The 56,871-nt window shown below is 72.2% G+C and carries 46 protein-coding genes (1 of these 46 only partly in view); 16 read left to right on the top strand and 30 right to left on the bottom strand.

Annotated features, from left to right (window positions below; genetic code table 11):
• Positions 1-236: 236 nt before the first annotated feature.
• The 5 genes from QRN23_RS13005 to QRN23_RS12985 all read right to left on the bottom strand — a co-directional run bounded on the left by QRN23_RS13005 (position 237) and on the right by QRN23_RS12985 (position 6,376).
• Positions 237-1,343, bottom strand: a complete 1,107-nt coding sequence (locus tag QRN23_RS13005; protein ID WP_285063753.1) for an acyltransferase family protein — start codon at positions 1,341-1,343, stop codon at positions 237-239.
• Between the two features lie 107 nt (positions 1,344-1,450).
• On the bottom strand, positions 1,451-3,766 hold the full coding sequence (purL, locus tag QRN23_RS13000; protein ID WP_285063760.1) for a phosphoribosylformylglycinamidine synthase subunit PurL: 2,316 nt from the start codon (positions 3,764-3,766) through the stop codon (positions 1,451-1,453).
• 35 nt (positions 3,767-3,801) lie between these two features.
• A complete protein-coding gene (gene purQ, locus QRN23_RS12995; RefSeq protein ID WP_277960107.1) occupies positions 3,802-4,497 on the bottom strand; it encodes a phosphoribosylformylglycinamidine synthase subunit PurQ in 696 nt (231 codons plus the stop codon).
• Positions 4,497-4,760, bottom strand: coding sequence for a phosphoribosylformylglycinamidine synthase subunit PurS (gene purS / locus QRN23_RS12990; RefSeq protein ID WP_043597439.1), 264 nt, complete (start codon positions 4,758-4,760; stop codon positions 4,497-4,499). The genes purQ and purS overlap by 1 nt, the downstream gene beginning before the upstream one ends.
• 284 nt (positions 4,761-5,044) lie before the next feature.
• The gene (locus QRN23_RS12985; RefSeq protein WP_277960106.1) at positions 5,045-6,376 is read right to left on the bottom strand and encodes an acyltransferase family protein; all 1,332 of its coding nucleotides are present in this window, start codon (positions 6,374-6,376) and stop codon (positions 5,045-5,047) included.
• Between the two features lie 130 nt (positions 6,377-6,506).
• On the opposite strand from QRN23_RS12985, the gene QRN23_RS12980 reads away from it, so the two are divergent.
• Together QRN23_RS12980 and QRN23_RS12975 are read left to right on the top strand one after the other, a co-directional pair.
• Positions 6,507-7,010, top strand: coding sequence for a Fur family transcriptional regulator (locus QRN23_RS12980; RefSeq protein WP_277960105.1), 504 nt, complete (start codon positions 6,507-6,509; stop codon positions 7,008-7,010).
• A gap of 54 nt (positions 7,011-7,064) precedes the next feature.
• Positions 7,065-8,567, top strand: a complete 1,503-nt coding sequence (locus QRN23_RS12975) for a catalase (RefSeq protein ID WP_056049517.1) — start codon at positions 7,065-7,067, stop codon at positions 8,565-8,567.
• A 101-nt stretch (positions 8,568-8,668) separates the two neighbouring features.
• Here the strand turns inward: QRN23_RS12975 and QRN23_RS12970 are convergent, their stop codons facing one another.
• The 4 genes from QRN23_RS12970 to purD form a co-directional block, all read right to left on the bottom strand.
• Entirely contained in the window at positions 8,669-9,238 is a 570-nt protein-coding gene (locus tag QRN23_RS12970) for a GNAT family N-acetyltransferase (RefSeq protein WP_123572046.1), read from the bottom strand.
• Between the two features lie 86 nt (positions 9,239-9,324).
• Positions 9,325-10,239, bottom strand: coding sequence for a VOC family protein (locus QRN23_RS12965; RefSeq protein ID WP_233568549.1), 915 nt, complete (start codon positions 10,237-10,239; stop codon positions 9,325-9,327).
• Positions 10,240-10,400: 161 nt separating this feature from the next.
• A complete protein-coding gene (locus QRN23_RS12960; protein ID WP_285063752.1) occupies positions 10,401-11,348 on the bottom strand; it encodes a phosphoribosylaminoimidazolesuccinocarboxamide synthase in 948 nt (315 codons plus the stop codon).
• Positions 11,345-12,613 carry a phosphoribosylamine--glycine ligase gene (gene purD / locus QRN23_RS12955; protein ID WP_285063750.1) on the bottom strand — a complete coding sequence of 423 codons (1,269 nt, stop codon included), beginning with the start codon at positions 12,611-12,613 and terminating at the stop codon, positions 11,345-11,347. Before purD ends, QRN23_RS12960 begins: the two co-directional genes overlap by 4 nt.
• A 135-nt stretch (positions 12,614-12,748) precedes the next feature.
• Here purD and QRN23_RS12950 point away from each other — a divergent pair, with 135 nt between their 5' ends.
• On the top strand, positions 12,749-13,129 hold the full coding sequence (locus tag QRN23_RS12950; RefSeq protein WP_123572021.1) for a sterol carrier family protein: 381 nt from the start codon (positions 12,749-12,751) through the stop codon (positions 13,127-13,129).
• Between the two features lie 106 nt (positions 13,130-13,235).
• Positions 13,236-13,649 carry a hypothetical protein gene (locus tag QRN23_RS12945; RefSeq protein WP_285063748.1) on the top strand — a complete coding sequence of 138 codons (414 nt, stop codon included), beginning with the start codon at positions 13,236-13,238 and terminating at the stop codon, positions 13,647-13,649.
• 108 nt (positions 13,650-13,757) lie between these two features.
• On the opposite strand, the gene QRN23_RS12940 is transcribed toward QRN23_RS12945, so the two are convergent.
• The 3 genes from QRN23_RS12940 to purF all read right to left on the bottom strand — a co-directional run bounded on the left by QRN23_RS12940 (position 13,758) and on the right by purF (position 17,664).
• Positions 13,758-15,332: a transporter gene (locus QRN23_RS12940; RefSeq protein ID WP_285063747.1), complete on the bottom strand. Its 1,575-nt coding sequence runs from the start codon at positions 15,330-15,332 to the stop codon at positions 13,758-13,760.
• Positions 15,314-16,114, bottom strand: a complete 801-nt coding sequence (locus QRN23_RS12935; protein WP_233568550.1) for an ABC transporter ATP-binding protein — start codon at positions 16,112-16,114, stop codon at positions 15,314-15,316. Before QRN23_RS12935 ends, QRN23_RS12940 begins: the two co-directional genes overlap by 19 nt.
• An 89-nt stretch (positions 16,115-16,203) precedes the next feature.
• Positions 16,204-17,664: an amidophosphoribosyltransferase gene (gene purF / locus QRN23_RS12930; protein WP_056049492.1), complete on the bottom strand. Its 1,461-nt coding sequence runs from the start codon at positions 17,662-17,664 to the stop codon at positions 16,204-16,206.
• 71 nt (positions 17,665-17,735) lie between these two features.
• Between purF and purM the strand changes: the two genes are divergently transcribed.
• Both purM and QRN23_RS12920 read left to right on the top strand, forming a co-directional pair.
• On the top strand, positions 17,736-18,860 hold the full coding sequence (gene purM / locus QRN23_RS12925) for a phosphoribosylformylglycinamidine cyclo-ligase (protein WP_159825804.1): 1,125 nt from the start codon (positions 17,736-17,738) through the stop codon (positions 18,858-18,860).
• 110 nt (positions 18,861-18,970) lie between these two features.
• Positions 18,971-19,192 (top strand): hypothetical protein, encoded by a 222-nt coding sequence (locus QRN23_RS12920; RefSeq protein ID WP_123572025.1) that lies wholly within the window; start codon positions 18,971-18,973, stop codon positions 19,190-19,192.
• A gap of 121 nt (positions 19,193-19,313) precedes the next feature.
• Here QRN23_RS12920 and QRN23_RS12915 read toward each other — a convergent pair whose 3' ends face one another.
• Both QRN23_RS12915 and QRN23_RS12910 read right to left on the bottom strand, forming a co-directional pair.
• Entirely contained in the window at positions 19,314-19,700 is a 387-nt protein-coding gene (locus QRN23_RS12915) for a VOC family protein (protein ID WP_285063745.1), read from the bottom strand.
• A 13-nt stretch (positions 19,701-19,713) separates the two neighbouring features.
• Positions 19,714-19,911 (bottom strand): DUF3073 domain-containing protein, encoded by a 198-nt coding sequence (locus tag QRN23_RS12910; protein WP_056227242.1) that lies wholly within the window; start codon positions 19,909-19,911, stop codon positions 19,714-19,716.
• Positions 19,912-20,051: 140 nt separating this feature from the next.
• Between QRN23_RS12910 and QRN23_RS12905 the strand changes: the two genes are divergently transcribed.
• Positions 20,052-21,212: an NAD(P)-binding domain-containing protein gene (locus QRN23_RS12905; RefSeq protein WP_285063744.1), complete on the top strand. Its 1,161-nt coding sequence runs from the start codon at positions 20,052-20,054 to the stop codon at positions 21,210-21,212.
• Between the two features lie 85 nt (positions 21,213-21,297).
• On the opposite strand, the gene QRN23_RS12900 is transcribed toward QRN23_RS12905, so the two are convergent.
• The 4 genes from QRN23_RS12900 to QRN23_RS12885 all read right to left on the bottom strand — a co-directional run bounded on the left by QRN23_RS12900 (position 21,298) and on the right by QRN23_RS12885 (position 26,793).
• Positions 21,298-23,253 (bottom strand): glycogen debranching N-terminal domain-containing protein, encoded by a 1,956-nt coding sequence (locus QRN23_RS12900; RefSeq protein WP_285063743.1) that lies wholly within the window; start codon positions 23,251-23,253, stop codon positions 21,298-21,300.
• 64 nt (positions 23,254-23,317) lie between these two features.
• Positions 23,318-24,244, bottom strand: a complete 927-nt coding sequence (locus tag QRN23_RS12895) for a carbohydrate ABC transporter permease (RefSeq protein ID WP_285063742.1) — start codon at positions 24,242-24,244, stop codon at positions 23,318-23,320.
• On the bottom strand, positions 24,241-25,329 hold the full coding sequence (locus QRN23_RS12890) for a carbohydrate ABC transporter permease (RefSeq protein WP_043597416.1): 1,089 nt from the start codon (positions 25,327-25,329) through the stop codon (positions 24,241-24,243). Before QRN23_RS12890 ends, QRN23_RS12895 begins: the two co-directional genes overlap by 4 nt.
• A gap of 210 nt (positions 25,330-25,539) precedes the next feature.
• Positions 25,540-26,793 (bottom strand): sugar ABC transporter substrate-binding protein, encoded by a 1,254-nt coding sequence (locus tag QRN23_RS12885; RefSeq protein WP_200413478.1) that lies wholly within the window; start codon positions 26,791-26,793, stop codon positions 25,540-25,542.
• Positions 26,794-27,038: 245 nt separating this feature from the next.
• Here QRN23_RS12885 and QRN23_RS12880 point away from each other — a divergent pair, with 245 nt between their 5' ends.
• Positions 27,039-28,037, top strand: a complete 999-nt coding sequence (locus QRN23_RS12880; RefSeq protein WP_043597449.1) for a LacI family DNA-binding transcriptional regulator — start codon at positions 27,039-27,041, stop codon at positions 28,035-28,037.
• A gap of 18 nt (positions 28,038-28,055) precedes the next feature.
• Here QRN23_RS12880 and QRN23_RS12875 read toward each other — a convergent pair whose 3' ends face one another.
• Both QRN23_RS12875 and yczE read right to left on the bottom strand, forming a co-directional pair.
• A complete protein-coding gene (locus QRN23_RS12875) occupies positions 28,056-30,332 on the bottom strand; it encodes an APC family permease (RefSeq protein ID WP_082460630.1) in 2,277 nt (758 codons plus the stop codon).
• A 104-nt stretch (positions 30,333-30,436) separates the two neighbouring features.
• Positions 30,437-31,063 carry a membrane protein YczE gene (gene yczE, locus QRN23_RS12870; protein ID WP_056049470.1) on the bottom strand — a complete coding sequence of 209 codons (627 nt, stop codon included), beginning with the start codon at positions 31,061-31,063 and terminating at the stop codon, positions 30,437-30,439.
• Positions 31,064-31,125: 62 nt separating this feature from the next.
• Between yczE and yczR the strand changes: the two genes are divergently transcribed.
• From yczR to QRN23_RS12855, 3 genes are all read left to right on the top strand, one after another.
• Positions 31,126-32,565 (top strand): MocR-like transcription factor YczR, encoded by a 1,440-nt coding sequence (gene yczR, locus QRN23_RS12865; protein ID WP_285063741.1) that lies wholly within the window; start codon positions 31,126-31,128, stop codon positions 32,563-32,565.
• A gap of 163 nt (positions 32,566-32,728) precedes the next feature.
• Positions 32,729-35,911: an efflux RND transporter permease subunit gene (locus tag QRN23_RS12860; RefSeq protein WP_285063740.1), complete on the top strand. Its 3,183-nt coding sequence runs from the start codon at positions 32,729-32,731 to the stop codon at positions 35,909-35,911.
• A 280-nt stretch (positions 35,912-36,191) separates the two neighbouring features.
• On the top strand, positions 36,192-38,339 hold the full coding sequence (locus tag QRN23_RS12855; protein ID WP_285063739.1) for a DEAD/DEAH box helicase: 2,148 nt from the start codon (positions 36,192-36,194) through the stop codon (positions 38,337-38,339).
• A gap of 226 nt (positions 38,340-38,565) precedes the next feature.
• Here the strand turns inward: QRN23_RS12855 and QRN23_RS12850 are convergent, their stop codons facing one another.
• The 5 genes from QRN23_RS12850 to QRN23_RS12830 all read right to left on the bottom strand — a co-directional run bounded on the left by QRN23_RS12850 (position 38,566) and on the right by QRN23_RS12830 (position 45,571).
• Positions 38,566-39,072 carry a mycothiol transferase gene (locus QRN23_RS12850; RefSeq protein ID WP_285063738.1) on the bottom strand — a complete coding sequence of 169 codons (507 nt, stop codon included), beginning with the start codon at positions 39,070-39,072 and terminating at the stop codon, positions 38,566-38,568.
• Positions 39,073-39,248: 176 nt separating this feature from the next.
• Positions 39,249-39,749, bottom strand: coding sequence for a MarR family winged helix-turn-helix transcriptional regulator (locus QRN23_RS12845; RefSeq protein WP_123572037.1), 501 nt, complete (start codon positions 39,747-39,749; stop codon positions 39,249-39,251).
• A gap of 376 nt (positions 39,750-40,125) precedes the next feature.
• On the bottom strand, positions 40,126-42,558 hold the full coding sequence (locus QRN23_RS12840; RefSeq protein WP_285063737.1) for a GNAT family N-acetyltransferase: 2,433 nt from the start codon (positions 42,556-42,558) through the stop codon (positions 40,126-40,128).
• The gene (locus QRN23_RS12835) at positions 42,555-44,012 is read right to left on the bottom strand and encodes a lysine N(6)-hydroxylase/L-ornithine N(5)-oxygenase family protein (protein WP_285063736.1); all 1,458 of its coding nucleotides are present in this window, start codon (positions 44,010-44,012) and stop codon (positions 42,555-42,557) included. The genes QRN23_RS12840 and QRN23_RS12835 overlap by 4 nt, the downstream gene beginning before the upstream one ends.
• Complete coding sequence (locus QRN23_RS12830; protein ID WP_285063735.1) at positions 44,009-45,571, bottom strand: pyridoxal phosphate-dependent decarboxylase family protein; 1,563 nt, start codon at positions 45,569-45,571, stop codon at positions 44,009-44,011. Before QRN23_RS12830 ends, QRN23_RS12835 begins: the two co-directional genes overlap by 4 nt.
• A gap of 152 nt (positions 45,572-45,723) precedes the next feature.
• Here QRN23_RS12830 and QRN23_RS12825 point away from each other — a divergent pair, with 152 nt between their 5' ends.
• Complete coding sequence (locus tag QRN23_RS12825; protein ID WP_285063734.1) at positions 45,724-46,683, top strand: siderophore-interacting protein; 960 nt, start codon at positions 45,724-45,726, stop codon at positions 46,681-46,683.
• 135 nt (positions 46,684-46,818) lie between these two features.
• On the opposite strand, the gene QRN23_RS12820 is transcribed toward QRN23_RS12825, so the two are convergent.
• The 3 genes from QRN23_RS12820 to QRN23_RS12810 all read right to left on the bottom strand — a co-directional run bounded on the left by QRN23_RS12820 (position 46,819) and on the right by QRN23_RS12810 (position 50,321).
• Positions 46,819-47,487 carry a hypothetical protein gene (locus tag QRN23_RS12820; protein ID WP_148053730.1) on the bottom strand — a complete coding sequence of 223 codons (669 nt, stop codon included), beginning with the start codon at positions 47,485-47,487 and terminating at the stop codon, positions 46,819-46,821.
• A 140-nt stretch (positions 47,488-47,627) separates the two neighbouring features.
• Positions 47,628-49,394, bottom strand: coding sequence for a glycoside hydrolase family 13 protein (locus QRN23_RS12815; RefSeq protein WP_285063733.1), 1,767 nt, complete (start codon positions 49,392-49,394; stop codon positions 47,628-47,630).
• A 126-nt stretch (positions 49,395-49,520) separates the two neighbouring features.
• Positions 49,521-50,321: a FadR/GntR family transcriptional regulator gene (locus tag QRN23_RS12810; protein WP_173151968.1), complete on the bottom strand. Its 801-nt coding sequence runs from the start codon at positions 50,319-50,321 to the stop codon at positions 49,521-49,523.
• Between the two features lie 127 nt (positions 50,322-50,448).
• Here QRN23_RS12810 and QRN23_RS12805 point away from each other — a divergent pair, with 127 nt between their 5' ends.
• From QRN23_RS12805 to QRN23_RS12795, 3 genes are all read left to right on the top strand, one after another.
• On the top strand, positions 50,449-51,375 hold the full coding sequence (locus QRN23_RS12805) for a proline iminopeptidase-family hydrolase (RefSeq protein ID WP_285063731.1): 927 nt from the start codon (positions 50,449-50,451) through the stop codon (positions 51,373-51,375).
• Between the two features lie 161 nt (positions 51,376-51,536).
• Complete coding sequence (locus QRN23_RS12800) at positions 51,537-52,991, top strand: APC family permease (RefSeq protein ID WP_056049559.1); 1,455 nt, start codon at positions 51,537-51,539, stop codon at positions 52,989-52,991.
• Entirely contained in the window at positions 52,988-53,938 is a 951-nt protein-coding gene (locus tag QRN23_RS12795) for an acetamidase/formamidase family protein (RefSeq protein WP_123572045.1), read from the top strand. Before QRN23_RS12800 ends, QRN23_RS12795 begins: the two co-directional genes overlap by 4 nt.
• Positions 53,939-54,081: 143 nt before the next feature.
• On the opposite strand, the gene QRN23_RS12790 is transcribed toward QRN23_RS12795, so the two are convergent.
• Both QRN23_RS12790 and QRN23_RS12785 read right to left on the bottom strand, forming a co-directional pair.
• Positions 54,082-54,759 carry a hypothetical protein gene (locus QRN23_RS12790; RefSeq protein WP_285063730.1) on the bottom strand — a complete coding sequence of 226 codons (678 nt, stop codon included), beginning with the start codon at positions 54,757-54,759 and terminating at the stop codon, positions 54,082-54,084.
• A 128-nt stretch (positions 54,760-54,887) separates the two neighbouring features.
• Positions 54,888-55,640: an Ltp family lipoprotein gene (locus QRN23_RS12785; RefSeq protein ID WP_285063729.1), complete on the bottom strand. Its 753-nt coding sequence runs from the start codon at positions 55,638-55,640 to the stop codon at positions 54,888-54,890.
• Between the two features lie 182 nt (positions 55,641-55,822).
• Between QRN23_RS12785 and QRN23_RS12780 the strand changes: the two genes are divergently transcribed.
• On the top strand, positions 55,823-56,871 hold the 5' portion of the coding sequence (locus QRN23_RS12780) for an MmgE/PrpD family protein (RefSeq protein WP_285063728.1). 619 nt of this gene lie beyond the right edge of the window; the window shows 1,049 of its 1,668 coding nt (coding positions 1-1,049); its start codon is at positions 55,823-55,825; its stop codon lies off the right edge, out of view.

The raw sequence follows: 56,871 nt of genomic DNA, 5'->3' as shown, positions 1-56,871 counted from the left end.
TTTCGGCCCTGGGGAATTGCTGTTCGGGCCTGTCTGTCCGCCTCCGGCGACGTGTTCGGCTTCGCCGAACGCCATCGTGACGGCCCTGTGGCCCGGGGGAATTGCTGTTCGGGCCTGTCTGTCCGCCTCCGACGGCGTTCTCGGCTTCGCCGAACGCGATCGTCCCCGCGTCGCGCGTCGCGCGTCGCGCCTCGCGCCTCGGGCGGAGTGGTCGGTGTGCCGTCGGGCGTCAGCAGCTAGGCCGGTTGGGGCTCTTCTGACTCGGAGCCGAGTGGGCGCCGTGGGCCGCGTCCTCGTCGGGCGAGAACCCTGGCGATGGGGCGCTCGACGCGACGGTGGATGACGAACGACAAGGCCACCAGGAGTGGAACCGACACGGCGACCGACAGCCAGCCGTCGATCCAACCCAGGCGCGCGAAGAGCTCGGGCACGGCCGGGGCCACCAAGGGGTGGAACAGGTAGAGCGCGTACGACGCGGCACCGCCGGTGAGCACCCAGGTCGGCGTCACGCGGCGAAGGGGACCTTCGGCCAGCACCGTCGCCGCCACGACAGCCGTGACGCCCGCGAATCGGGCTGGTGCGTTGCGCCCGAAGCCCCCGTCTCCGACGGACGTGGCGAGCACGACCGCCAGGGCCACCAGGGAGACCGCGAGCACGGCCCACAACCAGCCACGGCGGGCGGGACGCGTCAGCTCGGCGATCACCATGCCGATGAGGAAGAACAGGACGATGGGGTCGAAATAGACCGCCCATGCCGGGCGTGCGGCGTCGAAGGCCCACCACAGCGCCGAGCAGGTGACGAGCACCGCTCCGACGGTGGGCAGGACTCTGAGTCTGAGGGCCAGGCACAGGGCCACGAGGGCGTAGAACGCACACTCGAAGACGAGGGTCCAGCCGACGCCGAGGACGGGTTCGATGTTGCCTTCGGCGTTGCGGGTCGGGATGAAGAAGTACGACCCGAGCGTGTTGGCCGGCTCGAGGGTGGCGTGCAGCACGGCCGAAGGGACGAGTACCAACGTCAGCACCTTGAGGGTCGTCGCGAGCCAGTAGAGCGGGACGATGCGATCGAGTCGGCGACGCGCGAAGATGGCCCAGGCTCGCGGCGTGCCCTCGAGGCGACGGACGGTGTGCATCATGACGAACCCACTGATCGCGAAGAAGACGTCCACCCCGACCGATCCGTAGCTCCACGGGCGGAACGAGGGGTCGAGTCGTTCGTGGGCGTAGAACACGGTGTGGGTGACGACCACCAGGAGGGCTGCCACGAACCGGAGGCCCTGGATGCCCGAGAAGTGTTCGCGATCGCGGAGGGGTGCCTCAGGGGACAGGATCGGGGTCGGCATATGAAACATATTACATGCAGACGATGCGCAGCCTTGGGGTTCTGCCTCCCACGACCTCGAAGGCCCTCACCTGCGGTGAGGGCCTTCGAGTCGTCGCAGGATGGTGACTAGTCGCCGATGGTGGCTCCGAAGCGGGCCGGCAGAGTGCCACGGTGGGTGCTGCCCAGCTCGTCGATGGACACCGTGAAGACGTCCTGTACCTCGAGCGACCCCGACTCGCCGTCGGTCACGCCGATGCGGGCCACCGGGTAGCCACGACCCTCGCAGAGGCCGCGGAAGCGGACGTCGTCCTCGCGGGGCACCGAGACGATCACGCGACCGGTCGACTCGCTGAAGAGGGCGGTCGCGACGTCGATGCCGTCCCGCTCGATGATCTCGCCCAGCCAGACGCGAGCACCGACTCCGAAGCGCAGCACGGCCTCGGCCAGCGCCTGTGCCAGGCCGCCGTCGCTCAGGTCGTGGGCCGCCGCGATCAACGACTGGTCGCCACCTGCGTGCAGGAGCTGCGCGAGCTGCGCCTCGGCCGCGAGGTCGACCGCCGGCGGTCGACCGCCGAGGTGGTCGTGGACCACGCCGGCCCAGGCCGATCCGTCGAGCTCGAGCGCCGTGGTGCCGAGCAGGTAGATGTTGTCGCCTTCGTCCTGCCAGCCGGACGGGATGCGCTTGGCGACGTCGTCGATCACGCCGAGGACGCCCACCACGGGAGTGGGGTGGATCGGACGCGTGCCGGTCTGGTTGTAGAACGACACGTTGCCGCCGGTGACCGGGATCTCGAGCTCGAGGCACCCGTCGGCCAGCCCCTCGACGGCCTGCGAGAACTGCCACATGACCTCGGGGTCCTCCGGGCTGCCGAAGTTCAGGCAGTCGGTCACGGCGGCGGGCACGGCACCGGTCACGGCGACGTTGCGGTACGCCTCGGCCAGGGCGAGGCGTGCGCCCTGCTTGGGGTCGAGCTGGCAGTAGCGCCCGTTGGCGTCGGTCGCGATCGCGAAGCCGAGACCGGTCTCTTCGTCGACGCGGATCATGCCTCCGTCGTCGGGGAAGCTGAGCGCGGTGTTGCCCAGCACGTAGGTGTCGTACTGGTTCGTGACCCAGCTCTTGTCCGCCAGGTTGGGCGAGCCGAGCAGTTCGAGGAACTGCTCGCGAAGAACGGCGTTGCCCGTGGGGCGGGGCAGCGACGAGGCGCTGTCGGCCTGCAGGGCGTCGATCCACGTGGGGTAGGCGACGGGACGCTCGTACACCGGGCCGTCGACGGCGACCGTGCGGGGCTCGACGTTGACGATCTCTTCGCCGTGCCAGTTGATGACGAGACGGCCGGTGTCGGTGACCTCGCCGAGCACGCTCGTCTCGACGTCCCACTTTGCCACGACCGCGAGGAACGCGTCGAGCTTCTCGGGACGCACGACGGCCATCATGCGTTCTTGGCTCTCGCTCATCAGGATCTCTTCGGCGGTGAGCGACGGGTCGCGCAGCAGGACGTTGTCGAGTTCGATGAACATTCCGCCGTCGCCGTTCGAGGCGAGCTCGGACGTGGCGCAGCTGATGCCGGCTGCCCCGAGGTCTTGGATGCCCTCGACCAGTTCGTCGCGGAACAGCTCGAGGCAGCACTCGATGAGCACCTTCTCGGCGAACGGGTCGCCGACCTGGACGGCAGGACGCTTGGTGGGCCCGCCGGACGAGAACGTGTCGGAGGCGAGGATGGAGGCGCCGCCGATGCCGTCACCGCCGGTGCGCGCACCGAACAGGACCACCTTGTTGCCGACGCCCCGGGCGTTGGCCAGGTGGAGGTCTTCGTGGCGCAGGACGCCCACGGCCAGTGCGTTGACCAGGGGGTTGCCCTGGTAGACGGCGTCGAAGTAGGTCTCGCCGCCGATGTTGGGCAGGCCGAGGCAGTTGGCGTAGAAGCTGATGCCACCGACGACGCCGTCGACCACGCGGGCCGTGTCCGCCGCGTCGATGTCGCCGAAGCGCAGCTGGTCCATGACCGCGACGGGGCGGGCACCCATCGAGATGATGTCGCGGACGATGCCGCCCACGCCGGTGGCCGCCCCCTGGAACGGCTCGATGTAGCTCGGGTGGTTGTGCGACTCGACCTTGAAGGTGACGGCCCAGCCGCCCCCCACGTCGACCACTCCGGCGTTCTCGCCCATGCCGACCATGAGGTTCTTCTTCATGGCGGGCGAGACCTTCTGGCCGAACTGCCGGAGGTAGATCTTGCTCGACTTGTAGGAGCAGTGCTCGCTCCACATGACCGAGTACATGGCGAGCTCACCGCTCGTGGGGCGACGCCCCAGGATCTCGCGGATCTTCGCGTACTCGTCGGCCTTCAGGCCGAGGGCGCCGTAGGGCTGCTCGCGATCGGGCGTCGCCGCGGCGTTCGCCACGGTGTCGGGCACGTGACCCTCGGGGCGGACGTCGATCATCTCGGCGTCGTGCGGGGCGCGGTCGGTCTGGTCGGTCACTTGGCGAGGGCCCTCTCGAGAACGGACGTGAAGAAGGTCAGGCCGTCGACGCCGCTCGACATCGCGGCGGGGGTGTCGGGGCCGAAGCCCTCTTCGACGGCGTGCTCGGGGTGCGGCATGAGGCCGACGACGTTGCCGCGCGCATTGGTGACGCCGGCGATGTCGTCCATCGACCCGTTCGGGTTCACGCCGATGTAGCGGAAGGCGACCTGCCCCTCGCCCTCGATGCGCTTGATGGTCTCGGCGTCGGCGATGAAGCGCCCGTCCGCGTTCTTGAGGGGGATGGTGATCTCTTGCCCCTCGGTGAAGCCGTTCGTCCAGTCGGTGCGGGCGTTCTCGACGACGAGACGCTGGTCGCGGCGGATGAACTGCTGGTGCGCGTTGCGGGTGTGCGCCCCCGGGATCAGGCGGGCCTCGGCGAGCATCTGGAAGCCGTTGCAGATGCCGAGGACGGGCATGCCCGCATTCGCGGCGTCGACCACGTCGGCCATGATCGGCGAGAAGGAGGCGATCGCGCCGGCACGCAGGTAGTCGCCGTAGCTGAAGCCGCCGGGCAGGATGATCGCCTCGACGCCCTTCAGGTCGTGGTCGCCGTGCCAGAGGGCGACGGGCTCGCCGCCCGCGAGTCGGACCGCGCGCTGCGCGTCACGGTCGTCGAGGGAGCCTGGGAAGGTGACGACGCCGACGCGCATCAGAGGGCGGCGGGAGCGTCGGCGACGGTGATCGAGACGACGTCCTCGATGACCGAGTTCGAGAACATGTCGTCGGCGAGCTCGCGGACGTCCGCGAGGACGGCGTCGGTCACCTCGCCCTCGACCGTGACCTCGAAGCGCTTGCCGATGCGGACGTCGGTGAACGCCCCTTTGCCGAGACGGGAGAGGGCACCGGCGACAGCCTTGCCCTGGGGGTCGAGCAGTTCAGCCTTGGGCATGACCTCGACGACGATTGTGGGCACTGGTTTACTCCTGCAGAGGCGTCAACGGGTGGACGCGACGAGTCTACGGCAGCCGCGCGCGCCTCCTGGTGGTGCCGTCGTCGTGGAGGCATCGGCCGTCGCGGCGATGGTCAGCGGAATGCGGGCCACCTGTCAGCCGGATCATTGGTTCGCGCCGCAGAGTGTTCTCAGCGGACAGAGCGCGGGCCTCGTGATCGGGCCTTCTGTTCCGCGTCCGGTCCCGGGGTTCCTGATCCGCTCCGAGACCGCCGGACGCCCGGCCGAGCCCCCCGTCGGCCGGGCGTCTACCCCGTGTGGGCTGCGTCCGCGGGTCTGTCGGCGGCCCTCAGGGCGGACTCCGGGTCGACGTCGGGGCGCGACCGGCCGAGCAGCCAGACGGCCAGGGGCAGGCAGATCGCGCCCGCGATCGCGTTGCGCAGGTCGAGGCCCTCGTGCATCACGTCGAACGGCGGCCCGATGGCGAGCACCGCCGCCACCCCGATCGACCACCAGGAGGCGCGGCGCCGCCCCTCGGCGAACGCTCGCGGCGGCAGCTCGAACCGGGCGGTCGCCAGCGAGACCAGGCAGGTCAGCCCGATGACGAGGGCCCAGATCGGGAGGCGCGTCCACCACCAGGTGGCGGTCGAGGGTTGGGGGAGCGGCCCGCCCACGGCCAAGAGGACCCCGAGCACGGCGATCAACAGCGGGAGGTGCCAGAGGTAGATGGTCATGCCGCGGCTGCCGACGGCGAACACGACGGCGCGGGCCGCCGACGTGGACATGAGACGCGCCAGGGCGGGGTGCACGAGCGACAGGACGCAGATCTGCGCCACCCCGAGCACCATGAGCGGCACCGTCGGCGGGTTGAGGTTGCTCAGCATGTCGTCCGACCACGGCCCGGCCGTCGTCAGCGGGACCAGCGAGGCGTACGCCACGACGGCGACGACGAGCAGCACGGCCCGAGGGGTCCGACGGAACAGCCCGTCGGCGTAGGCGAAGCCGAGCTGCTGCACGAAGAGCCACACGAAGGCGAGGTTGAGGAGGCCGACGGCCGTGACGCCGGTGCCGTACCGCACCGCGTCGACCAGGACCGCGGCGACCACCAGGACGAACAGCGTCGCCCACGGGCGGGTCGTGTGCAGCCGGGCCATCACCGGCACGAGCAGCTGCGTGATGCCGTAGGCGGCGAGGAACCAGAACGGGGAGCCCACACCGGTCGCCACGACGTCGAGCAGTTCGGGATCGGCACCGAGCAGGGTCGCGACGGCGAGGGCGATCGCGAGGACGACGAAGACCGCGCTCGCGGGCCGGGCGAGGCGCAGGAGGCGACCGCGGACGAAGTCGCCGGCGTCGGCGCCGCGGCGCCGTGCCCCGGCCCAGGCCGTGGCGCTGGCGAACCCGCCCACCACGAAGAAGAGCGGCATGATCTGCCCGGCCCACGTCGAGAGCGGGAACCAGGACTGCTCTTGCAGGGGACGGTTCGCCACGACGGCGCCCGTCGCGTCGACGGCGACACCGACCATCATCACGTGGATCGCGACGACCAGCAGGACGCAGAAGACGCGGGCGAGATCCACCACGAGGTCGCGGCCCGGGGGGACGACGACGGACGGCGGTGTCGGGGCGGCGGTGCTCATGTCGACGACGGTAGCGACCCGTGGCCGCTCGGGTGTGGTTGTCCACAGGTGCGGCGCGCCGAACCAGGGAACGTCCTCCGAGGTGGCCCGGATTGTTTTGATCTGATCAAAAGAGTGGTTCACTTGATGCATGACCCATCCGACCGACGACCCCCGCGAGGCACTGCGCTCCGCCGGGTTGCGCGTGACCGAGCCCCGGCTCGCCGTGTTGCGCGCCCTCGAGCCGTCGCCCCACGCGGCCGCCGAGCAGGTCTTCGCCCGGGTCGCCCTCGACCTGCCCGGCACGTCGGTGCAGGCGGTCTACGGCGTCCTCAACGCGCTGACCGGTGCCGGGCTGGTGCGTCGCATCGAACCCGCGGGCTCGGCAGCGCTCTACGAGCTGAGGACGGGTGACAACCACCACCACGTGGTCTGCGGGGTGTGCGGCTCGGTCGCCGACGTGGACTGCGTCGTCGGCCACGCCCCCTGCCTCACCCCCTCGCACGACTCGGGGTACCTCGTGCAGACCGCCGAGGTGACCTTCTGGGGCCTGTGCCCGGCCTGCCGGGCGGCCGAGTCCGAGGGTGGGGAGGGCGACGAGCCGACCCGCGCCTCCTCGTCCGACCGCGTGGACGCGGCCGTCCCGGCGGCCTGACCGGCCCGCCCCCCTGATCTCACACGACGACGAACCACGAACGAAAGAGGACACATGACCGACGCCAAGAAGATCACCACCACCGACAACGGCGCCCCCGCCGCCAGTGACGAGTTCTCGCAGTCGGTCGGCGCCGACGGCCCGATCGTCCTGCACGACCACAAGCTGGTCGAGAAGCTCGCCAACTTCAACCGCGAGAAGGTGCCCGAGCGCATCGTCCACGCCAAGGGCGGCGGCGCCTTCGGCACGTTCGTCACGACGGCCGACGTCTCGCGCTACACCCGCGCCGCGCTCTTCCAGCCCGGTGTCGAGACCGAGATGCTCGCCCGCTTCTCGACCGTCGCCGGAGAACAGGGCAGCCCCGACACGTGGCGCGACCCCCGTGGCTTCGCGCTGAAGTTCTACACGAGCGAGGGCAACTACGACCTCGTGGGCAACAACACGCCCGTCTTCTTCATCCGCGACGGCATCAAGTTCCCCGACTTCATCCACTCGCAGAAGCGCCTGCCCGGCTCGCACCTGCGCGACCACGACATGCAGTGGGACTTCTGGACGCTCTCGCCCGAGTCGGCGCACCAGGTCACCTGGCTGATGGGCGACCGCGGCCTCCCCGCCTCGTGGCGCAACATGGACGGCTTCGGTTCGCACACCTACCAGTGGATCAACGCCGAGGGCGAGCGCTTCTGGGTCAAGTACCACTTCAAGACGAACCAGGGCAACAAGATCCTCACGCAGGACGACGCCGACCGCATCGCGGGAGAGGACGCCGACTTCCACATCCGCGACCTCTCCGAGGCCATCGACCGCGGCGACTTCCCCACCTGGACGCTGTCGGTGCAGGTCATGCCCTACGACGAGGCGGCCACGTACCGCTTCAACCCGTTCGACCTGACGAAGGTGTGGCCGCACGCGGACTACCCGCTCATCGAGGTCGGCACCATGACGCTGAACCGCAACCCCGAGAACTACTTCGCGCAGATCGAGCAGGCCGCGTTCGCCCCGTCGAACTTCGTCCCCGGCATCGCGACCAGCCCCGACAAGATGCTGCTCGCCCGCATCTTCAGCTACGCGGACGCCCACCGCTACCGCATCGGCGTCAACCACCAGCAGCTGCCGGTGAACACGCCCAAGACCGAGGTGCACTCGTACTCGAAGGACGGTGCCGCGCGGTACCACTTCAGCGAGGCGACGGCGCCGGTCTACGCACCGAACTCGGTCGGCGGTCCCGCGGCGGACCCGCAGGCCGCCGGTGACACCGGTGGCTGGGAGAGCGACGGCGAGCTCGTCCGCTCGTCCGTGACGTTGCACCCCGAGGACGACGACTTCGGCCAGGCCGGCACGCTCGTCCGCGAGGTGCTCGACGACGAGGAGCGCGACCGCCTGGTGCAGAACATCGTGGGCCACGTCTCGAAGGTCACCCAGCCCGCCCTGCGCGAGCGGGTCTACGAGTACTGGACCAACGTCGACCCCACCCTGGGCCTGCGCGTCCGCAAGGGCGTCGAGCCCGAGGCTCCCGGTTCGAACGAGGACCCGGCCGAGGTCGGCGTCCCGGCGTAGCCGCGAGCCGCGACAGACCGCAGGAGGCGCGGTGACCGTTCGTCGGTCACCGCGCCTCCTCGGCGTCTCCGGGTTCCGCGCGGTCTCGGGTGCCGCGCGGGTCAGACCATCTGGCCGTTCCAGTGCAGCTCGCCCTGCGGCCAGTCGGCGAGGGTGCGCGTGCCCTCGCGGAGCAGCCAGCCGTGGTCCTGGGTGACCAGCACGCCGGCGCCGTCGGCGCTGAACGCCGTGTAGTGCGCCGTGAGACCGTCGAGCGGCAGCCACCCGCCGCGTCGGTAGAAGCCCTGGACGTCGTCCCCGGTCTCGAGCACGCCGAAGCCGCTGTCGAGCGACGTCAGCGCCGCGTCCACCCGGCGCAACAGCTCGCCCCCGAGGCCGGTGCCCTGGACGGCCGGTGAGACCGCGACCATGCCCACCGCGGTGACGAGCAGGTCGGCGTCGCCGACGGTGACGAACTGACGTCGCAGACCGGCGTGCGCGACCACGACGTCGCCCTGACGCGCGACGACCCGCAGCTCGGGTTGCATGCCCGCCCAGCTGCGAGCCCCGGCGTACCAGTGGTCGTAGCTCGGGAAGGCCCGGGCGAGCATCGCCGCGACGGCCTCGTGGTCGTCGAGCGTGAGGTCGCCCTCGGGGGTCGTGGAGAAGGTGGGGGAGTCGGCTGCAGGCATGCTCACCACCGTAGCCATCGGCGTCGCCGAGGGAGCCGCGCCAGCGGCTCTGCGACGCCAGCGCCGAGGGAGCCTGCGACCGAGGGCTAGGCCGACTGCGGTCGGACGGTCACCTGGAGCTGGTTCGACCAGGGATCGTCGAACCCGAGCACACGCCCGTCGTCGCGGGTGGTGACGCCGTGGTGCCCGAGGCGCTCGCCGAGGGCGCCCAGGTCGTCGGCCGTCGGCACCTCGATGCGCACCAGGCCGAGGCCCAGCGCCAGCTGACGGCGCCCGGCGCCGGCGCTGTTCCAGGTGTTCATCGCCATGTGGTGGTGGTAGCCGCCCGCGCTGACGAACAGTGCCTGCGGCCCGAAGCGCGTCGTCGTCTCGAAGCCGAGCTGCTCGACGTAGAACCGGTGGGCCGACTCGACGTCGCCCACGCTCAGGTGGACGTGGCCGACCGTGGCGGGACGGGATGCCGAGCCGGCCAGCGCCTCCTCGGTGACGTTCTGCTGCACGAACGCGTTCGGGTCGAGGGCGAGGGTGGCCATGTCGACCTGGCCGTGGGTCCAGGACCACTCGCTGCGGCTGCGGTCCCAGTAGAGCTCGATGCCGTTGCCCTCGGGATCGGTGAAGTAGAACGCCTTGCTGACGAGGTGGTCCGCACTGCCGGTGAACGTGCCGGGGTGACGGGTCGCGACGCTGTAGACGGCGGCGGCGAGGTCGGCCTCGGTCTCGAACAGGATCGCCGTGTGGAAGAGGCCGGCGTCACGCGGCCCGGCGTGTTTCAGCTCGGGAGCGTGCTCGAGGATGACGATCGGGGTCGCCCCTCGACCGAGCACCACGCGGCCCACGTCCGGCTCGGCGGTCAGCACCGTGAGGGTGACCGCGTCGCGGTAGTACGCGGTCATCGCGTCGAGGTCGGCGACCCGCAGGGTGACGGCTCCCATGCCGGTGTCGGCGGCGAGCAGGTCGGACGAGGAGGCGCGCGTCGCGTCGGTCGCGGAGGTGTCGGTCATGGGGGCCCTCGGTCTGGTCGGGTGGTCACCGGGTCGGTGACGTGTCATCGACAGGAACCGGCCGCTCGGGCCGGGCATTCCCGACCGACGGCGCACCGCGTTCCGTGCACGGCACCGGATCTCGATGCGGTGCCGTGCACGAAACGCGGTGTGGGGCCGGGTCAGCGGGCGGTCAGGCGCTCGATCAGTTCGCGGTAGCGGGCGGAGGTGCGGGCGACGATGTCGTCGGGCAGGGCGGGGGCCTCGCCCGTGCCGTCCCAGTGCGCGGAGAGCCAGTCGCGGACGATCTGCTTGTCGAAGCTCTGGGTGCGGTCGCCCGAGGCGTCGACCTCGGCGTCCCAGAAGCGACTGCTGTCGCTCGTGAGGACCTCGTCGCCCAGGGTGATCTCGCCCGTGGCCCGGTCGGCGCCGAACTCGAACTTCGTGTCGGCGAGGACGACCCCCCGGGCCTCGGCCACGTCCGACGCCAGACGGTAGATCTCGAGCGACCGGTCGCGCAGGGCCGCCGCGGTCTCGGCCCCCACGAGTTCGACGGTGCGCTCGAACGAGATGTTCTCGTCGTGCTCGCCGAGCGGAGCCTTGTACGCCGGGGTGTAGATCGGTTCGGGCAACCGGTCGCCGTTCGACAGTCCCTCGGGCAGCGGGATGCCGCAGACGGTGCCGTGCTCGCGGTACTCGGCCCAGCCACTGCCGACCAGGTATCCGCGGACGACGCACTCGACGGGGAACATGTCGAGCGGCTTCACGAGCATGGCGCGGTCCCGGACCTGCGCGGGCAGCGAGACGGGGGCGGTGGTCGGGTCGACGAGGTGGTTGGGCACGGTGGTGAGCTGGGCGAACCACCAGAGGCTGAGCTGCGTGAGCAGGGCGCCCTTGCCCGGGATGCCGGGCTCGAGCACGTGGTCGAAGGCGCTGACCCGATCGCTCGCGACGACGAGCACGTACTCGGTGTCGGCGAGGGTGGCGGCGTCGCCGACCGAGCCGGCGACCGGTGCCGGGACGTAGAGGTCGCGGACCTTGCCCGAGTACACCGGCGTCCACCCGTCGAGGTGGCGAGGGGCGGCGTCGAGGTCGGAGGCGGAGGGCGTCGTGCCGTCGGGGGCGGTCATCGGGCGACCCGCTCGGCGATGTCGTGGCGGTACTGGCCGCCCTCGAGCTCGATGCGGGAGAGGGCCTCGTAGACGCGACCCCGGGCCTCGGTGAAGTCGGCCCCCTCGGCGACGACGCTGAGCACGCGCCCTCCGGTGGCGATGAGCTGGTCGTCGAGGCGAGCCGTCGCGGCGTGCGCGACGTGGACCCCGGCGACGGCGGTCGCGTCGTCGAGACCCCGCAGCGGGCGACCGCTCACGGCGCCTTCGGGGTAGCCCTCGCTCGCGAGGACCACGGTCACCGCGACGTCGGGCGAGAACCGCGGCGACTCGTGGTTGCCCAGCGATCCGGTCGCCGCGGCGAGCAGCAGCCCGCTGAGCGGCGTGACCAGACGGGGCAGGACGACCTGCGTCTCGGGGTCGCCGAACCGGGCGTTGAACTCGATGACGCGCACGCCCCGCTCGGTCAGGATGAGCCCGGCGTAGAGGAGGCCGATGAACGGCGTGCCCTCGGACTCGAGCTGCCGCACCGTCGGGGTGGCGATGGCGTCGAGGACCTCGTCGACGAAGTCCTTCTCGCTGCCGAAGCGGTCGGCGAGCCAGGGCAGTGGCGAGTAGGCACCCATGCCGCCCGTGTTGGGACCGGCGTCGCCGTCGAGCAGGCGCTTGTAGTCCTGCGCGGGGCTGAGCGGCACGACCGTGTGGCCGTCGCTGAGGAAGAACAGGGAGACCTCGGGACCCTCGAGGAACTCCTCGACGAGGACGGGCCCGTGCTGCAGCCAGTAGGTGGTGTGCTCGACCGCCGCGTCGCGATCGTCGGTGACGAGGACGCCCTTGCCGGCCGCCAGCCCGTCGGCCTTGACGACGTACGGGGAGCCGAAGTCGTCGAGCACGCCGAGGGCCTCGTCGAGGGTGCCCACGCGCGTGGCCCGCCCGGTCGGTACGCCGGCTTCGTCCATGATGCGTTTCGCGAAGGTCTTGCTGCCCTCGAGCGCCGCGGCCTTCTTGCCCGGCCCGAAGACGGGGATGCCCCGGGTGCGGAGGGCGTCGGCGACACCGGCGACGAGCGGTGCCTCGGGACCGACGACGACCAGCTCGACGTCGTTCTCGAGGGCGTACTCGGTGACGACGGCGCCGTTCGACGGGTCGAGGTGCACGATGCCGACCTGGTCGGCGATGCCCGCGTTGCCGGGGGCCGCGGTGATCTCGTGGCCCGCGTCTTCGCGCAGCAGGGCGGTGATGATGGCGTGCTCGCGAGCACCGGAACCGAGGACGAGGATTCGCACGCGCCACAGCCTACCGAGGGCGTGCGGCGATGCCGAGTCCGTCGCCCGGGCCGGGGAGGGCTGGCGCGGGCGGGCCGGGCCGGGGCGGGCGGGCCGGAGCGGGGCGCGACGAGGAGGCGCGGGTAGCGTGGGCGCATGGCCAGGGCACGGATCGAGGACGCGGCGGGATCGGCCGCGGTGGGCGAGGTGCGGGCGGCGCTCGCCGCCGACGAGACCGCGCCACGGCCGGTGACCGCCATGGCCGTCCGTTGGTTGCTGCAGGTGCTCGCCGACGGCGAACCCGGCGCGACGGTCGAGGTGCGCGTCCCACCGTTCGGCGCGGTGCAGTTCCGCGAAGGACTCAGTCATACGCGAGGCACGCCGCCGAACGTCGTCGAGACCGACGCCGCCACCTTCGTGCGACTCGCCACCGGCGATCTCAGCTGGCAGGAGGCGCGGGCCGGGGCCCTCGTGTCGGCCTCCGGCAGCAGGGCGGACCTGACCGGCTACGTGCCGATCGCCTGGCAGCGGGGCTGACCCGCGCCTCCTCGGCGGTGCCTCCGCCGTGGTCGCCCTGCCAGGGCCCTGCTCGACGTCGAGAGGGGCGGCGGCGGTGGTCGGCCTCCTCTGGGATGATGGGCGGGTGACGAACGCACCCGACGACCAGCAGCGACCCGAGCCCGTCGTCGAGCCCTCCGCCGATCGCGCAGTCGAGTCGATCGTCGAACGTGACGAGGTCACCGTGCGCCGGGCTCCCAAGGTGCCCGTGTTCTTGATCATGGGTGCGGCGCTCGGCGTGGTCGTGTCGCTGATAGTCACCTCGCTCTTCCCGTTCGACTCGGGCGAGGGCGTCGCGCAGACCTACGGGTACATCTCGCTCTGGGGGCTCACCATCGGCGGGGCCGTCGGTTGCGTCGTGGCCATCGTCGCCGAGCAGGTGACCAGCCGTGGGGCGAAGCGGGTCCAGGTCGAACGCGAACGGCTCGAGATGCCGATCGACGACGAGGTCGACACGGCGCCCCGCCAGGTCACCGACGGCGAACACGACCGCGACTGACCTCGCCGAGCCGAGCCGAGGCAGGCCTCGCCGAGCCGATCCGAGCCAGGCCTCACCGAGCCGCGCCAGGCCTCGCCTACCTGCCGCGTGCCCGGCTGACGGCCCGGGTCAGGCCCCGCGAGCCCGCCGCAACCTGGTGAGCAGCTCGGGGCCGCGGGCGTCGAGGAGGCGGCCGCCGCGTCGGATGCCGATGATCGTCAGCACGAGACCCAGGACGACGCCGACGACGAGCGTCGCGAGCCCGAGGATCACCGAGCCCTGGACCAGCGCCACGACTCCGAGCACGAGCTCGGGCAGCGACAGCACGAAGACGATCGCCCACGAGGCGTAGAGCCCGAGGGTCGAGGTGACGTTGGCCCCGGGCGGTGACTTGAAGGGGCTCTCGCCCGCCGCCGGGACGGGCATCAGGTACAGCGCCGAGGCCACGCTCGACACGCCGAACCCGGTGAGCAGCAGCCCCAGGCCGATGCCGAGCAGGGCCGGGGCCACGTCGAATCGGCCCACCACGGCCAGGGGGACGAGCGTGGCGAGCACGACGGAGGGCACCGCGAACAGCGAGAGGGTGAGGACGCGACCTGCGCGGTCGGCCGCACCCGCCAAGCCGGTCGACAGGTGTGCTGCGAAGGCCGTGCCGTCGTACGAGACGTCGGCGGCCAGCGTGATGGCGAGGAGCGCGGCCACGGCCGGACCGATGGCGTACAGCGGCCAGGTCGTCTCGAGGGAGAACGACAGGAAGATCGCCAGGACCGGCATCAGCGGGACGACGATCAGCGACCCGCCGTACCGCGGGTCGCGCAGCCAGTAGACGGCCGTCCGGGCGGCGACCGCACCGGTCGGCGTCGCGTGGAACCGGGCGAAGGGCCCGAGGCCCTTGGACGCCGCGGTGGCCGTGACGGCCGGGGGAGCCACGAGCGCCGTCGCCAGTCCACGTCGCCAGAGCAGGAGGAGCACCCCCAGGGTGACCAGGGCGATGAGGGCCTTGAGGGCTGCCTCGCCCGGTCGGCCGAGGGCGACGTCGCCGGGGATCGACCAGGCGGCGCCGAGCGGGCTCCACGACAGGGCGTGGGCGACACGGGGCAGGTCGTCGCCGACGGAACTGAGCCCCTGGCCGACCAGGCCGATCAGCGGCCCGGCCAGGATGAGGGGCACGAAGATCGCGACGCTCATCAACTCGCGGTAGCGACGTTTGGCACCCAGCGCGCTGGTGGCGGTCTCGACCGCGCGGGACGCCGCGACGCAGACGAAGACGCCGAGCACCCCGCAGAACGGCGCGAGGACGGCCGCGAGAGGGTGGTGCAGCCAACTGAAGGTCGTCGCGAGGGCGGCGACGAGCGTGACGATGCCCGGGATGCCCAGCAACCCGGTGACGAACAGGGCGACGAGGAGCCTGTCGGCGGGCAGGGGGAACGGGCGCAGCTTCGAGACGCTGAGGGTCTGGTCGTAGCCCCGGGCGACGAAGGGCACGACGATCCAGCCGACGACGGCGAGGGACCCGCCGAGCACGCCGGCCGTCCAGGCCCAGCGCTCGGGCGCGAACGAGAGGGCGACGAGGCCGACCACGACGGCGGCGAGCACGCCGAGGCCGTAGAGCCCGCCGATGACGGCCGCGACGATCTGCCAGGTGCTGCGCTTGAAGCCGTTCAGCAGCACCCGCCAGCGCAGGCTCAGGAGGTGCGCAACCACGACGGCCCCTCGTTGTGCTGACGGCCGCCGACGAGTTCGACGAAGCGGTCTTCGAGGGTGGAGCCGGCGCGCACGTCGTCGGTCGTGCCGGCCGCGAGCACGCGCCCGGCCGCGATGACGGCGACGTGGTCGCACATGCGCTGGACGAGGTCCATCGAGTGGCTCGACACGATGACCGTGCCGCCGTTCTGCGTGTATCCGTGCAGGATGTCGCGGATGTTGGCGGCCGAGATCGGGTCGACCGACTCGAACGGCTCGTCGAGGACGAGGAGGCGCGGGGCATGGACGAGCGCGCAGGCGAGCGCCACCTTCTTGGTCATGCCCGCGGAGTAGTCGACGACGAGCGTGCCGCCGGCCGAGCGCAGGTCGAGCAGGTCGAGCAGGTCGCCGACCCGCTGGGCCGTCGTCTCGCGGCTCATGCCGTTGAGCAGGCCGTGGTACGTGACGAGCTGCTCGCCGGTGAGGCGGTCGAACAGCGAGATGCCGTCGCTCAGCACGCCCACGAGCGACTTGGCGTGCGTCGGGTCGGACCAGACGTCGACGCCCAGCACGGCGATGCTGCCCGAGTCGGGACGCAGCAGACCGGTCGCCATCGAGAGCGTGGTCGTCTTGCCGGCGCCGTTCGGGCCGACGAGGCCGAAGAACGAGCCCGTCGGCACGGTCAGGTCGATTCCGTCGACGGCGACCTTGTCGCCGAACGCCTTGCGCAGACCGGTGATCTGCAGGGCGGACGCCGGGGGCGTCGCGGTCGGTTCGGGGCGGGGCATGCCGACGTCGCTCATGGCCCCCAGCCTAGGGACGCCTGCCGACACCGCACCTCCCCCGGCGGGTGGAAGCAGGGGCGAGGTGCGGGTGGCGACGGCGGCGCGACTCAGCTGAGCTGGTTGGCCTCGACCCAGGCGAGGTACTCGGGGCTGACGGTGCCGGTGACGTACTCGCCCGTGAAGCAGCTCATCTCGAGCTCGGTGACGTCGCTGCCCTCGGTGATGGCCGCCTGCATGTCGGCGACCTCTTGGTAGATGAGGTGGTCGGCACCCAGTTCGCGGGCGATCTCGGGGATCTTGCGGTCGTGGGCGACCAGCTCGTGCCGCGACGGCATGTTGATGCCGTAGACGTGGGGGAACCGGACCGGGGGAGCGGCCGAGGTGAACGTCACCTTGTTCGCTCCGGCGGCGCGGGCCATCTCGACGATCTCGCGCGAGGTCGTCCCGCGGACGATCGAGTCGTCGACGATCAGGATGTTCTTGCCCTTGAACTCGCTCGACATCGCGTTGAGCTTCTGGCGCACCGACCGCTTGCGCTCGGCCTGCCCCGGCATGATGAAGGTGCGGCCCACGTAACGGTTCTTGTAGAAGCCCTCGCGGTACTCGATGCCGAGCTTCTGGGCGACCTGCATGGCCGCGGGGCGTGACGAGTCGGGGATCGGCATGACCACGTCGATGTCGCCGATCGGCGAGTGCGCGGCGATCGTGTCGGCCAACCGGTTGCCGAGGCGCAGGCGGGCGTCGTAGACCGAGATGCCGTTCATGATCGAGTCGGGGCGGGCCAGGTAGACGTACTCGAACGAGCAGGGGATGAGGCGCGGACTGGCGTGGCACTGCTTCGACACCATCTGGCCGTCGAGCGAGATGAAGACGGCCTCGCCGGGGGCGACGTCGCGGACGATCTCGTAGCCGCCGGACTCGAGGACGAGCGACTCGGAGGCGGTGATCCACTCTTCGCGGACGCCGTCGGCGGCGAGACGGCGGCCCAGGACCAGCGGGCGGATGCCGAAGGGGTCGCGGAAGGCCAGCAGGCCGTGGCCCGCGATCATGGCGATCGCCGCGTAGGAGCCCTGCACCCGGTCGTGCACGCGGGAGACCGCGGCGAAGATCTGCTCGGGGTCGAGCTCGCTGCCGTTGACCTGCTCTTGCAGCTCGTGCGCCAGCACGTTGACCAGGAGCTCGGTGTCGCTGTTTGTGTTGAGGTGGCGACGGTCGACGTGGAAGAGCTCGCTGGTGAGCTCGCGGGTGTTCGTCAGGTTGCCGTTGTGGATCAGCACGATGCCGTAGGGCGCGTTCACGTAGAACGGCTGCGCCTCTTGCTCGTTGCTGGCCGCGCCCTTGGTGGCGTACCGCACGTGACCGAGGCCCATGTTGCCGAGCAGGGCGCGCATGTCGCGGGTCCGGAAGCCCTCGCGCACCTGCCCCTTGGTCTTGTGCACGTGGAAGATGCCGCCCTCGGCGGTCGCGATGCCGGTGCTGTCCTGCCCTCGGTGCTGCAACAGGAGGAGCGAGTCGTAGACGAGTTGATTTGCTGGCTCGTGCGCGACGAGACCGACGATGCCGCACATGCGGATCTGGCTCCAGACCGTAGAGTTGGGGTTACCGCGACAGTCTAGAGCGACACCGAACGGATGAACGAATGGCGACCTCCTCTGCCCACTCGACCAGCGCCTCCTACGCCGCAGCGGGGGTCGACACGGCCGCCGGCGACCGGGCGGTCGAGCTGATGAAGGCGGCCGTCGGCGCCACGCACGGCCCCGGTGTCGTCGGTGGCGTGGGCGGGTTCGCCGGGCTGTTCGACGTGTCGTTCCTCAAGGACTTCGACAAGCCGTTGCTCGCGACGTCGACCGACGGCGTCGGCACGAAGGTCGCCATCGCCCAGGCGCTCGACAAGCACGACACGATCGGGCAGGACCTCGTGGGCATGGTCGTCGACGACATCGTCGTCGTCGGCGCCCGGCCGCTGATCATGACCGACTACATCGCCTGCGGCCGCGTGGTGCCGACCCGCATCGCCTCGATCGTCGAGGGCATCGCCCGCGCCTGCAGCGCGACGGGTACCGCCCTCGTCGGCGGCGAGACGGCGGAGCACCCCGGCCTGCTCGGGCCCGACGACTACGACGTGGCCGGCGCCGCGGTGGGTGCGGTCGAGTCGGGGCGCCAGCTCGGCCCGCACCTCGTCGGCGACGGCGACGTCGTGCTCGCCCTCGCCTCGTCGGGCGTCCACTCGAACGGCTTCTCGCTCGTGCGCCACATCCTGGCCTCACGCGACCTCGGCTACGACGACACCCTGCCCGAGTTCTCGGGCACCGTCGGCGAGGCACTGCTCGAACCGACGCGCCTGTACACCTCGCCCCTGCTGCGCGTGCTCGACGACCCTGCGCTCGACGGCGCGATCCATTCGCTCAGCCACGTCACCGGGGGCGGAATCGCCGCCAACCTCGCCCGCGTGCTCCCCCTCGGGTCGTGGACCGAGGTCGACCGTTCGACCTGGTCGCCGCTGCCCGTCTTCCGGGTGCTGAGCGACCTGGCCGGCTCGACCCTCGAGTCGAGCGAGGGCACCTGGAACCTCGGCATCGGCATGATCGCCGTCGTGGCCGCCGGACAGGCCGACTCGGTCACCGCGGCCCTCGAGGCCGACGGCATCGCGACGTGGCCCGTCGGCACCGTCTCGACCCGGGCGCGTGACCTGTCCGGCTTCGAACAGGGCGCCAAGGGAGTCGACGGAGGCGCGGTGCGGCTCGTCGGGTCCTACGCGGGCTGATCACCGGCGACGTCGCGTGGCGTTCGTCCGGCGGCGGACGTACGATGAAGCCACGCCCCTGCCGGGCGTCCTGACGACGACGTCAGACCGGACGACGAAGGAGTCGACCCATGAGCACCACCCGCATCCCCCTCTCCACCGTCTCGCGCGCGGCGGTCGCCGCTCCGCGCAGCGCCCGGATCAGCCGCGTCCCCGCCCAGCCCGCGCCGCTGCGTTCGTCCGCGTCACCCGTCACCGGCGGGCGCAAGGTCGCTGCTCTCACGGCCGGCGGCATGATCCTGCTGTTGGTCGTGGGGCTGCTGCCCGCGGTCGCGACGCTCGTCGGCGGCTGAGCCGCGCCTCCTGACCGTGGCCCCGGCGCCCGGTCGGCCCGTCACCCGGTGAGCTGGTGACACACGACGACGGCCCCTCGAGATCGAGGGGCCGTCGTCGTGTGGCGTGCGTGGTGCGGACTCAGAGGACGCAGAACTCGTTGCCCTCGGGGTCGGCGAGGACGACCCACGACACGTCCGTGTCGTCTTGGCCGACCTGTGCGCGGACGGCCCCGAGCGACTCGAGCCGCGCGACCTCGTCGGCCTGCGTCGCCTCGCGGCTCTGGCCGTCGACCGGCGTCGGACGGAAGTCGAGGTGCAGACGGTTCTTGACCGTCTTGGCCTCGGGGACGCTCACGAAGAGGAGCCCCGGCAGCGTGTCGGCCGTCGGACGGATCTCGGGCTCGTCGTCGTCGACCGAGACGAACACCCACCCGAGGGCGTCGGCCCACCAACGGGCGAGCCCGGACGGGTCGCTCGCATCGACGACGACCTGCTCCCAGGCGAGGGACGAGGACGGAGAGGTCATCAGCCGGCCGGCCTCAGGCGCTCTTGTTCTGGTCGTGCTCGGTGTCGTATTCGTCGTCGAAGTCGTCGGCCCATTTGTCGACGTATTCGTCGCCGGAGTCGTTCTTCGTCGCCAACTCTTTTTCGAGTGCACCGTAGTTGGTGTCAGGGCTGAAGTACTTCAGCTCTCTGGCGACCTTGGTGTGCTTGGCTTTTTGACGGCCGCGCCCCATGCGTGACCCCCTCTGAACTCGGCCCGGAAACGGTGTCGGACGACCCGGGAACTGCCGACAGGATGCTGGTGAAAAACTGGACCGATCTTATCATGTACCCCTAGCCCCGGCTGCCGCCTCGGACGGGCATGATGGTCCGGATGACTGCAGGGGGCGAAGGCGAGCGGACGAGGGTCCTCGTGATCGGTGCGGGCCAGGCCGGGTTGTCGGTCTCGTGGTACCTGCGCCGGCTCGGACTCGAGGTGGGTCGCGATCTCGTCGTCCTCGACCGGGGCCCCGGAACCGGAGGCGCGTGGCAGCACCGCTGGGAGAGCCTGCGGCTGGGTGCCGCGCACCGGGTGCACGACCTGCCGGGCATGGCCGAGCTGGGGCTGGGGTTCGCCGACGCCGACCGGTCGGCCCCGGCGCGTGACGTCGTCGCCGACCGGTACGCCCGGTACGAGGACGCGCTCGGGCTCGACGTGCGGCGCCCGGTCGAGGTGACCGGGGTGACCGGGCTGGGCGACGGGTTCTCGGTGCGGTGGGCGGGGCGCGCCTCCTCGGGGGTCGCTCCGGCTGTCGGGACCGGGCCGGAGTCCGGCTCTTTGCGGGCCGAGGTCGTCGTGAACGCGACCGGCACCTGGGGTGCCCCGTTCGTGCCGTGGTACCCCGGGCGCGACACCTTCCGCGGGCGCCAGCTGCACACCTCGGACTACCGGGCGGCCTCCGAGCTCGAGGGGCTCGACGTCGTCGTCGTCGGCGGCGGCACGAGCGCGATCGGATTCGTGTTGGAGCTCGACGGCGTCGCGGCCTCGACGACGTGGGTGACCCGCCGGTCGGTCGACTGGCTCGACCAGGGCGAGCTCGACGTCGAGTCGGCCGTCGCGGCGGTCGCCGCGCAGGACCGCGCGGCACGGGCGGGGCAGGCGCTGCCGAGCATCGTCAGCGGGACGGGCGTGCCCCGCACCCGGCGCTTCGTGTCGGGCATCGAGCGCGGCGTGCTGGTCGAGCGGCCGATGTTCGCGACCGTCGAACCCGACGGGGTGCGATGGGCCGACGGCACCTCCGCCCACGCGGACGCGATCGTCTGGGCGACCGGGTTCCGGCCCGAGCTGCGTCACCTGGCGCCGCTCGGACTGCGCTCGGCCGACGGGGGCGTGAGCGTCGAGGGCGGCGCCTCCACCCTCGACCCGCGGCTGTTCTTCGCGGGCTACGGGCCGCAGGCCTCGACGATCGGGGCGAACCGGGCCGGCCGGGCGATCGCCCGTCAGGTGGTCGCGCGGTTGTCGGAGAGCGACGCCGAGCGCCGACGGCAGGGGTGACGCAGGCGATGCCCGTGCGCGGGCTCGCCCGCGTTCGGCGGGAGGGTGCGCGCACCATCGGCGGCGGGGCCAGCGGGGCGAGCGGTCATGGGTGGCGGGGCGGGCGCACGGCGTGCGTGGCGGACCAGACGGCGACGGCGGCTGAGGCGGACCAGGCCTGGGGGCGGCACGAGGCGGGGTACGGCACGGGCGACGGCACCTCGCGGGCCGGGTCGCCCGAGTGGAGCTCGGGCATCCGGTAGTCGAAGGTCGGCGCCGCCGCGAGCAGGCCCTCGGCGAGCACCGCGGCCTCGTCGGCGAACCCGGCCCGGGCCAGGCCCTGCACCGCGATGGCCGTGTCGTGGGTCCAGACGCTGCCCCCGTGGTAGCTCAGGGGCCAGTAGCCGGCGCTGTCGGTCGACATCGTGCGGAGGCCGAAACCGCTGGACAGCTCGGGCGAGACGAGGCGGGACGCGACCAGCGCCTCCTCGTCCGGGTCGAGCAGACCCGTGCCGAGCAGGTGCCCGAGGTTGCTCGTGACCGTGTCGACCGGCCGCTTGGCCGCGTCGAGGGCGATCGCCGGGTAGGCGCCCGCGTCGTCGTCGACCCAGAAGGAGGCGCGGAACCGGTCGCGCAGGCGCCCCGCCCAGTCGCGCCACGCGTCGCCGCCCGCCCGACCGAAGGCGTCGAGCAGGTCGGCCCCGTGCACGGCCGCCTCGTACGCGTAGGCCTGCACCTCGCAGAGCGCGATCGGCCCCTCGGCGAGGGTTCCGTCGCGCCACTGGACGCTGTCCCCGGAGTCCTTCCAACCCTGGTTCGCCAAGCCGTGGCCGGTCTCGTCGACGTACTCGAGCAGCAGGTCGCCGTCGCTGTCGCCCGAGTCGCGCATCCAGGCGAGGGCTGCGTCGAGGTGCGGCAGCAGCGCCTCGACCTCGGCCCGCGGCAGGCCCCAGCGCCAGGCGTCGTGCAGCAGGCAGATCCAGAGCGCGGTCGCGTCGACGGTGCCGTAGTAGAGCGGGGGCAGGCTGACGTCCTCACCGGGGATCGTCAACGTCCGTTGACGGAGTTCGTGCATGATCTTGCCCGGCTGCTCGGCCGTCCCCGGCACGTGTCGAGTGCCCTGGAGTCCCGCCAGCACCCGCAGGGTGCCCCCCGCGACCGTGAGGTCGAGGGGCAGGGTGAAGCGGGCGGCCCAGAGCGAGTCGCGGCCGAAGAGCGTGAAGAACCAGGGCGCACCTGCGGCGTAGAACACGTCGTCGGGTGCCGTCGTCGTGGTCAGCCGGAGCGCCGCCAGGTCGTCGCGGGCACGGTCGACCCAGCGGGCGAGCCGGTCGTCACGCGGCGCCGGGTCGAGGTCGGCCCAGTGCGGCGGCGTCCGCACGCCCCGGACGACGGCGTCGGGGGCGGTCGCGACCAGGTCGAGACCGACCGTCACGGAACCCCGGGCGGGGACGACGGCGACCCACTCGACGACGAGGCCGGCGGGGGTGTCCCGCACCGCGCCTCCTCGGGCCTCGAGGTCGACCCGGACTCCTTCTGCCCGCCAGGAGGCGCGGGTGCCGTCGGACGTGAGCGTCGCGTCGCGCACGGGCGCGCCCACGATCCCGGCCTTCACGTGGTCCATGGGGGAGGCGTCGGGTCGGAGGGTCGCGGCCAGGGTGACCGTGAGCTCGCGGTCGAGCCGGGAGGTGACCGTGTGGCGCTCGTGGACGCCCGTGGTCGTGACGTCACGGAGCGAGCTCAGGCGGACGTCGGGGTCGGCTCCGGCGTCGTCGAGGCCGCGCAGCAGCGACTCGAAGCGGACCGACGAGGCTCCGAGGGGCACCGTGGCCACGTGCTCGGGGACGAGACCGTCGACGGTGACGCCGTGCCCGGCGACGAGACGCACGTCGCCGAGGTAGACGCCGTGGATCGTCGCCGCGCCCATCGACCCGTCGGCGGCCGACCACGCCTGGACGGGAGCCCTCAGCACGACGGTCTCGGCGGCGAGGAACGGCTGGAGGCCGGGTGTCGGGGTCGACCGGTCGGCGTGGTCGGAATCGAGGGGGGAGGTCTGGGTCATCGGGGGCTCCTGGGGCTCCGGGTGGCGGGCGTGGGGTGCGACGGGGTGGGCGTCGCGGCGTGCATCACTCTTTGACGGCCCCGGCGCTGGCGTTCATGATGCGGCGCTGGAAGACGAAGAAGACGATGGCGACCGGGATCGTCATGACCGCGGCGGCCGCGAGCTTGATCGGGTACTGCGACCCCTGGCTCAGTTGCCCCGAGGCGAGGCTCGCGACGCCCTTGGTGAGGGTGGTCAGCTCGGGCGACTGGGTCGACACGATGAAGTGCGAGAGCTCGTTCCACGACCCCTGGAACGACAGGATGATGATCGTCACGAGGGCCGGGCGAGCCATGGGCAGGACGATCGACCAGAAGACCCGGAAGGTGCCGGCGCCGTCGATGCGCGCCTGCTCTTCGACGCTGCGCGGGATCGACTCGAAGAAGTTCTTCATGATGAAGACCCCGGCGGCGTCGGTCAGCAGCGGCATGATCATGCCCGAGTACGAGTCGTACATGCCGAGCTGGTTGATCACCAGGAACTTCGGGATGAGCAGCACGACCGTCGGCACCGCCATCACGCCGATCAGCAGCACGAAGATGACGTTGCGCCCCCGGAACTGCAGCCGCGCCAGGGCGTAGCCGGCGAGCGAGTTGAAGAAGACCCGCCCGAGCGTCACCACGATCGTCACGATCGCCGAGTTCTGGAACCAGGTCGGGAAGTCGCTGTTGAGGAACAGCTGGCGGTAGGCGGCGACCGTCGGCGTGATCGGGATCAACGCCAGCGGGTCGGAGGCCGCCTCGGGGTCGGTCTTGAACGACGTCGCCACGTTGATCAGGAACGGCAGGATGTAGATCGCCGCGATGACGATCAGCACGGCGTAGAGCACCGAGGTGCCGGCGATGCGTCGCGTGCTGCGGGGCTCGCGCCCGGCCGGGTGAGGTGGGGCCGGGGGAGGCGCGACCGGCGAGGAGGGGTTCGTCCGGTCGGCGATCGGTGCGGTCGTGGTCATCGCTCGACTCCTGTCGTGTAGAGCCGGGTGCGTCTCTTCGACACGGCCCGTTCGCGCAGCACGATGCGCTGCAGGATCGTCAAGGCGACGATGATGACGAACAGCACGAAGGCGATGGCCGCGCCGCGACCCCACTCCTGTTCGCCGAACGCCGAGGTGTACGAGAGGTAGGCGGGCGTCAGCGTGGTCTTCTGCGGGCCGCCCTGGGTGCCGGTGTAGATCTGGTCGAAGACCTGCCAGGTGCCGATGAGGCCGAGGGTGAGGACCGTGAAGAGCGTCGGTCGCAGTTGCGGCAACGTGATGCGCCAGAAGCGCTGCCAGCCGCTCGCGCCGTCCATCATCGCGGCCTCTTGGACGTCGCCACCGAGGTTCTGCAGGGCCGCCAGGAAGAGCAGCATGAACGTGCCACTGGTGGTGAAGACGGCCATCAGGATGAACGCGGACATCGCGACCGACGGCCCGGCCAGCCAGTCCCACCAGCTGACGCCGAGGGCGGTGTGGTCGGCCAGCAGGGCCGGGGGCTGCGTGACGCCGACGACGGCGAGCAGGTTGTGCAGCACGCCGCTGGCGTCGTTGAACCACGCGGGCCCGGTGATGCCGACGAACGAGAGCAGCTTGTTCACCGCGCCGCTCTGCGAGAACAGGAACAGCCACAGGACGGTGATGGCGACCGAGCTGGTCACCGACGGGAAGTAGAACGCGGTGCGGAAGAACCCGCGGCCGCGCAGCACCTGGCGGTTCACCAACACGGCGAGCAGCAGGGCCACGGCGGTCTGGATGGGCACGACGAGGATCACGTACCAGGCGTTGTTGCGCAGGCTCAGGCCGAAGTCGCGCTCGGCCAGGCCGCCGCCGCCGAGCAGGTCTCGGTAGTTCTGCGCCCCGACGAAGCCGACGCCGGCCGCGAAGGGGGAGCCCCGGCCGGTCCAGTCCGAGACGCTGACCCAGAGGGCCATCAGGACGGGCACGGCCAGGAAGAGGCCCAGGACGATCAGCACGGGCGAGACGAACAGCCAGCCCGAGAGGCCCTCGCCGCGCGAGACGGCGCTGCGCCGGCGGGGGGCCTTGGTCGAGATCGCGGTCATGGGGACTGCCTTTCGTGCGCTGTCTCGGGTCGATGGGTCGCGCCTCCTCGGATGATCGCCGACGAGGCGCGGCCGCAGGGGAGGCGGGGAGCAGGACCGGGGAGGGACGGAGGCGCGACCGCCCTGGGGAGGACGCGTCGCGGCCCCGGCCGCCCCCGTCGGGTGGGGAGTGCGAGGCACCGCGCCGGGGGAGGCGCGGTGCCCCGAGGGTTACTGGAGGATCGCCTCGAAGTTCTTCTGCGCGGACTCGAGGATCGTCTTCGGGTCGCCGTCCTTCAGGCCGGAGAGCTGCGAGTTGAAGTCGCTGATCACGGCGGCGGACCCGTCCTGCGTGGGCGTGCCCTGGGCGAACTCGACCGAGTCGAGGAACGCGGCCTGGTCGGGGTTGTCGGACTTCCAGGTGTCGGCGGCCGACTGGATCGAGGGCATGACGCCGAACGCGTCGGCGAAGGCGAGCTGCTGGTCGGTGCTCGTCAGCTGCTCGACGAGGTCGACGGCGGCCTGCTGGTTGGGGCTGTCGGCGGCGATGCCCCAGCAGTTGGTGAACTGCAACGTGCCCTGGCCGCCGGGGCCGGCGGGCAGCTCGGCCACCTGGTACGACACGTCGGGGTAGTCGTTGGTGAGTGCGCCGGTGATCCAGTTGCCCTCGATGGTCATCGCCGCCTTGCCCGTGCCGAAGGCCTCGCCGCCCCAGCCCGCGCCGAGGTCGCTCGAGAACGCGGCGTCGCCGCTGGTCAGCAGGTCCTTCACGTAGGTCAGCGCCTCGACGTTCTCGGACGAGTCGAGCGTCGCCTCGGTGCCGTCGGCGGTGGTCACCGCGCCGCCGGCCTGCGCCATGAACGCGCCCACCCGGGCGTACTCGGGGCTGAAGGCCAGGCCCACGTGGTCGGCCGTCGTGAGCTTCGCGGCGACCGCCTTCAGCGAGTCCCAGTCGGTCGGGACGTCGGCGTCGGTCAGGCCGGCCGCGGCCCACATGTCGGTGTTGATGATCAGGCCGAGGGTCGAGAAGTCCTTGGGCGCGCAGTAGAACCGGTCGTCGAGCGTGAAACTGTCGACGAGGGTCGGGAAGAAGTCGCCCTCGTTGGCGAGCTGGTCGCCGTAGGCCAGCAGGCTGCCGTTGCCGGCGAAGCCCGCGAGCGTGTCGGTCGAGACGTAGAACACGTCGGCCGGCTCGCCCGAGGCGAAGCCCTGGCTGAGCTGCTGCGGCAGGTCGGAGGCCACGCTGACCTCGGCGCCGGTGCCCGAGTCGTCGGACCAGCTCGCGACGGCCTCGGTGACGGCCTTCGTCTCGGCGTCTCCGCTCGAGCCGATCAGCACGGTCAGCGAGTCGTCGCTGCTGGTGAGGGCGCCGTCGCTCGCGGCGCCCGACCCCTCGCTGAAGCCGGAGCCGCAGGCCGTGAGGGCCAGGGCCGAGATGGTGGTGAGGGCGGCTGCTGCCGCCAGGCGGGTCGTGCGTCGTCGCATGGTGGGCCTCTCGTCGCGTCGTTGCGATGGTGCGGGTGCTGTGGTCGGGGTGTGGTGCCGGGGTGTGGTGCCGGGGTGGCGCCTCGGGATGGAGCGGGGGCGGACGTGCGATTTGATCGATCAAATCCGTGTCGTCAGAGTAGGCAGGCCGCCCCGTGGGTGTCAAGACCGGAGAGCCGAGAGGCACCCGGGCGCTGGGGTAACGTGACCCGAGGCCGCCGACCGGCGCCGGGGTGGAGGGCACGATGACTCGGGTTCCGACACCGCGCCTCCCGACCGTCAGCGACGTCGCCTCGGTCGCGGGGGTGTCGCGGCAGACCGTCTCGAACGTGCTGAACGCGCCCGACATCGTCCGACCCGACACGCGGGGCCGGGTCGAGCGGGCGATCGCGGACCTCGGCTACCGGCCGCACGCGTCGGCGCGTCGATTGCGCACCCGCAAGAGCTCGACCATCGGCATCCGGCTCGACCCCGTGCAGAACGGCATCTCGGGCGCGGTGCTCGACCGGTTCCTGCACGCGGTCACCGAGCAGGCCGACGCTCGCGACCACCGCATCCTGCTGTACACGGCGGCCGGGCCCGACGACGAGATCGCCCAGTTCCGCCGCCTGCTCGACGGCGCCGACGTCGACGGGTTCGTGCTCACCTCGACGTTCTTCGACGACCCGCGCACCGAATGGCTGATCGACGCCGGCGCCGACTTCGTCACCTTCGGTCGGCCCTGGGGGATCGACGACATGGGCGACCCGCAACACCGCTGGGTCGACGTCGACGGACGCGCCGGCCTCGCCTCGACGACCGACGACCTGCTCGACCGGGGTGCGACGCACGTGGCCTTCCTCGGCTGGCCCGCCGGCTCGGGCGCCGGGGACGACCGGAGGCGCGGGTGGCGCGAGGCGCTCGCGTCACGGGGCACGCTCGACCCGGCCTCGATCGACGCGCTCGACCTGGCCGTCGAGGACTCGGTGCCGCTCGCCTCGGCTGCGGTCCGGTCGGTGCTCGACGCGGGAGTCGCGGTGGACGCCGTGGTGTGCGCGAGCGACACCCTCGCGCTCGGGGCATCGGTCGTGCTGGGGTCATCGGTGCCGGTCGTGGGCTACGACGACACCCCGGTCGCCTCGGCGCTCGGCCTGTCGAGCGTCGAGCAACCGCTCGTCGACGTCGCAGGAGCCGTGCTCTCGCTGCTGCTCGACGACAGCGAGCCGCGGCACCGGCTGCTGCGGCCCCGCACCGTCTGGCGCTGACGCTCCCGGGCGCCGGCGCTACTTCTTCTTGCGGGGGGAGGTGCCGGTCGAGTTGCGGGCGGCCGAGCGGGCCTTGCGTGCGGCGGCGCCGCCTCCGCGGTTGCCGGCCGCCGAGCCCGGTGCGCGCGGGGTCTGCTTCGGGCCGGGTTTCGTGCCGTTCTGCGCGGGCTGGACGTCGAGGCCCCGCTGCACCGCGCCTCCTTCGACCGCCGCCCCGGCGCGGCCGTCCGGGCCCGCGTCGGCGCCCAGGGCCCCGCCGGCGGCGCCCGACCGGCGACCGGCCGGCTCGAGCACGCGGCGCGGCACGGGGCGGGGGCGGATCGGCTCGCCACGGCGGTCCTGGCCGGGGATCGGCCGCGATCGACGCCCGTAGAGCACCTCGGACGAGTCGAGCAGCCACGGCACGAGCGAGATCGTCACGCCGTGCACGAGCATGAGCTTCTGGCGGATGCGGCGGCTCTTGTGGTTGTGCAGCGCGGCCTCCCACCAGTGGCCGACGATGTAGATGGGCGTGTAGACCGTGACGACCTCGCTGCCGTGCTCTTCACGGTGGGCCTTGATGTACTTGATCAGCGGCATGCTGATGTCGCGGTACGGCGAGGCGACGATGCGCAGGGGCACCTCGATGTCCTGCTCGGCCCACTGACGCTGCAGGAGCGCCGTTGCTTCGTCGTCGATGCCCACGTGGATCGCCTCGAGCGACTCGTGGCGTGCGGCGATGGCGTAGTCGAGGGCCTTCAGCACGGGCTTCTGCATGGTGCCGACCAGCACGATCGCGTGGTCGCCGTGCGAGCCGAACTGCGTCGTGGCGTCGGGCTCGATCTCGACGAGCACGTCCCGGTAGTAGCGGTTCACGCCGAGCATCAGCACGAAGAGGATCGGCATGATGACGAACACCAGCCAGGCGCCGTGCGTGAACTTGGTCACCGTCACGACGATCAGCACCGACGCCGTGAGCAGGGCGCCGAAGGCGTTGATGCCGCGGGCGCGGTACACCGCTCCACGGTCGGCGCATCCCTCGCGCAGCATGCGGGTCCAGTGGACGACCATGCCGGTCTGGCCGAGCGTGAACGAGACGAAGACGCCGATGATGTACAGCTGGATCAGCCCGGTGACGCTGGCCTGGTAGACGAGCAGGATGGCGCAGGCCACCAGCGCCAGCACGATCACGCCGTTCGAGTAGATCAGTCGGTCGCCGCGCGTGTTGAGCGCCTTGGGGGCGTACTGGTCGCGGGCCAGGATCGACCCGAGCAAGGGGAACCCGTTGAAGGCCGTGTTCGCCGCCAGCAACAGCACCGCCGCGGTGCAGGCCTGGATCACGTAGAAGGGGATGCCGAACAGCGACCCGCCGAAGACCGCGCTCGCGATCTGCGCGACGAGGCTGCGCTGCGGCGTGGTGGCGCAGTCGACGAACCCCTGGAGGTCGCAGGCGTCCTCGGCGTAGTGCACCTTGGCGATCAAGGCGACGGCGACGAGGCCGGCGAACAGGACGATGGCGATGCTGCCCATCAGCACGAGGGTCTTCTGGGCGTTCTGCACCTTGGGCCGCCGGAACGCGGGCACGCCGTTGGCGATCGCCTCGACGCCGGTCAGGGCCGAGCAGCCGCTCGAGAACGCCCGCAGCAACAGCAGGATGAAGGCGGCCTGCGTCAGCTGGTCGGCCTGCACCGTGTACTCGGCGCTCTCGGCGACGGGCGGGTCGCCGAGGGCGGTGCGCACCAGGGCGATGACGATCATGACGAAGACGCTCGACACGAAGAGGTAGGTGGGGATCGCGAAGGCCTTGCTCGACTCGCGCACGCCCCGGAGGTTGACGGCCGCCAGCAGGACGACGAAGAAGATCGCGAGCTCGACGCGCACCGGCGCCAGTTCGGGAACGGCCGAGATGATGTTGTCCACGCCCGAGGCGACCGACACGGCCACCGTCATGACGTAGTCGACGAGCAGCGCCGAGGCGACCACGAGCCCGGCCTTCTCGCCGAGGTTCTTGTGGGCGACCTCGTAGTCGCCGCCGCCCGACGGGTACGCCTTGATCAGCTGACGGTACGACGCCACCACGACCAGCAGCAGGACGACGACCGCGACGGCCACCCACGGCGCGAGGGTCAGGAACCCGAGGCCGCCGATCAGCAGGATCATCAGCAGTTCTTGCGGCGCGTAGGCCACCGAGCTGAGCGGGTCGCTGGCGAAGATCGGCAGTGCGAGGTGCTTCGGGAGCAGCTGCCCCTCGAGCTTCTCCGAGGGGAGGGGTTCACCGATCAGCCAACGCTTCGGCGACCGGGTGTCGTTGGTCACGAGCGGCGACTCTACTCCCGTGCGAGGGCCTGTCAACTTCGCTCGTGGACGATTTATTCCCGGTCAGCGCGGGTCGGTCCGAACTGGTTCGTACCGGCCGCGGCTCAGGCGGGCGAGGAGGCGCGGGCCGGGGCGACCACGGAGGTCGCCACCCGGCGCCGGGCGAAGAGCGGCAACGTGATCGCCACGAGCGGGCCGATGAGCAGGGCCTCGGCCGCCGTGCCGATGCCGACCTGCCCGCCGAGCAGCCACCCCGCGGCGAGGACCGTGAGTTCGATGACGGTGCGCGCGACGCCCACCCGCCAGCCCAACCGGGCATGGAGGCCGAGCATGAGCCCGTCGCGAGGGCCCGGCCCGAAGTCGGCTCCGATGTAGAGGCCGCTCGCGACGGCGAGCAACAGCAGGCCGCCCGCGAAGGTCAGGCCTTGTGCCCACCACTCGGTCTGCTGCGGCAGGACGCGCAGGCCGAGGTCGGCGACCGGACCGATCATCAGGGTGTTGGCGATCGTGCCGAAGCGGGGTCGCTGGCGCAGGGGGATCCAGAGCAGGAGCACGACGAGGCTCGTGACGAACGTGACGGTGCCGAACGTCAGCCCGGTGTGGCGGACGAGCCCCTGTGACAGCACGTCCCACGGGGCGACGCCGATGCCCGCGCGGACCATGAGGGCGATGGCGAAGCCGTAGGCGGTGAGGCCGACGAACAACTGCAGCAGGCGACGCGAGAGGAGCATGGGGTCGATCCAATCGCTCGACTGGCCTGGTGGCAAGGGTCCAATCCGCCTAGGGTGGCCGCGTGACCAACCTCGACCACGGTGCCACCACGGTCTCGTCGCGGGCGCTCGGCGTCCTGCTCGACTCGTGGCGCGCCTCCTCGGTTCCCGGCTACCTGGCGCTCGCCGACCGCATCCGTCTGCTCGTGCTCGACGGCCGGCTGCCGGTCGGCACCCGCCTGCCGTCCGAACGCGACCTCTGCGCGCACCTCGGGGTCAGTCGCACGACCGTGGCCGCGGCCTACGCCGCCCTCCGCGACACGGGGCACGTCGACAGCGTGCGGGGCAGCGGCAGCGTCGTCCGGCTGCCGGCCCGCGCGTCGGTGCCGCGTCCGACGACGACCGAGGGGCTGCTCGACCTGACGAAGGCGGCGCTGCCCGCGGTCGACGGCATCGCCGAGGCGGCGCAGCGGGCGGCGGGGCGGCTCGGAGCGTACCTGGACGACCCGGGCTACGACCCGGTCGGGCGACCGGTGCTGCGCGAGGCGATCGCCGAACGGTACCGACGGCGGGGGCTCGAGACGAGTGCCGACCAGATCGTCGTGACCCTCGGGGCGCAGCACGCGATCGCGCTGCTCGCCCGCGTGCTGGTCTCGCGCGGCGACCGGGCCGTCGTCGAGGCACCCGGCTACCCGCACGCCTTCGAGGCCCTCCGCGGCGCCGGCGCCCGCCTGGTGCCGGTCAGCGTCACCGTCGCCGACGGCTGGGACGAAGCGGCGCTGATGCAGACCCTGCGGCGCACCAGCCCGCCGGTGGCCTACCTGATGCCCGACTTCCACAACCCCACGGGCGCGACGATGCCCGCCGACCAGCGGGTGCGCGTGCTCGAGGCGGCGGCCGCCGAGGGCACCGTGGTGATCGCCGACGAGACCATGGCCGAGATGGCGATCGACGACCGTCGGGACGCCCCCTCGCCGATGGCCGCGTACGGACGCGCGGTCACGATCGGCTCGGTCGGCAAGTCGCTCTGGGGTGGGCTGCGCATCGGCTGGATCCGTGCCGAGCGCCCGCTCGTCGAGCGGCTCGTGCGCGCCCGCTCGGCGGGCGACCTGGGCACCCCCGTGCTCGAGCAGCTCGTGGTCGCCGAGCTGCTCGGCGACTTCGACCGCGTGCTGGAGGCGCGGGCCGGCCACCTGAGACGAGGTCGCGACCGCGTCGTCCACGGCCTGAGGGAGGCGTTCCCGTCGTGGCAGGTGCCGTCGCCGGCGGGCGGTCTCACCACCTGGGTGGGGCTCGGGGCGCCGGTCAGTTCGCAGCTCACCCTCGCGGCCCGCCGGGAGGGCCTGCTGCTCGCGGCCGGCCCGGTGTTCGGCATCGACGGGGCGTTCGAGCGGTTCCTCCGCGTGCCGTTCTCGTACGCCGACAGCGACACCGACCGGGCGCTCGCCGCCCTGCGCGCGGCGTGGGACGGGGTCGACGGGGTGCAGGCGCCGACCTCGCCCCTGCTGGCCGAGGTCGTCTGAGCCGGGTCCTGCGGTCGGCTCGTCCCCGTCACGGCGACCGGGCAGCGATCTGCACAGCGTGAAAGGAACCGCCGCCAGTTCCCAGAGAGGCTGGTGACAATGGAGGTGCGGTGCACGTCGTTCACCGCGCCTCCTCCGCTCTCCCTCTCACCACCGGAGCACCGTGCACCTGCTGTCCGTCTTCAGCCTGCGCAACCGCGCGCTGATCGCCCTCGTCACCATCGTCGTCGCCGTCTTCGGCGGCATCGCCCTCACCTCGCTCAAGCAAGAGCTCGCGCCCAACGTGCAGTTCCCGCAGATCGCGATCGTCAGCTCGTACCCGGGGGCCACGCCCGAGGTCGTCAACGAGGACGTCTCGACCCCGATCGAACAGGCCGTCCAGATCATCCCCGGGCTCGAGGGCACCTCGGCGACCTCGAGCACCTCGCAGAGCACGGTCTCGGCCGAGTTCACCTACGGCACCGACCTCGACTCGGCCGAGCAGAAGATCCAGTCGGCGATCAACCGGCTCTCGCTGCCCGACTCCGTCGACACCCAGGTGGTCACGGGCAGCCTCGACGACCTGCCCGTCATCCAGATCGCCGTCACCGGCTACGACTCGGCCGACTCGCAGGCCCTCGTCGACCGGCTGACCACCGTCACGGTGCCCGACCTGCAGAAGCTCGACGGCGTCCGCGAGGCCTCGATCTACGGCGACGCCGGCCAACGCGTCACCATCTCGCCCGACCAGACGGCGCTCGCCGCCGCGGGGCTGACCACGGCCGCCTTCCAGGACGCCCTCGACGCCAACGGCACGCTGATCCCCGGCGGCACCCTCACGCAGGACGGCAAGACGCTGTCCATCCAGGCGGGTCAGAGACTCACGAGCGTCGACGAGATCCGTGCCCTGCCGCTCCTCGGCGGCACCTCGGCCACGACGATCGGCGACGTCGCCGACGTGCAGCTGACCGGCGCACCCGTCACCTCGATCAGCCGCGTCGACGGGCAGGACGCCCTCACGGTCGCCATCACCAAGACCCTCGACGCCAACACCGTCGACGTGTCGCAGACCGTGCGCGACGCCATCCCGGGCCTCGCCTCCGACCTGGGTGACGGCGTGGAGCTGTCGGTGGTGTTCGACCAGGCGCCGTTCATCCAGCAGTCGATCGACGCGCTCGCCGAAGAGGGGCTGCTCGGCCTCGTGTTCGCCGTGATCGTCATCCTGGTCTTCCTGCTGTCGATCCGGTCGACCATCGTCACCGCCATCAGCATCCCGACGAGCGTGCTCATCACGTTCATCGGGCTGCAGGCGGCGGACTACACCCTGAACATCCTGACCCTGGGTGCGCTGACGATCGCCATCGGCCGCGTGGTCGACGACTCGATCGTCGTCATCGAGAACATCAAGCGGCACCTCACCGCGGGCGTCGACCGGCTCGAGGCGATCAAGGTCGGCGTCCGCGAGGTGGCGGGTGCCATCACCGCGTCCACGGTCACGACCGTCGTGGTCTTCCTGCCGCTGGCCTTCGTCGGCAACATCACCGGCGAGCTGTTCCGGCCGTTCGCCCTGACGGTCACCATCGCGCTCGTCGCGTCGCTCTTCGTCGCGCTGACGATCGTGCCCGTGCTGGCGTACTGGTTCCTCCGGGCACCGAAGGCCCACAAGCACGCGCCGGGGGGCGAGGCCGCCGCCGTCGAGGGGGCGACGGTCGAGTCGTTGACGACCCGCGCCTCCGACCCGTCCGACACCCGACCGCTCGACCGCCTGCGTCGCGCGTACGTCCCGGTGCTGCGGGGCACCCTGCAGCGTCCGGTCGTGACGATCCTCGTGGCGTTGCTCATCCTCGTGGGCACGGGCGCCGTCATCCCCTTCATGAAGACGAACTTCCTCGGGGCGAGCGGGCAGAACACGTTCAGCGTCACGCAGACCCTGCCGCCCGCGTCGAGCCTGCAGACGCAGTCCGACGCCGCCGACCGGGTCGAGCAGGTGCTCGAGGGCGTCGACGGCATCGAGACGGTGCAGCTGACCATCGGCTCGAGCGGGACGTCGATCGCGAGCTTCCTCGGAGGATCGGGCGACAGCACCGTCACCTACTCGATCACCACCGACGAGAGCGCCGACCAGGACGCCCTGCAGGCCGACGTCCGGTCCCGGCTGGACGACGTCACGGACGCGGGCGAGATCGAGGTCTCGGCGTCGAGCGGCTTCGGCACGAGCAACGACATCACCGTCGACGTCACGGCACCCGACCCCGACAGCCTGCAGACCGCGACGGACGCCGTGCTGAAGAAGGTGCAGGGGCTTCCCGGCACCGCCGAGGCCAGCTCCAACCTGCAGGCGGCCCAGCCGGTCATCGGCGTGCAGGTCGACCGCGTCGCGGCCGCGGCCCTCGGCTACAGCGAGGTCGCCGTGGGGGGCATCGTGTCGCAGGCCATCCAGCCCTTCCGGGTGGGGTTGCTCGAGATCGACGACAGCTCGGTCGACGTCTACACGGTCGACCCGACGCCGCCGGCGACCATCGACGAGCTGAAGGCCCTCGAGCTGCCGAGCCCGACCGGGCCCGTGCGCCTCGACTCCATCGCCACGGTCGAGCAGACGACCGGGCCGACCTCCGTCACGACGACCGACGCGGTGCGTTCGGCGACCGTGACGATCACGCCGTCGAGCGACGACCTCTCGGCCGCCGGCACCGAGGTGTCCGACGCCGTGGCCGCCGTCGACCTGCCCGACGGGACCGACGCGACCATCGGCGGGGCGACGGCCGACCAGGCCAACGCCTTCTCGCAGCTCGGTCTCGCCGTGCTGATCGCCATCCTGATCGTCTACATCGTCATGGTGGCGACGTTCCGCAGCCTGATCCAGCCGTTGCTGCTGCTCGTGTCGATCCCGTTCGCGGCGACCGGGGCGATCCTGCTGCAGCTCGCCTCGGGGGTGCCGCTCGGGGTGGCGTCGTTGATCGGCGTGCTCATGCTCGTCGGCATCGTGGTGACCAACGCCATCGTGCTGATCGACCTCGTGAACCAGTACCGCGAGAAGGGTCTGCGCGTGCGCGAGGCGCTGCTCGAGGGAGCGTCGCGGCGGTTGCGGCCGATCCTCATGACGGCGGCGGCCACGATCTTCGCGCTCACCCCGATGGCGCTCGGCGTGACCGGGCACGGCGGCTTCATCTCGCAGCCGCTCGCCATCGTCGTGATCGGCGGGCTCGTGTCGTCCACCCTGCTGACGCTCGTGGTGCTGCCCGTCATCTACTACCTGTTCGAGCGCATCGGCGAACGCCGGGCCGACCGACGGGCGGCGGAGTCGGGCGAGGGCGCCGCGGGTGCCGAGCGTGCCGAGGGTGCCGAGACGGCTGCCGCCCGGGGGTGACCTCGGTCGGCGTGCCCGAGGAGGCGGGGCTTCCGGTTCGGGGGAGGCTCGGGTATCGTAGGTGGGTCGGCTCAAGACACCGCGCCTGTGGCGCGAGCACATCGGCACCTGGAGGTGCCGATCATGCACAGCTTTGAACAGCACGAGGGTTTGTAAGTCTTGTGGGCCGGATTCCCGTCGAGTCACGACGGGATGAATTCACGATTGTGAACGGTCCTGGTCAATGGCTGCCCGGGTATTTCTTCGCGTCATCTCTGACAAGCCCGGAAAGAACTCCTCCATGTCTCCTTACGACAACTCCCGCCCGCGCACCGACCGCACCGGTGGTGCCCCCAAGGCCGGCTCGAAGAGCCCCAAGCACCGCGGCCACCGCGCCGACGAGGCCGGGGCCCCTGCCCCCAAGAAGCGCTGGGACGCCAGCGAGCGCGCCGACCGCGGACGCCGCGAGTTCGGCACCCGTGACGGTGGCGGCAACCGTGCCCCCGGCGCGGCCCGCTCCGACGACCGCCGCCCCAACTGGGAGCCCCGCGAGAAGCCGGCCGGCGGCAACCGCTTCGGCAACCGCGACTTCGACAGCCGCAACGGCGAGCGTGGCCGCGACGCCGCTCCCCGCTTCGGCCGTGACGGTGGTCGCGAGGCCGCCCGCGGCTACGGCCGCGACGGTGGCCGCGACGCCGCCCGGGGCTCCGACCGCGGACCCCGCTCGTGGGACCGCTCGGACCGCCCCGCACGCGACGATCGCGCTCCCCGCGACGACCGTGGCGCTCGCAGCTACGACCGCAGCGACCGCCCGGCCCGCGACGATCGTGCCCCTCGTTCGTTCGACCGGAACGATCGCCCGGCTCGCGACGACCGTGCCCCTCGTTCGTACGACCGGAACGACCGCCCGGCGCGCGACGACCGCGCCCCTCGTTCGTTCGACCGCAGCGACCGCCCGGCGCGTGACGACCGCGCCCAGCGTCCGTACGGTGACCGTCCCGAGCGCGGTGGCCGCGCCTCCGGTGGTGTCGACCGCGACGCCCGCCCGGCCCGCAGCTTCGACCGCAGCGACCGCCCGGCTCGCGACGACCGCGCGCCCCGCAGCTTTGACCGCACCGACCGCCCCGACCGCCCGGCACGCGTCGGCGACCGCTCGAGCGACTTCTACCCCAAGCGCGACGCGGCGACTCACTACTCGCCCGAGGACGACGTCAAGCTCGAGAAGCTCAAGGCCGAGGTCGTCACCGCGGCCGACGTCGAGGGCGTGAGCTTCGGCGACCTGGGCCTCGGCGACAACATCGAGCGTCAGCTGGCCTCGATGGGTGCCGCGGCTCCGTTCGCGATCCAGGCCGCGACGATCCCCGACGTGCTCGCCGGTCGTGACGTGCTCGGCCGTGGCCGCACGGGTTCGGGCAAGACGATCGCCTTCGGCGCCCCCCTGGTCGAGAAGCTGATGGAGAACAACGGCGCGAAGAACCGCAAGATGGGCCGCAAGCCCCGCGCCCTGATCCTCGCCCCGACCCGTGAGCTCGCCATGCAGATCGACCGCACCGTGCAGCCCATCGCCCGCTCGGTCGGCCTGTTCACCACGCAGGTCTACGGCGGCGTGCCCCAGCAGCGCCAGGTCGGTGCCCTCAACCGCGGCGTCGACATCGTGATCGGCACCCCCGGCCGCATCGAGGACCTCATCGACCAGGGTCGTCTCGACCTGAGCGAGGTCGTCGTGACCGTGCTCGACGAGGCCGACCACATGTGCGACCTCGGGTTCCTCGAGCCGGTGCAGCGCATCATCCGCGAGACCGCGACGGTCCGCCCCGACGGCGCCCGCGCCCAGAAGCTGCTCTTCAGCGCGACGCTCGACAAGGGCGTGGCGAAGCTCGTCGACGAGTTCCTGGTCGACCCGGCCGTCCACGAGGTCGCCGGCGAGGACCAGGCCAGCGCCACGATCGACCACCGCGTGCTCCTGATCGAGCAGCGCGACAAGACCGCGGTCATCGAGCAGCTCGCCTCGGGCGGCGGCAAGACCCTGGTCTTCGCCCGCACCCGCGCCTTCGCCGAGCAGCTCGCCGACCAGCTCGAGGACGCCGGCATCCGCTCGACGAGCCTGCACGGCGACCTGAACCAGGCCCGCCGCACGCGCAACCTCCAGCTGCTCACGAGCGGCAAGGTCAACGTGCTCGTCGCGACCGACGTCGCCGCCCGCGGCATCCACGTCGACGACATCGAGCTCGTCGTCCAGGCCGACATGCCCGACGAGTACAAGACCTACATGCACCGCTCGGGCCGCACCGGCCGCGCGGGCAAGGAGGGCACCGTCGTCACGCTCATCACGCGTCAGCGCCGCCGTCGCATGGAAGAGCTGCTCGACCGCGCCGAGATCGACGCCGAGATGATCGAGGCCCGCTCCGGCGACCGTCTGATCGACGAGCTCGCGGGAGTGCAGGCGTAGCGAGCCTCCCCCGGGGGCGCACACCGCGCCTCCTGCTCACGGACCCCGTTCCGGACGACGGACCCCGCATCGCGTGGGTGCATCTTTCGGAACGGGGTTCTTCGTCGTGCGGGCGCGCTTCCTTCTCCCGCGAGACCCCAGGGGGTCGCCGAGATACCCGCGCGCGAGGTGGGGTTTCGGCGACGTCCGGGGTCTCGGTGCGGCGGGCGGCCGGCAGCCGGCGGGGCTAGCGGCGGTCGAGCAGGCCGCGCACGTAGGAGGCCTGGCCGAGGTGCTGCACGCAGTCGTTGAGGATGCTGACGAGACGGGTGCCGGCCGTGACCGGAGGGTCCCAGGCCTCGTCGACCACGTCGTCGTACGAGGCGCCGTCGAGGTCGTCGAGGTAGCCGCGCGTCCGCAGCGTCACGGCCTCGAGGTAGCCGATCAACAGCTCGGCGTCGACCCGCACCGCAGCCACGTCGGCCGGGGACATGCCGTAGCCCATCTCGGCGGACGAGAACGGCAGCGCGAACGACTCGGCCCAGCCGTCGGCCGTCCAGACCTGTTCCGAGGCGGCGAGGTCGGCGATCTGGACGTCCTGCCCCCGCGCGGTGTGCCAGACGAGCCAGGCGATCGTGTTCGCCTCGTCGTCGGGGCGCCAGGCGAGGTCGTCGACCGAGAGGTCGGCGACTGCCCGCACAGCGATGGCGGGGAGGCGCGAGAAGGCTTCGACGAGGACGTCCGAGGGGGTCATCGACCCACCCTACGACCGGCCGCGCGCGCCCGTGCAGGTCGCGCGGACCATCCCGACGGCACCGAACCACCGATGTGGCGTCGAACCACCGGAGTGGGTGGTTCGACGCCACATCGGTGGTTCGACCCGGCGGTGGCGGTGGCGGTGGCGGTGGCGGCGGTGGCGGCGGGGGCCGCTCAGCCGACGGCGTCGTCGCCGGCCGCCGCGCGCGTCAACGAGTCGCCGATCGCGCGCATCGCCGCCGCGAGGAAGTCGAGGTGGTTCGGGTCGACCGCGTCGCGGAACGCCCTGCGGTAGAAGTCGTGGATCTGGTCGATCGCCTCGCGCCCGGCCGGGGCCAGTTCGAGCAGCACGCTCCGCCGGTCGGAGGGGTGCGGCTGGCGCGAGATGTACCCGCCGCTCTCGAGCCGGTCGACCAGGCTGGTCGTCGCCCCGGTCGACAGCTCGAGGAACTCGGCGGCGCGCTTCGGGGTCGTGTCGTGGTCGGTGGCGATGAAGGTCAGGCAGCGGAGGTCGGTGGTGCCCATGCCGAAGTGGTCGGCGACGACCTTCTGCACGCGCTCGCCCTGTCGCTGCAGCGACGCGTACGCCGAGAGCACGAGGGTCACGTCGAACTGGCCCTCGTCGTCGAGGGGCGGAGGGGAGCCGGCGGGCGGCTGGGGGGAGACGTCGGACATGGTGGGCTCTCTGCTGGCGGGACGGCGACGCGAGGACGGAGCGAAGACGAGGAGGCGCGGCGACGGACGCCACGGAGGCCACGATACCTCGCCGAGTGAGTTGTTCGAGCTTCGAATCACCCGCCCCGTGCAGCGAATGCCCAGCGCTCGGTCGTTGCCTTCCCCTTGTCGGGCGAGTATCTTCAAACCCAAGCAACTCGACGGCGGTATCGTCGCTCGAGCAGCTCGACCCGCCGCCGATGGTTCTCCCCCTGTGATCGGCGGCGGCCCGCACGGCCCGTGGCCCTGCGCGGATCGGGTGGTGGTCGACCGTGAATCGACCGCCACCTCCCAAGGGCGGAGGCGGCCCGACCGCCCCCGCCCCGGGGCGCCGCCCCTACCTCGCGATCGGGTTCGCCAGCGTCCCGGCGAAGATCAGCGACGACGACTGCGCCGCGAGGTCGACCATCTGGCGCGTGTCGCGCAGCTGCAGCCGGTTGAGGCAGGAGTGGTCGAAGCGCGCCGCCCGCAGGTCGACCGACCCCGGCAGGTCGGGGTGCTCGTCGGCGTGCCGGTCGACGCACTCGGCCACGAGCGCCCAGAACCGGGCCGCAGGCAGCACGCCGTCGCCGTCGAGGATGGCGGCCAGGTGTCGGAACACCCCGTCGAACACGTCCGTGAACACCGCCAACGCCTTCTCGCGGTCGTCGACCGGGTGCACGGTCCGCCGCACCGCCTCGGGGACCTCGCGCGGGGCGACGACGACGATCTCCTCGCCGATGTCCTTCATGAACGCGGCCGTCGGCACGCACCCCTCGAGCACGAGGATGACGTTCTCGCCGTGCGGCATGAACGCCAGGTCGTGCGCCCGCAGGCAGTGCACCACCGGTCGGAGGTAGGCGTGCAGGTACGACCGCAGCCAGTCCTCGGCCGACAGCCCCGAGGCCTTCACGAGGGCCGAGGCGAGTGCGTCGCCGGCACCGTCGCGGTGCAGCAGTGCCGCCATCGTGGCGAGCCGCTCACCCGGGCCGACCAGCGGCACCGGGCTCTCGCGCCAGAGCGCGGCGATCATCTTCCGGTGCGGCGACGACGTCGTCGTCCGGTGGTAGGCGTCACCGGTGTAGCCGACGGAGGCGCGCTCCCTCAGGACCCGGAACCGCGCCTCCTGCAGGGTCGCGTCGGTGTGCACGAGGTCGTGCACCCAGTCGTTGATCGCGGGCGTCGGCCTCATGTAGGCCGGCGAGAGACCGCGGACGAAGCCCATGTTCTGGATCGCCAGCGCCGTCTTGACGTAGTGCCGGTCGGGCCGGCTGCGGTTCGCGAAGGTGCGGATCGACTGCTGCGCCTGGTACGTGTCGTCGCCCTCGCCGAGCAGCACGAGGTCACGCCGGGCGACGTCGGGGGCGAACGAGATCGAGACGCGGTGCTGCCACTGCCACGGGTGCACCGGCAGGTAGTGGAACCCCGCCGGGTCGAGGCCCTTCGCGGCGAGGGTCGCGTCGAACCGGGCGACGGTCGAGGGGCCCAGCTCGGCCTGCCACAGCGTCCTCTCGTCGAGTCCTGCCCCGAGTGCGAGGTGCGTCACCGACCGACGCGCCGCCAACCAGACCAGCCGGACGGGAGCCGCGGCCTCGGGGGAGAAGGCGTGGAACTCGTCGAGTCCGAGGCCGATGCGCCCGGCGTTCGCGACGAAGCCCGGGTGCCCCTCGGTCATCGCCGCCTCGACCGTCTGGAAGTCCGCGGTGGTCAACCGCTCGGCGGTCGGGCCGCCCCGGTGACGTTTGTAGGCGGCGCTCGCCAGGGTCGACGAGACCTCCTCGAGGTAGGTGGCGAGCAGCGACTCGGGGATGCCGAGCAGGTCGTCCAGCTCGACGACCAACGCGAGGGCGTCGAGGGGCTCGGGGCGGTCGTCGATCGTGCGGGTGACCGTCGTGTCGTCGATCGCCCAGTGCTCGAGGGCCAGCCGGCGGGCCGTGAACCGGTAGTCGATCCGGTGGCCGTCGTGGTCGAGGGCGACCCGCCAGGTGCCGTCCGTCGCGGCGTCGTCATCGACTGCGGGGGCGGTCGCGGCGTCGTCGTCGGCCACCGGGGCGATCAGCCGCTCATGGGCGAACTCGCTCAGCGCCTTGGTCACCAGGTGCCGATGAGCCCAGTCCACGGGGCCGGGCGCGAGGTGCGCCGCCGCCCGGTCGTGTCGCGTCAGGACCGAGAGCCGCGCCGTCTTGTCGGGCAGCTCGACGTCGCCGAGTGCCCGGAACCCCACCTCGTCGTTCTTCGCCGCGATGCGGTCGTTGGTCACGTCGGGCTCGACGACGATGCGCCTCGCCCGCTCGATCTCGAAGACGAAGTCGACGACGCTCGCCATGACGGCGCTGGTCAGGCCGTGCACCCGCTGCCCGCGCGGGGGAGCGACGAGCAGGTGCATGCCCACGTCTCCGGGCTCGGCGTCGTGCACCTCGGTCAGCAGCACCTCGGCCGGGTCGTAGGTCTCGACGAAGAACGTCGGCTCGCCGTCGACCCGCCCGAGCCAGGCCTGCTGGTGCGGGTCGGCGTCGATCGCGGCCAGGTAGGCGCGCACCTCGTCGGTGCTGAGGCCCGCCATCTGCCAGGCGGCCGATGCCGGGTGCGCCAACCACCGGCGGAGGCAGACGGCGTAGGGGTCCGCGGCGAACGGCTCGATCGTGACGAGCCCGCAGGAGGCGCGGCGCGAGAACGCCACGCCCGTCGCCCCCTCGTCGGTGCGGGACGGCGCTGCGGATGCCGCGGGCGCTGCGGGTGCCGCGGGGGAGGCTTCGGGCGCTAGCGCCTCGGTGTCGTGGGTGGTGCTCATCGGGTGACCCGCGCCTCCTCGGTCGGTGTCGGTGTCGGTGTCGGTGTCGCTGTCGGTGTCGGCCCGTCGGGCCGGCCGAAGGTCTGGAAGGCGATGCGGCGCTCGATCGGGTAGGCCTCGCGGCCGGTGATCGAGGCGATGATGCTCGAGTTGCGCCAGGCGCCGAAGCCGAGGTCGGGGGCGGTGAGGCCGTGGGTGTGCTCCTCGGCGTTCTGGACGAACAGCCGTCCCCGGCCCCCGTCGATCGAGTAGTCCCGGGCCACGGCGAGGCGGCCGAGGTCGTCCCGGTCGACGCGGTCGCCGAGGGCGTCGAGGAACGACGGCAGTCGTGCGGCATAGCCCGTCGCGACGACGAGCGCGTCCGTGCGGCGGGTGGTCGTCGTGCCGAGCTGCGCGTGCCGGACCGTGATCTCGAGCTGCTCGTCGGCGTCGACCCACCGGGCGTCGACCAGCTCGGTCTCGGTCAGCAGGGTCGAGTCGACCGGCCCGTCGACGCTCAGCCGGTAGAGCGTGTCGTACACGTCGTCGACGAGGTCGCCGCTGATGCCCTTGTAGAGGCTGCGCTGCTCGCGGCCGAGGCGGTCGCGGGTCTCGCGCGGCAGCGAGTGGAAGTGGTCGGTGTACTCCGGGCTCGTGAGCTCGAGCGTGAGCTTCGTGTACTCCATCGGGAAGAACCGCGGCGAACGGGTGACCCAGTCGAGCCGGTGCCCCGGTCGGTCGCCGACGCGGGTCGTGTCGAGCAGATCGCGGTAGATCTCGGCGGCCGACTGTCCGCTGCCGACGATCGTCACCGAGTCGGCGGCGCGCAGGCGGTCGCGGGCCGTCAGGTAGTCGGCGCTGTGCACGACCCGGCCGTGGGCGTCGACCCGGCCGTGGGTGTCGCCCCGGTCGGCGAGGTGCTGCAGCGGCTCGGGGAGGCGCGGCTCGGTGCCCACCCCCAGCACGACGTGTCGGGCGTGCCAGGTCTCGACGGCCTGGTCGGCAACACGTCGCGAGGTCACGACGTACGTCCCGTCGGGCTGCTCGTCGACGCTCGTGACGCGTCGCCCCCACCGCAGGGTGTCGAGCTGGCCGGCGACCCAGCGGCAGTAGGCGTCGTACTCCGCGCGGAGCGGGGAGAACTCCTCGCGGATGTAGAACGGGTAGAGCCGCCCGGTCGCCTTCAGCCAGTTCAGGAACCCGAAGCGCGAGGTCGGGTCGGCCATCGTCACGAGGTCGGCCAGGAACGGCACCTGGATCGTGGCGCCCTCGATCATCATGCCGGGGTGCCAGGCGAAGCCGTCGTTCTCGTCGAGGAACACCGCGTCGACGTCGTCGAGCGGGTCGGTCAGGGCGGCCAGGCCGAGGTTGAACGGGCCGAGGCCGATGCCGACCAGGTCGTGGAGGCGCGGGGCGTCGCGGGGGGCGTCGCGCGGGGTGGCGGCGGCTGCGGCCGCCGTGGTGGCGGCGGTCATCGGGCGACCTCCGTCCCGGCGGAGACGAGGGCGGGGGCGTCGCTCTCGAGCAGGGCCCACGAGGAGGCGCGGACCAGCTCGAGCACGCCTCTCACGTCGTCGAGACCCGCGTCCGGGTTGAGCAGCGTCAGCTTGAGGCAGGGACGCCCGTCGACCACGGTCTTCGCGACGATCGCCCTGCCGGACTCGAAGAGCACGCGTCGGACGAGGGGGACGAGCCGGTCGGCGGTGGCGTCGTCGACGCCGGACGGCTGCCAGCGGAACAGCGCCGTGCTGAGCTGGGTCTCGGCGAGCAGCACGAACTCGTCGTCGCCCCGCAGCAGGTCGTGGGCGCCGGTCGCGAGGTCGATCACCCGGTCGACCAGCTCGCCGACGCCGTCGGCGCCGAGGGCGCGGAGCGTCGCCCAGAGCTTGAGCGCGTCGAACCGTCGGGTGGTCTGGAGCGATTTCGAGACCTGGTTCGGTTCGGGGTCGGTGAGCGGGTTGAGGTAGTCGGCGTGCCAGGCGACCGGGTCGAGGTCGTGCCCGTCGCGCACGATGAGGGCGCTCGACGACACCGGCTGGAAGAACGTCTTGTGGAAGTCGACCGTGACCGACCGGGCGTGCTCGATGCCGTCGAGCAGGTGCCGACGCGTCGGCGACACGAGCAGGCCGCCGCCGTACGCCGCGTCGACGTGCAGCCACACGCCCGTGCGGTCGCAGACCTCGGCGACGGCGGCGAGCGGGTCGAGGCAGCCGCGGTCGGTCGTGCCGGCGGTCGCGACGACGGCGACCGGCAGGTGTCCGGCCTGCACGAGGGCGTCCAGGGTGACCGCGAGGGCCTCGGGTCGCATCCGACCGGCGTCGTCGGTGGGGACGGTCACGACGGCGTCCTCGCCGAGGCCGAGCAGCCGGGCCGACTTCTGCACGCTGAAGTGGCTCTCGGCGGTGGCGACCACGACCATGCGGCCGAGCAGGTCGTGCAGCGCCGTGGCGCGCGGGACGAGACGGTGACCGGGGGCGGCCGTGTTCCGCAGCCGCGCCTCCTCGTCCTCGGCGTCGGCGCGGGCGCGGGCCGTGGCGTGCTCGCGGGCGAGCAGCAGGGCGTGCAGGTTCGACTGCGTGCCGCCCGAGGTGAAGATCCCGTCACGGGTGGCCGGGTCGAAGCCGATGCGCTCGGCGGTCCAGTCGACGAGGCGACGCTCGATCAGGGTGCCGACGGCCGACTGGTCGTAGGTGTCCACCGACGGGTTGACGGCGGCCAGCACGGCCTCGGCGGCGACCGCGGGCAGAGCGACCGGGCAGTTGAGGTGCGACTGGTAGGCGGGGTCGTGGAACCAGACCGCGTTCGCGGTGAAGAGCTCGTCGACCTCGCGCAGGGCGTCGTCGGTGCCGGTGCCCGGGGCGTCGAGGTCGACGGCGTCGACGAGGTGCTGCAGGTGCGCACGGCTCTCGCCCGAGAAGGGTTGGCGTGTCGTGCGGAAGCGGTCGGCGACGCGGGCGACGGCGGCGCCGGTGAGGCGCTCGTACTCGTCGGCGGTAGCGGTGGTGAGCAGTGCGGACGCGTGGCGTTCGGACACGGGTCTCCTTCGGATCGTGGTGGAGCGGTGGGGCGTGGCGCGGACTCGCGGGTCGTGCGGGTCGTGCGGGTGGCTCGACGTCGGCGTGCCCGTCGGAGGCGTGGTCGTCGACGTCGGATGCGGCCCGCGGTTCGTTAGGTTAGCCTTACCTTATGTCGACCCGCCGCCCGCCCGTCAAGCCCGCCGACCCCCGAGTGCACCGGCTCGAGGTGCTGCGCTCGGAGCGCGTCTCGCCGAGCTTCCAGCGCGTCACCGTCGTCGGCGACGACCTCCACGAGTTCGGCGACATGGGCTTCGACCAGTGGTTCCGGCTGTTCCTGCCGCTGCCCGGCAGCGACTCGTTGCGGCTGCCGCGGGCGACGACGTCGCTCTGGTACGCGCAGTACCTGGCGATCCCCGAGGCCGAGCGGCCGCACTGCGCCAACTACACGGTGCGCGAGTTCCGGCCGGCGGGTCGGGCCGGTGCCGGTGCGGGTGTGGGGGCGGCCGGCGCGGGTGCCGGTGCGGCCGGTGCGGCCGGGGCCTCGCGCGCCGAGCTCGACATCGACTTCGTGCTGCACCGCGGCGAGTCCGGCGAACTCGAAGGAGGCGCGGCGATCTGGGCCTGCGCCGCCCGCCCCGGTGACGCCCTCGGCCTGCTCGACCAGGGCGTGCTCTTCAACGCCCCCGACGACGCGACCGAGATCCACCTGGTCGCCGACGAGACCGGGTTGCCGGGGACGGAGGGCATCGTGCGGTCGCTGCACCGCGCCTCCGTGGGGTCGGTGATCCAGGAGGTGCCGACCCGGGCCGACGTGCGGCCACTCGACGCGCCCGACGGCGTCGAGGTGACGTGGGTGGTGCGGGACGAGCTCGACGCCCGGTCCCTCGGCGCAGTGGGGTCCGGCAGCCGGCCGCTCGGCGGCGACGACGACGCAGACGGTCGGGGTGCCGGGGGTGCCGCGCCGGGGGAGGGGGCGCTCGCCGCGCTGCTCTCGCGGTCGGCGGCCGACCCGGGGGCCTACGCCTACGTCGTGGGCGAGTCCGCGCTGGCGACCGGCGGACGGCGGCACCTGCACGCGGCAGGGCTGCCGAAGAACCGCATCACGTTCTCGGGGTACTGGAAGCGCTGAGTCCGGGACCCGTCGGCGAGGTCGCACCACCGTCGCGTCGGGGAACCACCTTCTCGCGTGGTTCGACGACGCGACGGTGGTGCGACGTGGTCTCGGACGAGGGCGCTCGAGGGCGAACCGGTCACCAGGCCGCGGTCACCAGGCCGCGGGCAGCGGGTCGCCGGCCGCGGGCGGGTGCTCGACGAGGGCGACGGCGTCGTCGCGGTCGACGTGGCCGGGGAAGTTGTAGCGCGCGAACCGGCCGGTCGGGTCGTGGATCGAGGTCGGCATGGCGACGGAGGTGCGGCGCAGCGCCTCCGCCAACACGGCGGTCGAGGTCGGGTCGAGGGTCGCGTCCTTCCGGTCGCGCAGGATGAAGTCGACCCGCGCCTCCTTGGCGGTCAGGCGGAGCACGAGCACGCGGCCGCCGTTGCCGACCGGGGCCGTCGTCAGGACGGCACGGTCGACCCTGGCCAGGGGGACGGGGCGGCGGGTGCCGGCGCGCAGCTGCCCGGAGTCGAGGTCGATCCAGGGCTGCGGGGCCCGGGCGTTCCGGATCACCGTGATCAGCGCGAAGATCCCGACCGTCACCCCGACGGCCACCAACAGGGCGAGATCCCACCGGAAGCTGATCTCGGCGATGCGGAAGACGAACTGGACTGCCTGGATCGCCGCGAAGAAGGCGAACGCGGTCGTCGCCCCGACCCACGTCGACCACCAGCGGCGCTCGCCGACGCGCACCCAGCCGTGCGGGAGCTCGGTGGGTGCCGGTTCGGCGGGTGCCGGGTCGTCGGGAGGCGCGGGCGCGTCGTCGGGATCGCTCACCTCGCTGACGCTAGCGCGTCCCGGGGGCGCGAGTCGCACCGTCGACTGAACGTCGCACCGCGAACATCGGCGGTGCGACGTTCAGCGGACGGTGCGATGCGAGCCCGCGGCGCGGCGCGGGGGAGCCGAGGAGGCGCGGGTCAGCCCCGCAGGACGCGCACCTCCCAGGGCGCGAGCGTCAGCCCGCCCCCGCCGGGCACGTTGCCGATCACGACCTGCGGCACGGACCGGCGCCGCAGCGCCGGGTGGAGCGCCGGGTCGAGCTCGTACGCCTCGCCCGACCAGTTCGCCAGCACGAGCAGCTGCTCGTCGCCGAGCGTGCGGGTGAACGCGTAGAGCCGCTCGTCGTCCGGAGCGAGCAGCTCGAACGACCCGAGCGCCACCACGGGCGACTCGTGCCGCAGCGCGATCAACCGCCGGTAGTGCTCGAACACCGAGCGGTCACCCGCCGCACGGTCGGCGTCGACGTTCACGGTGTCGTGGTTCGCGACCACCTCGATCCACGGGGTGCCGGTGCTGAAGCCCGCCGCCGCGCCTCCCGACCACGGCACGGGGGTGCGCGCGTTGTCGCGGCTGCGGAAGCGCAACGCCTCGAGCAGGCCCTCGGGGTCGGCCCCCGCCGCGACCGACTCGTCGAACCAGTTGATCGACTCGATGTCGCGGTACTGCTCGACCGCGGTGAACCCGGCGTTCGTCATGCCGATCTCGTCGCCCTGGTAGACGTACGGCGTGCCCCGGTGCAGGTGCAGCACGGTGGCGAGCAGCGTCGCCGACTCGAACCGGTACCGGCCGTCGTCGCCGAAGCGCGAAACCGACCGAGGCTGGTCGTGGTTGCCGAGGTAGAGGCTGTTCCAGCCCTGGTCGGCGAGGCCCTCCTGCCACCGCGACAGCGAGCGCTTGAGCGCCACGAGGTCGAACGGGAGGTTGTCGAACTTCGAGGCCGGTCCGTGGTCGAGGCCGACGTGCTCGAACTGGAACACCATGTCGAGCTCGTGCCGGTCGGCGGCCGTGAACAGCCGGGCGTCGTCGACCGTCACCCCCGGCATCTCGCCCACCGTGATCAGCTCGCGGCCGGTGCGGTCGGCGAAGACTTCGCGGTGCATCTCGCGCAGGTGGTCGTGGATCTGCCCGCCCATGACGAAGTGCGAGGCTCCGGGCGCCAGCGACGAGGGCTCCTTCGCGATGTGGTTGATCACGTCCATGCGGAACCCGTCGACGCCCCGGTCGAGCCAGCGGTTCATCATGTCGTAGACGGCCCGGCGCAGGTCGGGGTTCTCCCAGTTGAGGTCGGGCTGCTTCGACGCGAACATGTGCAGGTAGTACTGGCCGGTGGGCTCGTCGAGGGTCCAGGCCGGGCCGCTGAAGGCGCTGCGCCAGGCGGTCGGGTGGGTGCCGGCCCCGGGCGTGCCCGCGGCGTCGGTCCCCTCGCCCGACGGCAGCGGGTCGCGCCAGAGGTACCAGTCGCGCTTCGGGGAGTCGCGCGACGACCGGGCTTCGACGAACCACGGGTGTTCGTCGCTCGTGTGGTTGACGACGAGGTCCATGACCAGCTTCATGCCGAGCGCGTGCACCTCGTCCATCAGGGCGTCGAACTCGGCGAGCGTGCCGAACAGCGGGTCGACGTCGTCGTAGTCGCTGATGTCGTACCCGTTGTCGGCCTGGGGCGAGCGGTAGATCGGCGACAGCCAGATCACGTCGACCCCGAGGTCGTGCAGGTGGCCGAGCCGCTGCCGGATGCCGCCGAGGTCGCCGACCCCGTCGCCGTTCGAGTCGGCGAAGCTGCGCGGGTAGATCTGGTAGACCGTCGCGGTCGTCCACCAGGCGGGCGGGGTGGTGACGGGCGGGGCGTCGTGCGCCGCGCCTCCCGCGGTCGTGGGGGTGGTGTCGTTCGTCGTCGAGTCGCTCACGCGCCCAGCCTGTCACGGCCGGCCTCGGCCGCGCCGTGGCGCCGAGACCCCAGGGGCATCGGGGGCTCAGGAGGCGCGGGGGCTCAGGAGGCGCGGGGACGGAGGCGGGGAGGCGCGGGTGCGGGGTCAGGGCGCGGCGCGGCCGAGCTCGCGCTCGAGCAGCTCGAGGTCGATCTTGACGTGCTCGCGGGCGATGGCCGCGGCGTCCGCCGCACGCCCGTCGCAGATCGCGGCGACGAGTGCCTCGTGGTCGGCGAGGGCGCGCAGCTCCATCTCGCGCATGCCGTCCGGCCCGCCCCAGAGGTGCGCCGGCGCCGAGATGCTCACGCGGGCCTCGAGGTCGAACAGCACCCCGCGCAGCGTGGCGTTGCCGGCGGCCTCGGCGATCGCCACGTGCAGCGCCTCGTCGGCCTTCTGCGACGCGAGGCCCGACGCCGCGCCGCGGTAGCCCTCGAGCCGGTCGTGCAGCCGGTCGACGTCGTCCGGGGTGCGGTTCTCGGCCGCGGCCTCGGCGACGACGCCGTGCAGTCGGCTGATCGCCTCGCTCGTGTCGCGCAGGTCGGACCAGCGCGCGGCGAGCGTGCGGCGCACGACGTCGGTGCCCGAACCCGGTGCCGGCGCCTGGACGAACGAGCCCCCGCCGCGCCCGCGTTGAGTCACGATCAGCCCCTGCTCGACGAGTCGGGCCAGGGCGGCGCGCACGGTCATGCGGCCGACCCGCAGCGAGGCGGCGAGGTCGCGCTCGGCGGGGAGGCGCGAGCCGGGCAGGTACTCGCCGATGGTGATGGCCGTGACGAGGCGGTCGGTGAGGTCGTCGACCCGGGTCGTGGGGGCGAGAGGGGCCCCGAGGGCGCCACCGAGGCCGCCGTCGACCGCGACGTCCGAGCGCGCGCCGCCCGCGCCTCCTCGGCTGTCGTCCTGGCCCATCGCGTCCCCGTCCCGGCTCGCCGACCCGTCGTGCGTGCAGCCGTCGAGGTCTCGTCGTGTTACGAGCAGATTAAGGCATCGCGAAAGGTCTTGTCGCGAGACCTTAGCCGGGTGCATGCTCACCCGCATGTCCACGATCACCACCGGCACCGCCGCCTTCCACGACGCCGAGACCTGGTACCGGGTCACCACGCCCGACGAGCCGCGCGAGGGTGCACTGCCCCTCGTCGTGGTGCACGGCGGCCCGGGGATGGCCCACGACTACCTGCGCAACCTCGAGGCCCTCGCCGACGAGACCGGCCGCACCGTCGTGCACTACGACCAGCTCGGCTGCGGCCGCAGCACCCACCTGCCCGACGCGCCCGTCGACTTCTGGCAACCGAGCCTCTTCGTCTCGGAGTTCGCCAACCTCGTCGCGCACCTCGGCCTCGAGCGGTACCACCTGCTCGGCCAGTCGTGGGGCGGCATGCTCGGGGCCGAGATCGCCGTGACGACACCGGGCGGGTTGGCGAGCCTGGCCATCTGCAACTCGCCCGCGTCCATGCAGCTCTGGGTCGAGGGCGCCGCCGAGCTGCGCGACCAGCTGCCGACCGACACCCAGGAGGCGCTGGCACGCCACGAGGCGGACGGCACGACCACCGACCCCGAGTACCTCGCCGCCACCCAGGCGTTCTACGAGCGGCACGTCTGCCGCGTGGTGCCCATGCCGCAGGACTTCGTCGACAGCGAGGAGCAGATGGAGGCCGAGCCGACGGTCTACCACACGATGAACGGGCCGAACGAGTTCCACGTCATCGGCACGCTGCGCGACTGGACCGTCGTCGACCGCCTGCCGGCGATCACGACGCCGACCCTCGTCGTCGCGGGCGAGTTCGACGAGGCGACGCCCGCCACCTGGCAGCCCTTCGTCGACGGCATCGCCGACGTCCGGTCGCACGTGTTCGCCGGTGCCAGCCACTGCTCGCACCTCGAACAGCCCGAGGAGTTCCGGGCCGTCGTCGCGCCGTTCCTGACGGCGCACGACGAGCTGCGCGACGCCGGGCGCGCCTCCTGACCGGCGCGGGCCGCGCCTCCTGACCCGACGCGGCCCGCGCCTCCCGCGCCTCCCGCACCCCTGACCCGCACCGATCCGCACCGATCCGCGTCCCACCCGCACCCCCGACCCGCATCCGCACCCGCACCGACCCGATCCCCACCCGAGCGAGAGAGCACACCATGTCCCTGCCCACGAAGGCCGCCTCCGGCGGTGAGCTGAGCAACCAGCAGCAGCTCGAGCAGTACGGCTACAAGCAAGAACTCAAGCGGTCGGTCTCGACCGTCGACCTGCTCATCTACGGCTTGATCTTCATGGTGCCGATCGCGCCCTGGGCGATCTTCGGCACCGTCTACAACGCCTCCTCGGGCATGGTGCCGCTGGTCTACCTGGTGGGCCTCGTCGCGATGATCTTCACCGCGCTCGCCTACGCGCAGATGGCGAAGTCGATCCCGCTCGCCGGGTCGGTCTTCTCGTACGTCGGGCGGGGCATCCACCCCGTGGCCGGGTTCTTCGCCGGCTGGGCCATCCTGCTCGACTACCTGCTCGTGCCGACGCTGCTCTACGTCTTCGCCGCCGAGTCGATGATCGGCATCTTCCCGGGCACCGCCCGCTGGATGTGGGCGCTGATCTTCGTCGCCGTCAACACCGCCGTGAACCTGCTCGGCATCAGCTCGATCAAGCTGATGAACCGGGTGTTCCTCGCCATCGAGGTCGTCTTCATCGTGATCTTCGTCATCATCGCGGTGACGGCGCTCAACGGCGGCACGATCCCCGGTGCCGAGTTCACGACCGACCCGATCTGGGACTCCAGCAAGGTCACCGCCCCCCTGATCGCCTCGGCGTTGTCTATCGCCGTGCTGAGCTTCCTCGGCTTCGACGGCATCTCGACCCTCGCCGAGGAGAGCACCGGCAAGCGCGGCGGAGCCGGCAAGGCCATGATCATCGCGCTGTTCATCGTGGCGTTCTGCTTCATCCTGCAGACCTGGCTGGCCAGCGCGCTCGCCGGGGGCCGCGACTCGTTCCCCGAGGGCGAGGCCGGGAACGCCTTCTTCGACCTCGTGCGCGAGGCGTCGAACAGCGGGTGGGCGACGGCGTTCTTCGTCGTCAACGTGTTGGCCGTCGGCATCGCGAACGCCATGGCCGCCCAGGCCGCGACGTCGCGTCTGCTGTTCTCGATGAGCCGCGACGGGCAGCTGCCGGCGTTCCTGTCGAAGATCAACACGCGTCAGGTGCCGCAGGCCGCGATCCTCGTCGTGTCCGCGCTCTCGGCCGTGCTCGTGTTGTTCTTCGTCGGCCAGATCGACGTCATCTCGTCGCTGGTCAACTTCGGGGCGCTGTTCGGCTTCATGCTGCTGCACGTGTCCGTCGTGGTGCACTACGTCGTGAAGAAGAAGTCGCGCAACTGGTTGCTGCACCTCGTCGTGCCCGTGGTCGGGTTCCTGATCATCGGCTACGTGCTGGTCAACGCGGCACCCGAGGCCAAGATCGGCGGGCTCGTCTGGCTGGTGCTCGGCGCGGGCGTGTTCCTCTACTACCGCAGCCGAGGAGGCGCGGCGCCGTCCCTCGGGCAGGGTGCGGACGAGCCGGCGGTCACGTCGGTGCCCGCGGCCGACTCGGAACGGCGCGACGCATGACCGCCGAGGACGCCGCCCGCGACGGGATCGACCACTTCCTCGGCAAGGAGCACGGTCGCCCCGGTTTCACGGCCACGGTGCCGCCGGCCCTGCGCATCGAGCCGGGCACCGGCGAACGCATCGGGTTCGAGACGAGCGACGCGGTCTACGCCGAGCTGCACCGACACCACGACCTCGCGAAGCTGTCCGTGCCGATCAACCCGGTCACCGGGCCGGTCTACGTCGAGGGCGCGAAGCCGGGCGACGCGCTCGCCGTCACGGTGCACGAGATCCGACTCATCGAGCACGGCTGGTCGGTCAGCCTGCCCGGCTCCGGGGCCCTGCAGCACGTCATGGGCGACGAGATGTTCACCCGCCGCGTGCCGATCGACTCCGACGGGGTGCACGTCACCGACCGGCACGTGTTCGAGGCCCGCCCGATGATCGGCTGCATGGGCACGGCGCCCGCCGAGGGCGAGAACTCGACGATCATGCCCGCGTACGCCCAGGGCGGCAACATGGACGTCACCGAGAACACGGTCGGGTCGACGGTCTACCTCCCGGTCATGGTCGAGGGGGCGTACCTGTCGATCGGCGACGTGCACGCGATCATGGCCGAGGGCGAGTCGTCGTTCGTGGCCATCGAGGCCGAGGGCACGGCGGTCGTCTCGATCGACCTGGTGCCGGGCCTCGGCCTGCGGGCGCCGCGCATCGAGACCGCCGACGACTGGATCTTCGTCGGCCTCGGCGACCCGGTGCAGGAGAGCATCCGCCGCGGGTACGAGGACGCCTTCTCGTTCCTCGTGGACGACCACGGCTGGTCGCGCGGAGACGCCTACGCCGTGCTCAGCGCCGTGGGGCACTCGAGGCTCGGGGGCCCGACCGGCTCGGTCGCCCCCGACCCGCTGCACCCGTTCGACGCCGTCGGCGCGGTCACGCTGCACCGCGTGCCGAAGCACGTGCTGTAGCGCCCGTCGCGCGTGCGCCGCGCGTGCGCTGCGCGTGCGCTGCGCGCGCCGCGCGTGCGCCGCACCGCCGACTGGACGTCGCACCGCCGAATTCGGCGGTGCGACGTCCGGTCCACGGTGCGACAGGTGCAGGAGGCGCGGATTCAGCCGAAGAGGCGCGTCGCGATCGAGCCGATCAGGTCGTCCGTCGGCACGTTCGTCTGGTCGACGGTGACGACGACGTCGTCGCGCAGCCAGTAGGTCTGCGCGCGGTCCACCGGGTACAGCGGGTCGGGCGTCACGAGCTGGCAGCTGCGCCCCTCGTGGACCGAGGTGCAGGTGTAGCCCTGCGAGGCGAGACCGTCGAGGGCCGCGGCGCCGGCGGCGGGCTCGAGGTGACCCATCGCGACCGAGATGCCCGAGACGTCGGCCCGCGGGTCGCGCCAGAGGCAGGACAGCTCGGTCGCCGCCCCGACGACGTCACGAGCGCCGGCCCCCGCGGGCGGGGTGGTCGGCGTGACCACGCCCGAGCTGGTGCCCGAGCCGCCGAACTCGACCGGGTTGAGCGGGATGTCGCCGAAGGTCGAGGCGTAGGTGGCCTGGTCGACGATGTCGGTGCAGTCGACCGGGAGGGCGACCGGGCCTGCGGTCTCGGTGGGCGCGGGCGTGGGGGCGGGCGTGGCGGTGGCCGTGCCGGTGGCCGAGGACGGCGTCGCCGAGCTCTCGGACGGACTCGGCGTCGCGTCGCCGGCGCCGCCCGTGCAGCCTGCGGTCAGCACCAGGATCAGGCAGGCCGTGGCCCCCGTGCCGATGGCGGTGCGCATCGTGGTCGTGCTCCTCATGGTCGTGCCCTCCTGGCCTCCGGTCGTCCCCCGGCGGTCGCTCTCGACGCTACAGACCGGTCCGGCCCGAGCACTCGTCCCAGAGGATGAGGTCGGGCCGGCCAGGGTCACGATCGCGTCACGAGGCGTCAGTCGTCGAGGTGCGCCAGGGCGTAGTCGGCCTCCTCGGCGGTGAACTGTTCGCCGTACTCGCTGACGAGCTGGTTGCGCAGCACGTCGCCCGTCATGCCGTCCGCCGCGTAGGCCTTGGCCTTGCGGACGGCGTTGGCCTGCCAGTCGGCGTCGACCGTGTCGACCGCGTACTGCGCCGCGGCCTCGGAGGCGCCGCCGGCCACGAGCTTCGCGTAGGTCTCGAGCTTGCTGCTGCCGAGGCCGTTCGCGATGGTCTCGGCGTCCGCCAGGGCCTCCGAGTGGTCGGCCGGCACGTCGGCGGCCGCCGACGACGGCGTGGTCGACGGGGTGGGCGCAGGCGTCGGCGAGGTGCGGACGGGGGCGGGCTCGGAGGTGGCGGTCACGGCCGGGTCGTCCTGCTGCACGCTGTCGATCGCCGCGCCGAGGCCGACGGCGACGACGATGGACACGATGGTGGCGACGGCTCCCAGGCCGAGGCCGATCCACGCCATGACCTTCGACTGGTGCCGCAGCAGCGCGATGATGCCGAGCACCACGGCGGCGAGTCCGACGATCGTGCCCACCACGGGCACGAGGCCGAGCAGGAACGCGACGACGCCCACGACGAGGGCGGCGATCGCGAGCCCGATCGGGCGGCCCGGTCGCGGCGGCGGGGTCGACGTCCCCGTCGCGGGGTAGGAGGTGGTCGGCTGGTCGGCGGAGGGGCGTCGCTCGTCGGAGCCGCCCCCCAGCGGGCTCTCGGTGGTCATGCTCCGAGCCTGCCAGGTGGCGGACAGACGGGTTCACCCCCGAACGGGGCGCGTCGGCGGGCCGGGGGACGCCAGGTGCGTCGCCCGGACCGGGTGCGAGACTGGTCGTCAACGACACGGCCGTCACCGACGACGGCGCACGGCGGGCCGCACGACGCCCGCCCCACCAGAGAGGGTGGCCGATGGGCACGCAGCACGAGCAGGCGTCCGAGCACGCACACGACGCCGGGGCGACGACCGACGAGAGCGGCGGGAGCGACGCGACCCGCGCCTCCTCGTCCGGGGTCACGGACGGTCGAGACGGACCGGCCGCCCCGACCGCCGACCTCGTCGTGCACACCGTGCGGGTGCACCGCAGCGACCAGCCGTTGGCCCGCGAGGACGAGCTCGCGTGGCGCCTCGCCGCGCTCGCGACCGACGACGCACCCGTCGACGACGACGTGACCGAGATGGTCATCAACCGCCTGATCGACAACGCCGCCGTCTCGGCCGCATCGCTGCTGCGCGCGCCGGTCGCCGTCGCGCGCGACCAGGCGCTCGCGCATCCGCCGACCACCGGAGGCGCGGGCTCGCAGGTCACGGGCGTCGCGCCCGAGCACCCCGTCTCGCCCGAGTGGGCCGCCTGGTCGAACGGGGTCGCCGTGCGCGAACTCGACTTCCACGACACGTTCCTCGCGGCGGAGTACTCGCACCCCGGCGACAACATCCCGGCGATGGTCGCCGTCGCACAGCACCGCGGACTCGACGGTGCGGCCCTGCTGCGCGGCATCGTGACCGGCTACGAGGTGCAGGTCGACCTCGTCCGGGCGATCAGCCTGCACGCCCACAAGATCGACCACGTCGCCCACCTCGGCCCGTCGGTCGCGGCCGGCCTGGGCACGATGCTCGGGCTCTCGGCCGAGGTGGTGCACCAGGCGATCGGGCAGGCGCTGCACACGACGACGGCCACGCGGCAGTCGCGGAAGGGCGCGATCTCGTCGTGGAAGGCCTACGCCCCGGCCTACGCCGGCAAGGCCGCGGTCGAGGCCGTCGACCGCGCGATGCGCGGCCAGGGCAGCCCCGCCCCGATCTACGAGGGTGAGGACGGCGTGATCGCCTGGCTGCTCGACGGACCCGGGGCGTCGTACGACGTGCCCCTGCCGGCGCCGGGTGCGTCCAAGCGGGGCATCCTCGACACGTACACGAAGGAGCACTCGGCCGAGTACCAGGCCCAGGCCTGGATCGACCTCGC

Origin of the sequence: Frigoribacterium sp. ME-P-080, assembly GCF_030209595.1 — a bacterium.
In the GTDB taxonomy this organism is placed as follows: domain Bacteria; phylum Actinomycetota; class Actinomycetes; order Actinomycetales; family Microbacteriaceae; genus Frigoribacterium.
This window is presented reverse-complemented; position numbering and strand designations above follow the sequence as displayed.

Excerpts from the sequence above, each read along its gene's own strand:
- QRN23_RS13005 (WP_285063753.1), bottom strand. The coding sequence starts at position 1,343 with ATGCCGACCCCGATCCTGTCCCCTGAGGCACCCCTCCGCGATCGCGAA.
- purL (WP_285063760.1), bottom strand. The coding sequence starts at position 3,766 with ATGATCGACGTCCGCCCCGAGGGTCACGTGCCCGACACCGTGGCGAAC.
- purQ (WP_277960107.1), bottom strand. The coding sequence starts at position 4,497 with ATGCGCGTCGGCGTCGTCACCTTCCCAGGCTCCCTCGACGACCGTGAC.
- QRN23_RS12985 (WP_277960106.1), bottom strand. The coding sequence starts at position 6,376 with ATGAGCACCGCCGCCCCGACACCGCCGTCCGTCGTCGTCCCCCCGGGC.
- QRN23_RS12980 (WP_277960105.1), top strand. The coding sequence starts at position 6,507 with ATGACCCATCCGACCGACGACCCCCGCGAGGCACTGCGCTCCGCCGGG.
- QRN23_RS12975 (WP_056049517.1), top strand. The coding sequence starts at position 7,065 with ATGACCGACGCCAAGAAGATCACCACCACCGACAACGGCGCCCCCGCC.
- QRN23_RS12970 (WP_123572046.1), bottom strand. The coding sequence starts at position 9,238 with ATGCCTGCAGCCGACTCCCCCACCTTCTCCACGACCCCCGAGGGCGAC.
- QRN23_RS12965 (WP_233568549.1), bottom strand. The coding sequence starts at position 10,239 with ATGACCGACACCTCCGCGACCGACGCGACGCGCGCCTCCTCGTCCGAC.
- QRN23_RS12960 (WP_285063752.1), bottom strand. The coding sequence starts at position 11,348 with ATGACCGCCCCCGACGGCACGACGCCCTCCGCCTCCGACCTCGACGCC.
- QRN23_RS12950 (WP_123572021.1), top strand. The coding sequence starts at position 12,749 with ATGGCCAGGGCACGGATCGAGGACGCGGCGGGATCGGCCGCGGTGGGC.
- QRN23_RS12935 (WP_233568550.1), bottom strand. The coding sequence starts at position 16,114 with ATGAGCGACGTCGGCATGCCCCGCCCCGAACCGACCGCGACGCCCCCG.
- purF (WP_056049492.1), bottom strand. The coding sequence starts at position 17,664 with ATGTGCGGCATCGTCGGTCTCGTCGCGCACGAGCCAGCAAATCAACTC.
- purM (WP_159825804.1), top strand. The coding sequence starts at position 17,736 with ATGGCGACCTCCTCTGCCCACTCGACCAGCGCCTCCTACGCCGCAGCG.
- QRN23_RS12920 (WP_123572025.1), top strand. The coding sequence starts at position 18,971 with ATGAGCACCACCCGCATCCCCCTCTCCACCGTCTCGCGCGCGGCGGTC.
- QRN23_RS12915 (WP_285063745.1), bottom strand. The coding sequence starts at position 19,700 with ATGACCTCTCCGTCCTCGTCCCTCGCCTGGGAGCAGGTCGTCGTCGAT.
- QRN23_RS12910 (WP_056227242.1), bottom strand. The coding sequence starts at position 19,911 with ATGGGGCGCGGCCGTCAAAAAGCCAAGCACACCAAGGTCGCCAGAGAG.
- QRN23_RS12905 (WP_285063744.1), top strand. The coding sequence starts at position 20,052 with ATGACTGCAGGGGGCGAAGGCGAGCGGACGAGGGTCCTCGTGATCGGT.
- QRN23_RS12900 (WP_285063743.1), bottom strand. The coding sequence starts at position 23,253 with ATGACCCAGACCTCCCCCCTCGATTCCGACCACGCCGACCGGTCGACC.
- QRN23_RS12895 (WP_285063742.1), bottom strand. The coding sequence starts at position 24,244 with ATGACCACGACCGCACCGATCGCCGACCGGACGAACCCCTCCTCGCCG.
- QRN23_RS12890 (WP_043597416.1), bottom strand. The coding sequence starts at position 25,329 with ATGACCGCGATCTCGACCAAGGCCCCCCGCCGGCGCAGCGCCGTCTCG.
- QRN23_RS12885 (WP_200413478.1), bottom strand. The coding sequence starts at position 26,793 with ATGCGACGACGCACGACCCGCCTGGCGGCAGCAGCCGCCCTCACCACC.
- QRN23_RS12880 (WP_043597449.1), top strand. The coding sequence starts at position 27,039 with ATGACTCGGGTTCCGACACCGCGCCTCCCGACCGTCAGCGACGTCGCC.
- yczE (WP_056049470.1), bottom strand. The coding sequence starts at position 31,063 with ATGCTCCTCTCGCGTCGCCTGCTGCAGTTGTTCGTCGGCCTCACCGCC.
- QRN23_RS12855 (WP_285063739.1), top strand. The coding sequence starts at position 36,192 with ATGTCTCCTTACGACAACTCCCGCCCGCGCACCGACCGCACCGGTGGT.
- QRN23_RS12850 (WP_285063738.1), bottom strand. The coding sequence starts at position 39,072 with ATGACCCCCTCGGACGTCCTCGTCGAAGCCTTCTCGCGCCTCCCCGCC.
- QRN23_RS12845 (WP_123572037.1), bottom strand. The coding sequence starts at position 39,749 with ATGTCCGACGTCTCCCCCCAGCCGCCCGCCGGCTCCCCTCCGCCCCTC.
- QRN23_RS12840 (WP_285063737.1), bottom strand. The coding sequence starts at position 42,558 with ATGAGCACCACCCACGACACCGAGGCGCTAGCGCCCGAAGCCTCCCCC.
- QRN23_RS12835 (WP_285063736.1), bottom strand. The coding sequence starts at position 44,012 with ATGACCGCCGCCACCACGGCGGCCGCAGCCGCCGCCACCCCGCGCGAC.
- QRN23_RS12825 (WP_285063734.1), top strand. The coding sequence starts at position 45,724 with ATGTCGACCCGCCGCCCGCCCGTCAAGCCCGCCGACCCCCGAGTGCAC.
- QRN23_RS12810 (WP_173151968.1), bottom strand. The coding sequence starts at position 50,321 with ATGGGCCAGGACGACAGCCGAGGAGGCGCGGGCGGCGCGCGCTCGGAC.
- QRN23_RS12805 (WP_285063731.1), top strand. The coding sequence starts at position 50,449 with ATGTCCACGATCACCACCGGCACCGCCGCCTTCCACGACGCCGAGACC.
- QRN23_RS12800 (WP_056049559.1), top strand. The coding sequence starts at position 51,537 with ATGTCCCTGCCCACGAAGGCCGCCTCCGGCGGTGAGCTGAGCAACCAG.
- QRN23_RS12795 (WP_123572045.1), top strand. The coding sequence starts at position 52,988 with ATGACCGCCGAGGACGCCGCCCGCGACGGGATCGACCACTTCCTCGGC.
- QRN23_RS12790 (WP_285063730.1), bottom strand. The coding sequence starts at position 54,759 with ATGAGGAGCACGACCACGATGCGCACCGCCATCGGCACGGGGGCCACG.
- QRN23_RS12785 (WP_285063729.1), bottom strand. The coding sequence starts at position 55,640 with ATGACCACCGAGAGCCCGCTGGGGGGCGGCTCCGACGAGCGACGCCCC.